The following is a 49,339-nucleotide window of genomic DNA, read 5'->3' as shown; positions in this document are numbered from 1 at the left end:
GCGGCCACACCCCATTCAAGCTGAACTCCAGCGTGGGCGGCAGCTTGGGCAACCTGGTCCGATCGAACCGCTTGATCGACTTCGACCCCTGCTGGGTCGAGGTGGGCTGACCACGACGACGAGGGAGTCGCGATGACCGGGGCGCAGGCGCTTGCTGACTGGAACTGGCTGGGACCACTGCTCGATTTCGGGGGGTGCTTGACCTTCGCCAAGGGGGCGAGCCGTGAACGCGTGCTGCGCGCTTTCGACCTCGACCCGGCGACGGCCGTCGACTGGACCCTGCGGCAGGCGCTGCGCGAGCACGGTCTCCCCGGCCTGCACGTCCCGCCGTTCTGGGTTCGCGTCGCCGAGCTGGGTGGGTGGACGATGGCCGCTGAGGTCTCGCAGGCCAAGGGCTACCTCGACCAGATCGAGCTCGACCTGGCCCGCGAGCACGATGTCGTGACGATGTTCTTCTTCGAGACCACACCACCCGTGCTGAAGTTGACCGGCCCCGGTGGTGCTCTTGTCACGACCACCCTCGGGGAGGGCCACGACACACGGGAAGGGACCGACCCGCACCACCTCGACCCCGCGCTCGACGCCGCGGGCGTGCTCGACTTCGCCGCACCGCTGCCGTACGGCAAGGCGTTCAGCCGGGCTGCGGCGGCGGTGGCGGCGCAGCTCGGGATCGCGTTGGACGCCGAGGCGTTCACCGGCCCGCTGCCCACTGCCAGCCGCAACCACCCCTACACGTTCGCCCCTGGACCGCACGACCGTGCAGGAAAGCCATGACCACCAACCGGAGGCAGTTCACCGCCGCGCTCGGCGCGGGCGTCGCAGGTGCCTATCTGCTCACCCCATGGGCGGGGCCATCCTGAAGGGCGGGCGCGCGGCGCTGGTCGCACGCCGAGGGTGGCAGCAGCCACATCGACGCCTACGGTTGCGGATGCAGGCCCGAGTGGTGAGCGAACGCGCCCCGGAACCGATGGCGGCCCTCGACCGCGGCTTGGACGTGGTCGAGGTAACCCCGGTGCCAAGACCACAGCACACCCGGACTGGCAACTCCGCGCCCAGCTCGATCCGGAGCAGGTCCGCCGGACCCTGTGGGTTGGGGACGATATCGGGAAAATTTGCCGAACGAGCGGTGTAGCTCTGGGTTGAAAGGGAATTACTCGCGTCCGACGGCGAGGTCGAAGGCCGGGAATGGGACGAACTCGGCCCAGGCGTTTTTCCACAACCTGATGACCGCCGGATAGCGGGCGCCCCAGACTTCGGTGCGCGGCCCGGTGAGCACGTGCAGCCAGCGGTCCTCCCGACGCGGGGTTCTCAGCGTGTTCCACGCCGGACGTCATCTCGGCCATCTGTGTGCTGTGGGCGCGACCAGATCACAGGTCGTGGAGCTGTTGTCGTAGTCGGGTCGCTTCGGGGTCTCGGCCTTGTTCTTGGTAGAGCTTGACCGCTTCTTGCCACGCGGTGCGGGCTTGTCGGTGTTGGCCGAGGGTGAGTTGGGAGCTGCCGAGTCGGCTGAGGGTGTTGGCGGTTTCGTAGGTGTTGCCGAGGGTTCGGTAGAGGGTGAGGGCGTGTTGGTAGTGCTCGACGGCTTGGCGGAAGTTGCCGGTTTGGTGGTCGATGTAGCCGAGGTTGTCGTGGATTTCCGCCTCGGTGTTCGCGTCGTGGTGCCTTCGTATGAGGTTGAGGGCCTCTTGGCCGTGGGCTCGGGCGGTGGTGTGGTTGCCCAGGCGGGCGGTGTGCCAGGCGACCGCGTTGCGCGCTGCTGCTTCCCACACCGGTTTGCCGAGGGCCTGGAACGCCTCCAGGGCGCGGTGGGCGTGGTGCAGGGCCCGGTGGTTGTCGCCCTGCTGTTGCCAGGCCCAGGAGAGGCCGTAGTGGGTGTGCGGCAGGTGGGTCGGGTCGGGGTGGTGTCGGGCGAGGGCGAGGGCTTGGTTCAGGTGGTTGAGGCCTGCCTCGTGGTGGCCGAGTTCGGCGTGGGCGTCACCGAGGTAGCGGTGGGTGATGATGCGGGCGGTGAGGTCGGGGGCCGCGCGGGCTGCGGCTTGCCAGACGGCGAGTCGGTCGTGGCGGTGTCCGCGCCTGGTGTGGTGGGTGTCCAGCGCCCAGGCCAGGTGCCAGGCGCCGTGGTGCCGGTGGTGGGCGTCGGCGGTGCGCTGGGCGGCGAGCAGGCACGCGTGTTCGCCGTCGAACCAGGCCGATGCCGCCGCGGCGTCGGGCAGTGGGTGGGCGTGGGCGCCGGGAACGGGTGGGTCGAGTCCGGGTGGGTCTCGGTGGGGGTAGAGGAGGCGGTCGGCGGCGTGGGCGGTGTGGGTGTAGTGGTCCAGCACGCGTTGCAGCGCTGCCTGACGGGTGTGCTCCGGTAGGTCGTGGGCGGTGCGGGTGGCGTAGGCGCGCACGAGGTCGTGCATCCGCCAGCGGCCGTCGGAGTCGCGGTCCAGCAGGGATGCGTCCTGCAGGTCGGTGAGCGTTCGCCGGGCTTGTGCCAACGGCGTGCCCAGGAGGCTCGCGGCGGCGGCCAGGCCGGTGTCAGGTCCTGGTGCTGCCCCCAGGAGCCCGAACGCCTGGCGTTGTCGGGGCTGGAGGGCGTGCAGGGACCAGGACAGCACCGCGGGGAGGCTGGCCCCGGAATCCCCGGTGTCGAAGGCGTCCAGGTCGGCGGCTGTGTCGCGCAACTCCGAGGCCAGGGCGCGCAGGGAGTGCTCGGGGGAGGTTCGACTGCGGGCGGCCACGATGGCCAACGCCAGGGGGAACCCGGCGCAGAGGTCGAGCAGGGTGTCGACCGCCGCGGGGTCGGCGGCGGCGCGGGCGGCCCCCAGCGCGCCGATGAGCAGTGCGCGTGCCTCCGGCGGGGCGAGGACGTCGAGGTGGATCGGGTTGGCGCCGTGCGCCGTGACCAGACCGGGCAGGCGGCGTCGACTGGTCACCAGCAGGGTGCAACCGGTGTCGCCGGGGAGGAGTGGGAGCACCTGGTCGGTGGCGGCCGCGTTGTCGAGGATGATCAGCATTCGGCGGCCCGCGACCAGGCTTCGGTAGAGGGCGACCTGGGCGTGCAGATCGGCGGGGACGCGGGCCGTGTCGACGCCCAGGGCGTCGAGGAACCCCCGGACCGCCACGGCGGGCGGCATCGGCCGACCCGCGGGGGAGAATCCCTGCAGGTCGACGAACAACTGCCCGTCCGGGAACCGGTCGCGGTGGGTGTGCGCCCACTGCAAGGCCAGCCAGGTCTTGCCGATGCCACCTGACCCGCCCAGCGCCGAGACGACGACGATCCCCGCCGCAGCCCGGTCCGCCACCACGCTCAACTCGGCGAGTTCCCCGGCACGGCCGACGAACCCGGATGGTGCCGCGGGCAACTGCTGCGGCACCGGCCGCAGCCCGTCGGCGGGGGGATTGATCGTGACGGCGCCGATCGAAGCGGCCTGGACCACCGAGTCCGCCTGGCCTGACACCGCGTTCCGCACCTCGCGAGCCACCAGGGGCGGTCCCACCTCGGGCGCGGCCCCACCGACCTCGCCGAACCGATCGTGCCCCGTCATCGCATGCCCCCCGGCCGCCGGCGCCTGGATGACCACGATACGAGAGAAACCCAGCACGTGGCTCGGATACCAAAAGAATGCAAACGTGGCCAGATTGGTCGCGAAGCCCGTCATGGAAACCTCAACCCGATCGGGGGCAGCGGGGCTGAGCGCAGAACGGCGCGCTGCCCCGGGAACAGATTGGAGGCGGTTGAGGAGCCGACCGGACTTTCCTGATCGGTTGACACTTCCCGCGTTCCGGCCTCCGTGGCACGAGCGGGTGTTCGCCCACCACCGGACTGGTGGCAAGCTGTCTCCACTCACTTTTGAGGGGAGTTGACGGAGTGGCACGTCTTCACGTCGGCTGCGCGATGTGGACCCACAAGGCGTGGGCCGGGCGGTTCCTGCCGCAGTCGCTGCCCGCCAAGGAGCGGTTGCGGGCCTATGCGGGGTGGTGCAACGCCGTTGAGGGCAACACCACCTTCTACGCGACCCCCGCTCGGAAGACCGTCGAGACCTGGGCGCAGCAGACCAGTGCGGGCTTCCGGTTCGTGGTCAAGTTGCCCAAGGTCGTCACGCACGAGCGCCGACTGGTCGGGGTCGAGGCTGAGATGCGGGCGTTCCTGGAGGCGATCGAACCCCTCGGGGAGCGGGCGGTCCTGTGGACCCAGTTGCCCGGCTCGTTCGGGCCCTCGGACGTCGATGTCCTCGGTCGGTTTCTGCGCAGGCTTCCCGCCGATCTCAGGCGGGCCGTGGAGGTGCGTCATGCCGGGTTCTTCGGCGACGCGGGTTCGACGTCGTTGTTGGAGGGGGTGCTCGCGGGCGCGGGTGCCGAGTGGGTGCCGTTCGACACCACGGTTTTCTTCCAGAGTCCGCCGACCAGTGAGGCCGAGCGGGAGGCTTGGGCCAGGAAGCCGCGGTTGCCTCGGCGGACGCGGGCGCTGACCGATCAGCCGGTCGTCCGGTACCTGGGGCGGGACTCGGTCGAGGAGACGGTCGCGGGGTGGCGGCCGTGGGCCGGGGTGGTCGCCGAGTGGCTGCGCGAGGGTCGGTCGCCGACGGTTTTCCTGCACACCCCCGACAACGACGACGCGCCCGCGCTCGCCCGGCGGTTCCACGACGACGTGCGGGCGCTCGTGCCCGGGCTCGACGCGCTGCCCGAGCCCGAGCCCGTTGAGCCCGCGACCCTGTTCTGAGTGGTGGCGCGGCAGAGCGGACCACAGGGGCAGGCGCGGACCAGCACAGGTGCGGGGGCCTCGGCGCTCGCCGTGCGCGGGGACCGCACCCGGAGGACGTGCTCTGGGCACGAGGTCTCCGGTATTCCGGTTGCGACCCGAATACCGGAGACCTCGTGCCATTCCGGGAACCACCACACCTGGAACGCGGCCTGGCGGCTACTTCTTGCGGACGAGCGTGATTCCGTCGGCCATTGTGAGCAGTGAGACGTCCACCCGCGGGTCTTCGCGCAGTGACGCGTTGAGCGCGCGGATCGCTGTGGTGTCCGGGTCCTGGTTGGACGGGTCCACCACGCGGCCGAAGAAGAGCGTGTTGTCTATGACGATCAACGCGTTCGGTCGGGCCAGTGCGAGTGCTGCCTCGTAGTACGCGCCGTAGTTGGTCTTGTCCGCGTCGATGAAGATGAAGTCGAAACTGGCGGGGCCCCGTTCTTCGGTGAGGGTGGTGAGGGTTCGGGTGGCGTCGCCGATGCGGACTTCGATGCGGTCGGCGACTCCTGCCCGTTCCCAGTAGTCGGTGCCGATCGCGGGCCAGCGGCCGTCCACGTCCAGGGTGACGAGCACCCCGCCCGGGGGGAGGGCGCGGGCCATGCACAGCGTGCTGTAGCCGGTGAAGGTGCCGATCTCCAGCACCGACCCGGCGCCGGACAGGCCCACCAGGAGCGCCAGCAACTGCCCCTCCTCGGCCATCACCTGCAGGGCCGAGCCGCCCGGCAGCCCCGCGGTCACCTCCCTGAGCTCGGCCAGGAGCGGGTCCTCCCGCAGGGACACGGCTCGGACGTACTCGCGGATCTCCTCCGTCGCGACTATCTGGGCTGCCATGCGCGGCTCACTTCCTGGCGACGCAGGCGAACGACAGCGGGATCGGGTCACCCGGGATTCGCCAGTTGTGGTCGCCGTCGGGCTCCATCAGCGGGAGCCGCTGGCGCGCGTCGTACGGGACCTCGCGGAGGCGTTCGATGGTCAGGCCCGCGCCGATGAGGGCGTTCACCACCTCCTCCACGGTCCACCGCCAGCCGTAGATGGAGTGCTTCTCCACCTCCACCTCGTCGGCGATCCTGTCCGCGTAGCTCTTGTCCATCTCGTGGTGGACCTGGCGGGACTGGAACAGGGAGCGGACGACCCGCAGTTGCCCGTCGGCGACGTCGAAGAGGTTGAGGATCGGGTGGATCTCCACGATCGTGACGGTGCCGCCGGGCTTGAGGAACCGCGCCACCACCTCGGCCCAGCGGGGGATGTCCGGCAGGAACGAGAGGGTGCCGTAGCCGGTGAACACCATGTCGAACTCGCCGTCGAGCACCGTGGGCAGGTCGTAGAGGTTGGCCTGGACGAACTTGGCGTCGACGTCGAGGTCCTCGGCGAGGCCGCGGGCGATGTCGATCGCCTCGTCGGAGATGTCGGTCCCGGTCACCCGCGCGCCCATGCGGGCCAGCGACATCGAGTTGACACCGATGTGGCACTGCAGCTCCAGCAGGGACCGGCCGCGGACGTCGCCCAGTTCCTCCTGCTCCAGCTTGCGCAGCATGTTGTGGCCCTGCTTGAACCTCTCCACGTCGTAGTACGAGGAATTCAGGTGCGCCCGCGCCCGCAGGTTGAAGCCCTCCTGGTTGGCCGTGATCTTGTCGAGGTCGCTCATGGCGGTCATCGGTGTTCTCCTCTGGCGTGGATCGGTGGTGGTGGCTGGCCGCCGATGACCAGCGGGGCCAGGTCGCGGCGGCTGGTCACCCCGAGCTTCTGGTAGGCGCGGCTCAGGTAGTTGTCGACGGTGCGGGCGGACAGCCGCAGCCGGTGGCCGATGGTGGGGCTGGTGAGCCCGCCCGCGGCCAGCAGCGCGACGTCGCGCTCGCGGCCGGTGAGCTCGACCAGCGGGGCGGTGAGCCGCAGCAGCGGCGTCGTCGCGTTCGGGCACGCGGCTGCCCCGGGGGGAGCCGCGGCGCGGCGCAGCGCGTCCGAGGCGGTGGCGGTCTCCGTGGCGAGCAGGTCCATCCCGAGTTCGGTGAACCTCGCCGTGGCGGCGTCCAGGGCCCCGGGGGCGGAGCGGGCCAGCGCGGCCGCGGCGTCGGCCATGGCGGGCACGACCGGGCCCTGCACCACGCCCGCCAGCGCGGCGAGGCGGTGCTGCGCGGCGTTGGGGTTGCCGAGGCGGGCCACGTCGTAGCGGGCCACGGCCTCGACGGCGTACTGGCCCGAGGCCATGGCGCGGTCGGCCGCGGCGCCCGCCTGCCTGGCCGCGAGGGTGGTGTCCCCGCCCGCGGCCGTGCTCCACGCCTGGCTCAGGGTGAACCACGGGGTGAACAGGCGGCTCGCGGGTGCCCAGTCGGCGGTGAGCCGCAGGGTCTGCCGCGCCCCGTCCCGGTCGCCGAACACGGCGCGGGCCGCGGCGAGGTCGGCCAGGCACTGCGCCAGCACGAGGCGCATGCCGTAGCCCTCGAGCAGGCGCGAAGCGGTCTTCAGGTCGACGATCGCGGTAGCCAGGTCGCCGCGCGCCTTGGCGACCTGGCCGCGCAGCGTCAGCCAACCCGCGGCCGCTGCGACGTTCCCGGCGGCCACCGCGTCGCGGTGCCCGTCCTCGGCCATCCGGCGCGCCTGCTGCACCCGGCCCGCCACCAGCAGCGCGAAGCAGTGGACGTAGTCGAGCTCGGCGAACCCGAGCCGGGCCGGTCGTGCCCGGTCGATGGCCGCCATGGCCCGGTCGAACCGACCGACGAGGCTGGCGGCGACGACCACGGTGGTCACCGCGGGCGGGATCGCCTCGTCGGGCACCCGCCGGTCGCACAGGACCTTCTCGCCCGCGGCCAGCGCCGCGCGGGGACAGCCGTCCAGCAGCAGGAAACCCGCGCGGTGCCCCTCGGCCACCGGACCGCCGACGTCGCCCAGCACCCGGCACGCGGCCTCGACGTCGCCCGCTCCCCAGTAGTGGATGGCCGCCGCGGTCACCGCCCAACGGGTGCGGCGCGCCACCGGGGCGTTGTCCGGTGGTTGACGGGGCAGCACCGCGCCCGCGTCCTGGTACAGGCCCCGCCGCACCAACACCTCGGCCGCGACCACGTCGGTCGAGCCGCTCCCCCGGGGGTGGGGCGTCGACGTCGCCGGTGCGCCTGCCAGGCCCAGGTCCGACGGGGTGGGCAGGCGCTGTTCCCCGGGGAACAGCCGACCCCTCCGCGGCGCCGTGTCGACGCCACCGCCCCCCGAGTCCCCCGGGGGTGCTGAACCGGTGGCCACGGCTGAACGGGACGACGGGGCGCCGCCGAACTCCAAACCCCCGATCACAATTCCCGTCCGGTCGATAAGTGCGCGATCGACGTCTGCCGGGTACGCGGGCCTGCCGTCGCGACGGAACCGGATCGGCGTTGTGACAATTCGTCCGCGAGGAACGTGGCGGTGTTGTTGCCGATGGGCACGCCATCAACCCGGTCCACCCGCTTGACGTCGGTCATTGAACCGCACGACATAGAACCCCCTCCGTGCCGCAAGATGAGAAGCCTTCGTTCTGGGCTTGCCGTCCCCTCGGACCGCGCAAGGCGGATTCGCGCCTCGCGGCCCCAGTCGTCACACCCCGGTCACCGAAGGGGGACCGAGGAACCACCCGGGGAATCGCCGCGCCGCCTTCCGATCGCCGAGCACCCACCTGTGGCGGCGAGGGAATTTTCCGGCCAAGCGCCGATCCTGATCATAGTCGGCAATCGCGATACCTGGATATCCGCCATGCGGCCCCCCAACCGACGCCGTATGCCGTACCGCGTTGTGTTCGCCCGCGAAAACGGCGCCTTCGCGCGTCGCGTTGTGCCGGGCGCGCGCACTTCTGGGAACGAGTGGTTTCCCGATATGGGCGGCATTCTTTTCCCTGCGCCACCCGGCCACCCCGAAATCCGGCTACACCGCATCCGGAACACGGCCCAGCCGGACGGCGGTGAGGCGCAGCGTGTCGGGGGCGGGCCTCGGTGCGGGCGTGATGTGCAGTCGTTGCGTTTCCCCGTCGCCCGCCCGCCGCAGTTCACCGAGGCAGGCGCAGTACTCCTCGGTGAACCCGGTGAACCGGTACGCGACCTCCATGATCCGGTTGCGCGCGGTCGGCCGGAAGTCGGCGACCAGGTGGGCGCCCGCCGCCGCCGCCTCGCTGATCAACCAGTTCAGCACGGTGGCGCCCGCGCCGAAGGACACGACCCGGCAGGAGGTGGCCAGCAGCTTCAGGTGCCACACCGCCGGACCGGTTTCCAGGAGCGCGACGCCGACCGCGCCGTGCGGGCCGAAGCGGTCGCCCATCGTCACCGCGAGGACCTCGTGCCGGGCGTCGTCCAGGAGTGCGCGCAGGTCCGCGTCGGAGTAGTGCACACCGGTCGCGTTCATCTGGCTGGTGCGCAGGGTCAACTCCTCCATCCTGGACAGGTCGTCGGTGGTGGCGCGGTTGATCTCCATCACCAGGTCCAGCGAGCGCAGGAACTCCTCCGACGGCCCGTCGAACGACTCCTGCTCAGCCCGGCGCCGTGCGTTCGCCTGGTAGGACTGGCGGCGGCGGCGCGAGTCGACCGTCACCGTGGGCGGGTTGTACTCGGGCAGCGACAGCAGCTCGGGGATCGCCTCGGCCGGGTGGCAACGCACCTGCGGCAGGTGGAAGGCCACCTCGGCGCGTTCCGCGGGCTGGTCGTCGACGAAGGCGATGGTGGTGAGCGCGAACTCCAGCTCGTCGGCGATCGCCCGCACCGACGCCGACTTCGGGCCCCACCCGATCCTGGCCGCCACGAAGTACTCGGCGACGCCCAGCTCCTCCAGGCGCTGCCAGGCCGGTTCGTGGTCGTTCTTGCTGGCGACGGCCTGCAGGACGCCGCGGGCGTCGAGGGCGGTGATGGTGTCGAGGACGTGCTCGTTGAGGACCACGTCGCCGTCCTCGAGCAGGACGCCCTTCCACAGCGTGTTGTCCAGGTCCCAGACGACGCACTTGACGGTGGTCACCGGATCGGTCACAACTCCCCCTCGGGGCTCACGGTTGCCGGTCTGTGGTGTTCGCGGTCGCCAGGGCGTGCCTGGCCAGCTCGAGCTGGCAGATCTCGCTGCTGCCCTCGATGATCTCCATCAGCTTCGCGTCCCGGTAGGCGCGGGCGACCACGTGCCCGTCCGAGGCGCCCGCCGACGCCATGACCTGCACGGCGGACGCGGCCCCGCGCACGGCCTGGGTCGCGCTCACGTGCTTGGCCAGCACGGTGGCGATCACGACCTCCGGCGAACCCGACTCCCAGCACTCGCCCGCGTGCCCGCACACCGCGGTGGCGACCCGCTCCGCGGCGTAGATCTCGGCGACCATGCGGGCCACGAGCTGGTGTTCGGCGATCGGTTTGCCGAACTGCCTGCGCGACCTCGCGTGCCGGGTCACCGCGTCGAGGCAGCCGCGCAGGATTCCGACGCAGCCCCACGCCACCGACATCCGGCCGTAGGCCAGTGCCGTCGTGATCAGGAACGGCAACGACTGCCCGGAGCCGCCGAGGACGTTCGCGGCGGGCAGGCGCACGCCGTCGAGCCGGACGCGCGCGTGCCCGGCGGCGCGGCAGCCCAGCGGGTGCGGGACCTTCTCGACCGTGACGCCCTCGGTGTCCGTCGGCACCACCACCGCCGCCGCGTTGTCGCCCACCTTCCCGACGACGACGATCAGGTCGGCGTAGGCGGCGGCGGTGATCCACGTCTTGCTGCCGTCGACGACCACCGCGTCGTCGACGAACCGCACCTCGGTGCCCATCGCGTCGAGGTCGCTGCCCGCCTCCGGCTCGCTGAAGGCGACGGCCGCGAGCCGCCCCCCGGTGAGCTGCGGCAGGAACGCGGCCCGCTGCTCGCGGGTGCCCATGCGGTGGATGGTCCACGCCGCCATGCCCTGCGAGGTCATCACGCTGCGCAGCGAACTGCACAGGCTGCCGACGCGGGCGGTGAGCGCCCCGCTCTCCAGGCTGCCCATGCCGAGTCCGCCGTACTGCTTCTGCACCTCCGCGCAGAGGACCCCGGCGGCGCCCAGTCCACTGAGGACGGTTCGTGGGATCTCGCCCGCGAGGTCCCACGAACCGGCGTTGTCCCGGACGGACCGCCAGGTGTCCGCGTCCTCGTGGGTGGGCCCGTCAGACATCGCCGTCGGCGGCGGACTCCGCCTGGAGCCTGCCGACGAGCGTGGCCATGCTCTTGACCGTCGAGAAGTTGAAGAGCTGCAGGTCCGGTCCGGCGACCGTCACGGCGAAGGCCTGTTCCAGGAACACGACGAGCTGCATGGCGAACATGGAGTTGGCGAGCCCGGTGGCGAACAGGTCCTGGTCCGCGTCCGGGGTGGTCCTGGTCTGCTCGGCCACGAACCGGGTGATCTCGTCGATGACGACGTCCGTGTTGAGGGGCGCCCTGTCGGTCTGCTGTTCCGGGATCATCTCTGTGCCTCACTGTAGACGTAGAAGCCCCGACCGCTCTTTCGGCCGAGTTCGCCCCGCCGGACCTTGTCCAGCAGCAGCTCGCTGGGTCGGCACCGCTCGTCGCCCGTGCGGGCGTGCAGCGCCCGCAGGGCGTCGACGAGGTTGTCGATGCCGATCAGGTCCGCGGTGCGCAGCGGACCCGTGGGGTGGCCGAGGCAGCCCTGCATCAGGGTGTCCACGTCCTCGACGGTGGCGGTGCCCGCGCTGACCACCTGCGCGGCGTCGTTGATCATCGGGTGCAGGAGCCTGCTGGTGACGAACCCGGGCGCGTCCCGGACCACCACCGCCCGCCTGCCGATCCGGGCCAGCAGCCCGAGGACCGACTCGACGGTCCCGTCCGCGGTGCGCGGCCCGCGGATCACCTCGACCATGGAGATCAGGTACGCGGGGTTCATGAAGTGCGTGCCGATGAGCTCACCCGGGCGGTCCACCCAGTCGGCCATCTCGTCGATGGGGATGCCGGAGGTGTTGGAGATGACCGGGGTCCCCGGCCGGACCAGCGACGAGATGCCCGCGAGCACCTCCCGCTTGCGGTCGGGGTGTTCGGTGACCGCCTCGATGACCGCCGTCGCCCCCGACGCGTCGTCCAGCGACAGCGCCGTGCGCAGTTCCGCCGGGGGGCACCCGGCGGGCAGCGCACCCGTCAACCGCGCGTGCCGCAGCCCGGTGGTGATCGCCGCGCGGGCGCGGTCCAGCACGCCCTCGTCCACGTCGACCAGGACGACGGGCAACCCGTGCCCGACGACGAGCGTCGAGATCCCGGTGCCCATGACACCGGCGCCTACGATGGAAATGAGTGGCTTGTCCATGACGTCTCCTCCAGACCCAGTGGCTCGTAGCTCCCGGCGTCGGGTCCGATCCAGTACCGGCGCCGCTGGAACGGGTAGCCCGGCAGGGACACCCGCCGCGGTCGCGACGTCCCGTGCAGGGCGGCCCAGTCGATGTCCACGGTGGACTGCCACAGCCTGCCGACGGCGTCGAGCAGGTGGGCCCGGTCGGACCGGTCCCCGCCCCCGGGCGGCAGCGAGGGCACGGCCACCAACTGTGCGGGCCCCTGCCGGGTGACGACCTCGGTCAGCGCGCTGCCCGGCCCCACCTCCAGCAGAATCCGGCCGGGTTGGCGGGCCAGCTCCCGCAGGCCGTCGTCGAAGCGGGTCGGCTCGTGCAGGTGGCGGACCCAGTGGGCGGGCTCCACGGCCTCCTCCGGGCCGATCCAGGTGCCGGTCACACCGGAGATGTAGGGCACCTGCGGCGGCTTGGGCTCGTAGCCCGCCACCCGGTCGGCGAACCCCGCCGCACCCGCGCCGACCTCCGCCCTGGCGACCGCGGCGTCGAGTGCGTCGGCCAGGTCGACCACGCCCGCCAGGCAGGCCGCCACGTACTCGCCGTCGCCCCGGCCGATCATCGCGGCGGGTTCGACGCCCCACGACTGCCACAGCCGCGCGAGGGCCCACTGCAGGCTGAACACCGCCGCGGCCACACCGCGCGGGTCGTCCGCGCCGCGATCACCCCCGGTGGGCGGGAACAGCAGCGGGCGGACGTCGTACCCGAGCCGCGGCAGCAGCAGTTCGGCGCAGCGGTCCACCTGCTCGGCGAAGACCGGTTCGTCGCGGTGGACGTCCGCGGCGGCGCCCGGGCGGTGCGAGGCGCTGCCGGGGAACATGAAGACCACCTGCCGGGCGTTCACCCCGCCGCCCGCGTCCGCGGTCCGCGCCAGTTCCCGGAGCGCGGCGACCGCCTCGGCGCGGTCGCCGCACACCAGGTGCCCGCGGCGCGCGAACCCGGACCGGCCCACCTGCAGGGTGTGGGCGACGTCGGCGACGTCCACGTCGTCGTGCCGGTCCAGGTGGCCCGCGAGGTTGTCGGCCGCGTCCGCCAGTGCCTTGCCGGTGCGCGCGGACAGCACGATCAACTGCGGTCCGCGTGCGCGGGGCGCGGCGGGGCGCGGGGCGGGCGCCTCCTCGAGCACCACGTGCGCGTTGGTGCCGCCGACCCCGAAGGCGCTGACGCCCGCCCGGCGCGGCGCCGCGCCCCTGGTCCAGGGGCGGGCGGTGGTCGGCACGTAGAACGGGGTGCGCTCCAGCACCAGCGCCGGGTTGGGCGTGGAGAAGTTGATGCTCGGCGGGATCTCGCCGTGCTCCAGGGCCAGCACCGCCCTGGCGAAGCCCGCCACCCCGGCGGCGGCGTCCAGGTGCCCGATGTTGGCCTTGGCCGAACCGAGCGCGCAGAAGCCGCGTTCACGGGTGTTGAAGGCCTTGGTGAGCCCGGCCACCTCGATCGGGTCGCCGAGCGGGGTGCCGGTGCCGTGCGCCTCGACGTAGCCGATGGTCTCCGACGGCACGCCCGCGACCGCGTGCGCGGTGGCGATCACCTCGGCCTGCGCCTGCATGTTCGGCGCGCTGAAGCCGAACTTCGTCGAACCGTCGTTGTTGACCGCCGTGCCCAGGATCACCGCGCGGATGTTGTCGGAGTCGGCGATCGCGTCGCTCAACCTGCGCAGCGCCACGACCGCGACGCCGTACCCGGGGATGGTCCCGCCCGCGGCGGCGTCGAACGGCCTGCAGTGCCCGTCGCGGGCGAAGATGCTGCCCGCGACCACCGGGTAGCCGCCGATCAACGGGATGGGCAGGGCCACCGCGCCCGCCAGGGCCATGTCGCACTCGTGGCCGAGCAGCGCCTGGCACGCGAGATGGATGGCGACGAGCGAGGTGGAGCACGCGGTCTGCACGGTCATCGCGGGACCGCGCAGGTTGCACAGGTACGCCGCCCGGGTGGCGAGGAAGTCCTTGTCGTTGTACGGGCGCGCGGAGAAGGCCGCCATCGACCGCCGGAACCGCTCGTTCGCCAGGAGGTTCAGCGGCAGGTACTTGTTGGCGAAGCACCCCCCGTAGACGCCGACGGCGCCGTCGAACCGCGACGGGTCGTGCCCGGTGTCCTCCAGCGCGTGCCACACGCACTCGACGAAGGTCCGCTGCTGCGGGTCGCTGATCTCCGCCTGCTGCGCGGTGTAGCCGAAGAACTCCGCGTCGAACCGGTCGCCGTCGCGGACGACCGCGGCCGCGGGCACGTAGTCGGGGTGGGCCACCATCTCCGCGGGCCACCCGGCGTCGACCAGCTCCCGCGCGCTGAACCTGGTCACCGACTCGACGCCGTCGCGCTGGTTGCGCCAGAACTCGTCGATGTCGGCGGCGCCGGGCAACCGCCCGGCGAGGCCGACCACCGCGATCGGTTCCGTGCCGCCGTCCATGCCGTCCGCCATCACTCCCCCGTCCTCGTGCTGCGCCGCGCGGCACCGCGCCCGGCGGCGCGGCGGGCCGCTCCCCGCGCGGCACCCGCGCCTGCCGCCTCGTCGGACCTCTCGTCCGGCTCGCGGTCCATGGCTTCGGCCAGTGCCCGCACGGACGGGTACCGGAACATGTCCACCAGCGAGAGCCCGCCGTCGCGGTGTTCGAGCAGCCGGGCCCTGGCCACCACCACGAGCAGCGAGTTCCCGCCGAGGTCGAAGAAGCTGTCGTCCACGCCCACCTCGTCCACGCCGAGGACGTCCTGCCACACGTCGGCGACCAGGCGCTCGGTCGCGGTCGTCGGCGGCGCGTACGCCGACGCGCTCTGCGGCCGCGCGCCCGGTGCCTCGGGCAGCGCCCTGCGGTCGACCTTCCCGTTGGGGGTCAGCGGCACCGCGTCGATGGGGTGGAACGCGCCGGGCACCATGTAGGCGGGCAACCGCGTGGTGAGGAAGGCGCGCAGCTCGGGACCGGTCGGGGTGCGACCGGCGGCCGGGACGAAGTGGCAGGCGATCCGCTGCTCGGCGCCCGCGCCCCGGATGACCGCGACCGCCGAGCGGACGTCCGGGTGCTCGGCGAGCGCGGTCTCGACCTCGCCGAGTTCGATCCGGTGGCCGTGCAGCTTCACCTGGTCGTCGAGCCTGCCGAGGAACTCCAGGCCGCCGTCGGGTGCCCAGCGGGCCAGGTCGCCCGTCCGGTAGACCCGCGCGCCCGGCGTCGGGTCGAACGGGTCGGGCTGGAAGCGCTCGGCCGTCGTCCCGGCGCGGTCGAGGTAGCCGCGGGCCACGCCGCCGCCGCCGAGCAGCAGCTCGCCGGGCACGCCCACCGGGCACAGCCGCATCCCGCGGTCGACCACGTAGGCCCGCGCGTTCGCCAGCGGTCGCCCGATGGACACCGGGCCCCCCGGCTCGACCCTGGCCGTCGTCGCCCACACCGTCGCCTCGGTCGGCCCGTACATGTTGTGCACGGTGCCGCCCACGGCGTCGTCGAGCACGCGGGCCAGGTCGGCGGGCAGCGCCTCGCCGCCCACCAGCAGCCTGCGCAGCCGGGGCAGTTCGGCCCGCGCGTCCCGATCGGTGAGCAGGAGGCGGGCCAGCGACGGGGTGCACTGCAGGTGCGTCACGCCGTGGTCGCGCAGTTGCCCGGCGATCGGCTGCTCGTCGGCCTCCGCCAGCGCGGCGGCCCGGCGCTCGTCGGTGATCTCCCGGACGGTGGTGAGGTGGGTCAGCGCGTCGAGCGCGGCCTGCTCGTCGACCCCGAAGTCGACCAGGCAGGCGACCTCGTCGACGCCGACGGCCTTCATCCGATCCACCATGTCGGCGCAGACCTGCGGTGTGCCGAGCAGGCTGGCGGTGGCGAAGAACCGGTCGAACGCCCGGTCGACCAGCTCGCGCAGTTCCCGGGGGGCCAGCGACTTGAAGTCCTGGGCGCTGGCGGTGGTGGCGCCGAACGAGGCGATCAGGTCGAAGGAGGACTCCAGGTACCGGCTCAGCGGCTCCCGGACCAGTTCCCGCACCTCGTCGACGTCGGTGCCGACGAACGTGTGGACCATGACCGCCACGTGGCCGTCGCCGGGTCCGTGCCCGTGTTCGCGCCAGGTCCGCCGGTACAGCTCGATCTTCTCGGCCAGTTCCTCCAGGTCGTGCCCGAGCAGGTGGGTGAGCACACCGGTGCCCGCCTCACCCGCCATCCGGAAGGTCTCCGGGTGCTTGGCGCTGGTCAGCCACACCGGCAGCGCCTGCTGGACGGGCCGGGGGAACACGCCGACCTCGACCTCTGCGTCGACCCCGTTGCGGCGCGACACCGTCTCGCCCCGCCAGAGCTGGCGGACCTCGGCGAGGCCGTCCATCATCAACTGCTTGCGCTTGTCGAACCGGTCCGGGGCGAGGGCGAAGTCGTTGGCGTTCCAGCCGGACGCCAGCGAGATGCCGACCCGGCCCGCCGACAGGTTGTCCACGACGGACCACTCCTCGGCGACCCGCAGCGGGTCGTGCAACGGCATCACCACGCTGCCCCCGCGCACCTGGACCCGTTCGGTGATGGCGGCGACGGCGGCGGCCACCACCGACGGGTTCGGGTACAGCCCGCCGAACCGGTGGAAGTGCCGCTCTGGGGTCCACACGGCCGTGAAACCGTTGCGGTCGGCGAACTTCGCGCCCTCGAGCAGCAGCCGGTACCGGTCGCCCGAGTTCGCCTCCGAGTCGTTGCCGAAGTAGAACAGGCTGAAGTCGATCGGACGGGTGCGGGCCGCGTCGGTCGCGGCCGACCCGGCGGCGGGCGCGGCCGACGCCCGGGGGGGCTCGCCGCGCAGCACGACCCGGTGGCCGTGCGCCAACGCCCACAGCAGCTCGACCACGGAGATGTCGAAGGACACACTGGTCACCGCGAGCCAGGTGCCGGGCTCGTCGGCACCGAAGGCCTCGGTCATCCCGGCGAACAGGTTGACCGCGTTCCGGTGGGTGACCATGACACCCTTCGGCCGCCCGGTGGACCCGGACGTGTAGATCACGTACGCCAGGTTCTCGGCCGTGACCGCCACCGGCTCGACGTCCGGCACCCCGGTCGGGTCGGGCACCACGACCCGGTCGGCGCCCAGCCGCCCGGCGGCGGCGGCCCACCGCTCGTCCGCCACGACCAGCCGCACCCCGGCGTCGCCCACCATGAACGCCAGCCGGTCGCGCGGGTAGCCGGGGTCCAGCGGCAGGTACGCCGCACCCGCCTTGAGGATGCCCAGCAGGGCGACCACCAGGAGGGAACCGCGGCCGAGGTGGACGCCGACCGGCTCGTCCGCCGCCACGCCGAGGTGGCGCAACTGGCGGGCGAGCAGTTCGGCGCGCTCGTCGAGTTCGCGGTAGGTCAGGGTGGCGTCGGCGGCCACCACGGCGACCGCGTCGGGCGTCGCGGCCGCCCGCCGCTCCAGCACCCGGTGCACCAGGACCTCGGCCACCTCGGCCCGGGGGCCGACCTGCCAGGCGGACAGGGTGGCCAGCTCGTCCTCGGGCAGCGCGGCCAACCGGTCGACGGGCCGGTCCGGGTCCTGCGCGGCGGCGGTCACCACCCGCGCGTACCGCGCGGCGATGCGCTCGGCGGTCGCGGCCTCGAACAGGTCCGTGCTGTACTCCACCCTGCCCGTGACACCGGCCGGGGTGCGCGCGAGGCTCAGCGTGAGGTCGAACCGCGCCGTGCCGGTGTCGCCCAGCACCTGGCGCACCCCGCAGCCGTCCAGGGACAGCCCCGCGCCCTCCTCCTCGTACCGGTAGCTGAACAGCACCTGGAACAACGGGTTCTGGGCGAGGTCGCGGTCGGGGTGCAGTTCCTCGACGAGCTTTTCGAACGGCAGGTCCTGGTGCGCCAGCGCGCCCCGGACCTCGGTCCACAGCCGCTGGACGAGCTGCCGGAACGTGGGGCCCGCCGCGAGGTCGCAGCGCAGCACCAGGGTGTTGGTGAAGAACCCGATCAGCCCGGCCAGCTCGGGCCGTTCCCGGCCGGACACCGGGGTGCCGACCACGACCTCGTCCTCGCCGACGTGCGCCCGCAGCAGCACCGCGAAGGCGGCGAGCAGGACGCTGAAGAGGGTCACCCCCTCCGCCCTGCTCAGCTCCTCCAACCGCTGGACCGCGTCCGCGGGCAGCTCGAAGGTGTGCGCGGCGCCCCGGTAGCTCTGCACCGGCGGGCGGGGGTGGTCGGTGGGCAGGTGCCGGGTGGGCATACCCGCCAGCCTGTTCTTCCAGTACGCCAGCAGCCGGTCCAGCTCGGGCCCGGCCAGCGCGCTGTCCTGCCACTCGGCGAAGTCGGCGTACTGCATGGGCAGGTCCGGCTCCCCCGGCGGCAGGCCGGTCAGGGCGGCCCGGTACTGGACCGCGAGCTCCTCGCCGAGCACCCCCACGGAGAAGGCGTCGCAGGCGAGGTGGTGCACGGTGATCAGCAGGCGGTGCCGCTGCTCGGCCAGGCGCAGCAGGCGGGCCCGGATGGTCCGCCCCGCCACCAGGTCGAACGGGGCACCCGCCTCCTCGTCGGCCAGGCGCGCCACCTCGTCGGCCGACCGGCCGGGGGCGGTCAGGTCGACGACGGGGACGGTCACCGGCTCCGGCGGCAGCACCACCTGGTGCGGCGTGCCGCCGGTCGACCGGAAGGCGGTGCGCAGGACCTCCTGCCGCCGCACCACCTCGGTCAACGCCCGTTCCAGCGCCCCGACGTGCACCGGGCCGGTGATGTCGTAGCCGAGCGGGACGTTGTAGACCGCGCTGCCCGGCTGCAACTGGTCGAGGAACCACAGCCGCCGCTGCGCGTACGACAGCGGGACCGCGCTGTCCTGTTCGGACCTGCGCCGCAGCAGCTCGGCGAGCAGCGCCCGCCGCTCCTCGGCCTCCATTTCGACAGCTCTGCTCACTGCTGCACCTCGGTTCCTTCCGCGTCGCGCAGGAGCGACTCGACTCTCTCGTCGCTGAGCTGGTCGAGCTCGGACAGCAGCCGCGCGGCCGCGCGGCGGCTGCTCGGCCTGATCGGACCCGTCGCGGGTCCCGCCGTCGCGACCGCCACCGCGTCCGCCAGGTTGGCCACGGTGGGCCGCTGGAGGAACAGGGCGATCGGCACCGCGACCCCGAAGGCGTCGTTCACCTGGGCGACCAGTCGGGCCGCCAGCAGCGAGTGACCGCCGACGCGGAAGAAGTCGTCGTCGCGCCCCACCCGCCTGCCGCGCAGCAGCGCGGAGGCGAGCTGCGCGACGCGTTCCTCCGTCGCCGTCCGGGGAAGCTGCTCGGCCTCGGGGACGTCCGGGGCGGGCGGCGCCAGCGCGGCCAGCGCGCCGTGGTCCACCTTGCCGTGTTCGGTGAGCGGCAGAGTGGGGAGCACCACGACCTCGTCCGGCACCATGTACGCGGGCAGGCGTTCGCGCAGGAACCCGGGCAGGTCCTCGGCGGCGGCGGTGCCGCTCTGGGCGTAGGCGATGAGCCGCGTCTCGGCCCCCGCCTCGGGCGCGCGGGCGATGACCACGGCGTCGCGCACCTGCGGGTGCTCCCGCAGCGTCGCCGCCACCTCCTCGGGCTCGATCCGGAACCCGCGGATCTTCACCTGCTCGTCCGCCCGGCCGAGGAACTCCAACTGCCCGTCGGGCAGCCAGCGGACCAGGTCACCGGTGCGGTACAGGCGGGCACCCGGGTGGGCGGCGGACGGGTCGGCGGGGAACCTCGCCGCGGTCAGCTCGGGGTCGTCCACGTAGCCGCGGGCCACCGCCGTGCCGCCGAGGTGCAGCTCGCCCCGGACACCGGTGGGGACCCGCCTGCCCTCGGCGTCCAGCACGTGCGCGTCGACGCCCGCGATCGGCCTGCCGATCGGCGGTCGGGGCCCGGCCGGACCCGGCGGGACGGGGCCCGCCGTGGCCACCACGGTGTTCTCCGTCGGCCCGTAGTGGTTGAACAGCCGGAACGGCAGTCCCTCCGGCGGCGCCGCGGGCAACGCGTCGCCGCCGGTCAGCAGGGCGCGCAGGGCGGTGTCGGCGGGCCACGGCTCGGTCAGCACGGCCGCGGCGACGGGGGTGGGCAGGAACGTCGTGGTGATCCGCTCGTCGCCGATCCAGCGCACCAGTTCCGCGGGCGCCGCCCGGAGCTTCGGCGGGACGACGCACAGCGTGGCACCGGCCGCCAGGGTGGGCCAGATCTCCCACGTCGACGCGTCGAACCCGGGGCTGGCGAACAGCGCGGTCCGGTCCGCCGGACCCAGCCCGTACTCGCCCACGTGCCAGCCGACCAGGTTCGCCAGCCCCCGGTGGGACAGGGCGACGCCCTTGGGCCTGCCGGTCGACCCCGACGTGTAGATGAGGTACGCCAGCCGGTCCGGGGCCACCGGGTCACCGGCGTCGACCGGGCCGTCGGCGACGGGGGCGCCCAGGTCGAACACCCGGAAGCTGCTGTCGGGCGCGGGCAACTGCAACTGCGTCTGGAGCGTGGCGAGGACCTTGCGCACACCCGCGTCCCGCAGCATGAACGTGATCCGCTCGGCCGGGTAGCTCGGGTCGACGGGCAGGTAGCACCCACCGGCCAGGAGCACGGCCAGCTCGCCGACCACCAGCTCCACCGAGCGGTCGGCGCACACCGCCACCGGTTCCTCGGCGGCGATGCCCGCCTCCCGCAGCTCGTCGGCCAGCCCGCCCGCGCGCCGCCACAGGTCGCCGTAGGTGAGCTGCCCCTCCGACCAGCTCACCGCGACGGCGTCCGGCCGCGTCCGCGCCTGCCGGGCGATCAGCTCCACCACCGGTTCGGTGCCCGCCACCGCGGGTCCGCGGGACCAGGTGTCGAGCTGGTCGGCCTCCGCGTCCGGGAGCAGGCGCAGCGCCCCCACCCGCGTGTCCGGCCTGGCCACCGCGTCGGCGAGCAGGGTCAGGTAGTGCGTGACCATCCGCGTCATGGTGTCCTCGTCGAACAGGTCCGACGAGTGCTCCCAGATCATGGCCAGGTCGTCGTCCTCGGGGCTGGCCGCCCGGCCGAGGCGCTGCTCGGCGCGCGGGATCACGATCACGTTGAGGTCGGACTTGGCCGAGCGGTTCGAGCGCTCGGTGACCCGACCGGTGAGCCCGCCGAAGTCGATGTCGGGCACCGCGGAGTCGTGGAAGCTGAACATGACCTGGAACAGCGGGGTGCGCGAGGGGTCGCGGGTGGGCTCGATCGCGTCGATCACCGCGTCGACCGGGGTGTCCGACCAGGCCAGGGTCTCGGCCACGCTCTGCCGCACCTGTTCGAGCAGGTCGCTGAACCGCTGGTCGGGCGCCACCTCCGTGCGCAGCACCAACGTGTTGACGAGCATGCCGAGCAGCGGTTCCAGCTCGGGCACGTTCCGGTTCGCCGCACCGGTCCCCACGAGCATGTCCCGCTGCCCGGTGTAGCGGTGCAGCAGCGCCGCGAAGCCCGCGTACATGGTGGCGAACAGGGACACGCGGTGCTGCCTGCTGAAGGCGCGCAACGCCCGCGACAGCTCGGTCGGGAACAGGATGCGCGGCGCCCGGCCGCGGAAGGAGATCACCGGCGGCCGCGGCCGGTCGGCGGGCAGCTCCAGCGTGTCCGGCGCGCCCGCCAGCCGGGCGGTCCAGTGCTCGACGTGCGCCCGCAGCACCTCGCCGCGCATCCAGTCCCGCTGCCAGAACGCGTAGTCCGCGTACTGGACGGGCAACTCCGGCAGCGGCGAGGGCAGCCCGGCGACGAAGGCCGGGTAGAGGACGCGCAACTCGGACAGGAACACCGACAGCGACCAGCCGTCGTGGACGAAGTGGTGCTCCACGTGCAGGAAGGTGTTCTGGTCGTCCTCGTGCCGCAGCAGCACCCAGCGGGCCAGCGGTGGGTTGCCCAGGTCGAACGGCTCGCGCAGGTGCGCGGCGACGACCTCGTCGGCGTCCGCGGCCGGGACGTCGAGCACCTTCAGCGACGCCTTGGCCTCCGCCACCGGCCGCTGGTACCCCACCCCGTCGACCGCGACGTAGGCGGTCCGCAGGATCTCGTGCCTGCGGACGATCTCGTCCAGCGCCGAGCGCAGGGCGCCGACGTCCACCTTGCCCCGCAACGACACCGTGGCCTGGAAGTTGTAGGCCAGGTTGCCCGGCGAGAGCTGCTCGAAGAAGAAGACCCGTTCCTGCGGCAGCGACAGCGGGATGGGCCGGTCCCTGGGGACCCGGCGCAGCGGCGGCGGGATCGGCGCGATCAGCGGGGAGACGGGTTCGCCGCCCCCGGCCGCGGCGACGCGCTCGTCGACGATGGCCGCGAGGCTCGCCACGGTGCGCGCGTTGAACAGTTCCGCCACGCTCACCGCGGCGTTCAGCTCGGTCGCGAGCGGGACCGCCAGGCGCCCGACGAGCAACGAGTTCCCGCCCAGGGCGAAGAAGTCGTCGTGCACGCCGACCTCCGCGGTGCCGAGCAACTCGGCCACGATCCCGGCCACCGCGACCTCGGTCGGGGTGCGCGGCGACACGGCCGCGTCGTCCAGGCCCGCCGCGGCCCGGTCGGGCGCGGGCAGCGCGTGCCGGTCGACCTTGCCGTTGGGGGTCAGCGGCAGCGCGGGCAGCGCGACGGTCGCGGCGGGCACCATGTACGCGGGCAGCCGGGCCGCGACGAACTCGACCAGCTCGGCGGGCGCGACGGCGGAGACCACGTAGGCGACCAGGCGCGCGTCCGGGCGACCGGAGTGCTCGACCACCACGAAGGCGTCGTGGACCGCCGGGTGCCCCTTGAGGACCGTGGCGATCTCGCCGGGTTCGATCCGGAACCCGCGGATCTTGGCCTGGTCGTCGTACCGGCCGATGTACTCGAAGACCCCGTCGGGCCCCCGGCGGACCTTGTCCCCGGTCCGGTACATCCGCTGCCCGGGGGCGGTGACGTCCGGCACGAACGCCGCCGCCGTGGCCGCCGGGTCGCCCAGGTACCCGCGCGCCACGCAGTCGCCCGCCAGGCACATCTCGCCCGCCTCGCCGTCGGGCACCGGGTCGAGCCCGTCGAGGACGTGGCAGCGCACGCCGTCGACCGGCACGCCGATCGGCGGCGGCACGGGCCCGCCCGGCAGCACCTCGCAGGCCGTCACCTTCACCGTGGCCTCGGTGGGCCCGTAGAGGTTGACCACGGTGAACGGCAACCCGTCCGGCACACCGCGCTGCATCGCCGAGCCGCCGGTGTGCAGGAACCGGAGCGCGGTGTGCGCGGGCCAGGTCTCGTCGAGGACGGCCTCGGCCAGCGGTGTGGGCAGGAAGGTCACGGTGATCTGCTCGTCGGCGAGCCAGGTGGCCAGCTCCGGCGGGGAGGTGCGCACCTCGGCGGGCGGTATCACCAGCGCGGCACCGGCGGTCAGGGTGAACCAGATGTCCTGGATGGACACGTCGAACCCGGGGCTGGCCAGCAGGGTGGACCTGTCCGTGCGGCGCGTGCCGTAGGTCCTGTGGTGCCAGCGCATCAGGTTCGCGAGACCCCCGTGGGTCACCGCGACACCCTTCGGCCTGCCGGTGGAACCCGACGTGTAGATCACGTACGCCAGCGCGGCGGCGTCCGGTGTGGGCGGTGCGGGGAAGGCCGCCCCACCCGGTTCCCCGGTCAGGTCGACCACCAGGACGTCGTCGCCGAGCGGTGCGCCGCCGGACACCAGCGCCTCGGTGCTGAGCACCGCGGCGGCGCCGGAGAGCTCCAGCAGTTGGCGGATGCGCGCGGCCGGGTGGGCGGGGTCCAGCGGCAGGAAAGCCGCGCCCGCCAACAGGGTGGCCAGTTCGGCGACCACCAGCTCGGCGGACCGGTTGGCGTAGACGGCCACGACGCTCTCCGGGCCCACCCCCCGGTCGGTGAGCCTGGTCGCGAGGGCGGAGGCGTGCGCGGCGAGATCGCGGTAGGTCAGCAGCAGATCGCCGTCCTGCACCGCGAGGGCGTCCGGCGCCTCGGTCACCTGGGTGTGGAAGTCATCGAGCACCATCTCGCAGTCATCCTTCGCCGTGAGAGGTGGTCGCCCGCTGCAGGGCCCGACGCAGGCTCAGCGGGCGCATGTCCGTCCACACCTCGCCGATGTGGGCCAGGCATTCCGCTTCGGAACCGCTGACGCCGTCGCCGCGCCAGCCGGGGGGCAGGTCGCGGTCGGCGGGCCAGATCGAGTACTGCTCCTCGTCGTTGAGCACGACCACATAGGACTGGGTGTCGCCGTCCATGGGTTCCTCCGGTTCGGCGGGATACGGGTTTCAACCTGCTGCTGGTCGTGCCCCTGCGGCCTGCGCGTCGGGCGGTGCGGCCGTGGGCACGGGGATGACGGGTGCGGCGGGTGCCACGGGAGGGTCGTGGGGGCGAAGTGCGTCGGGAGCCCCACCGAGCCTTTTCGAGTGCGGCTCAGAAATGGCGGGCCACCTCGGCGCCGTCAGGGAAACCGACCGACCCGCACCCCCGGGACCGTGGCTGTCGGAGAACTGCCATCCCCCTTGATTTCCACTCCACCAGCATGGGCCGCATCGGTTCCCAGCAGTAGAGTACGGCAATTACTCTAGCGCTCCAGGGCATTTCACAATCCGACGTCGGCCTCGAGTTCCCAGACGGCGTTTCCGCCGCGCGGCGCACCCGCAGACATGGGATTGTTGGTCCATTGGCGAGAGCCGAGAGCTGACGGTATTCCTTTTGACCGAATTGCACGGTTCCGGTCGCCGCCGGTCAAGCCGATGCACGTGAAGGGCATGATGGGATCACCCCGCGCTGTCCGCCGCCAGGGGTGGAGAAGGCCTGCTTCCTGATCACCGCTTGACGCGGCACCCACCTCGCGACGCCCAGGACGGGAATAATCGAATTCCAACAAGCGTGTCCCGCGGCTCGTCAAAAGCCGACAGAAACCTCCGGGTGGCCAGCGGCCAAGACACCGTTCGAAACCAGCTCGCACCGGAATCCGGCGATTGCGGGTTCGCCAGATTTTCACCGAACCCGCACCGGAAGAAAAAATTCGACACGAACAAGGGGTGATTCCACCCATGTGACATGGACTGAAGTGGAATCACCCCTTGTTCGTGCCAGGAGGTCAGACGGTCGGCGTCACCTCGGCCAACTTCTCCGGCTCGGCGACCGGGGCCGCCACACTGCGCCTGAAGTTCGTCGTGACCAGCACGAGCAGGATGATGCCCGCCACCGTGGCCCACATGGCCGAGCGCAGGCCGTCGGCGGTGGCGACGCGCAGCGCCTCACCGGTCAGCCCCGCGTTGCCCGCGTTGGCGACCGCCACCAGGACGGCGAGGCCGACCGCGGCACCGACCTGCTGACCGGTCGAGGCGATGCCCGAGGCGATGCCCTGGTTCTGCTCGTCGACACCGGTGGTCACCGCCGCGTACATCGCGGTGAACACGGCGCCCTGACCGAGGCTGAGGATGAGCACACCCGGCACCAGCGTCAGGTACGAGGCGTCCGGCGAGATGGACAGCGCGAAGGCCACGGTACCGACGGCCCCCATGAGGAGCGCGACGATCAGCGTGGTGCGCACCCCGAAGCGGGTGGCCAACCGCCCGCCGGACAGGTTGCCGATGAGCACCCCCACGCACGGCAGGAGGAAGGCGATGCCGCTCTGCATCGCGGAGTAGCCGTGCACGGTCTGGAAGTAGACGGTGAAGAAGTAGGGCAGCGCACCGAACGTCGCCATGAACACCAGGGTGACGACGGTGCCGGTGCTCAGGTTGCGGTTGCGGAACAGGCGCAGCGGCATCAGCGGGTCGCGGCCACGGGCCTCGATGGTGAGGAACACGGCCAGCACGGCCACCGCGATGGCCGCGGTGATCAGGATCGTCGGCGACGTCCAGCCCGACACCGGGCCCTGGACGAGGGTGAACACCAGCAGCGTCAGGCCGATGGTCGCGGTCAGCGCACCGGGCAGGTCGAACCTGCGCCCGGAGGCGTCCCGCTCGGTGTCCTTCGGGATGATGGCGAAGGTGAGCAGCATGGCGCCACCGGCGAGCGGGACGTTGGCGAAGAAGATCGACGCCCAGCCGAACGCGCCCGTCAGCACGCCACCGAGCAGCGAACCGAGGACCATGCCGCTGCCACCGGCACCGCCCCAGATCGCCAGTGCGCGGTTGCGCTCGGGACCCTCGGCGAAGGTCGTGGTGACCAGTGAAAGCGTTGCCGGAGCGAGGAAGGCGCCACCGATCCCCTGCACCGCGCGGGCGACGATCAGCGTGACCGGTTCGGTCGCGAGCGCCCCGGCGAGCGAGGAGACCGCGTACAGGAACAGGCCGAAGGCGAACATCCGGCGGCGTCCGAACAGGTCCGCCGCACGGCCGCCGAGCAGCAGGAAGCCGCCGAAGGCGACGGCGTAGGCGCTGACGACCCACTGAAGGGTCTGCGCGGAGAAGCCGACCCCGGCACCGATCTCGGGCAGTGCCACGAAGACGATGCTGTAGTCGATGGCGTAGATGCACTGGGCGAAGGCCAGCAGTGCCAGGATCAAGCCTAGGCGTCGGCGGGATGGCGTCTCGGCGCCGGCGACTGCAGGAGGCATTTTCTGTGCCTGCCCTTTCTGGAGTGGGGTTTGTCGGGTGCCGATCGGCAACGCAGGGCGTGGGACAGCGGCGCGGCGTCGACTCTGGCGCTGCGCCTCGGGAAACACGTGCGGCAGCTCGTCCGGGATCACCCGGAACTGCTCGCTGGTGGGGAGTTCGGCTTCGGTCAGGGGAATTCGGCGGGCAGGTGCACCAACTCGTCGTGCGTCTTCTTCGCGGCGCGTGCCCCGCGGTGGTCACCGCTGGACGCCGGGGAACCGCCCGGGGCGGGCTTGAGGTGGTCGCGGAACCACTCCACGACAGCGGCGTCGAGCCCGTCCCACTCGTCCCGGTCGTCGGGGAGGTGGCCTCGGGAGAGGCGGATGAACCGCACGGTCTTGCCCAACCCGGTCAGCGTGTCGTGCAGTTGCTCGGTTCCGCTGATGACGACCGTGGTGTCGTTCTCCGCGTGCGCCAGCAGCAGCGGCGCCCGGATGTCCGCCGCGTGGGTCAGCGGGCTCACCGCCTTCAGCTCCGCCAGGTCCTCGGGGTCGTCGACGTCCCCGATCCACTCCACGACCCGCCTGCTCCACGTCGGCGGCAGGGCCCGGACGTCCATTTCGAGGTCGGCGGGCCCGCAGATCGCGACACCGGCCCGCCAGAGGTCCGGCAACCTGCTCAGGCAACTGAGCGCCGCGAACCCGCCGTAGGACACCCCGTGGACACCGAGCCGGTCGCCGTCCACCCAGTCCAGGCCCCGCAGGAACCCGGCGGCGGCGGCGAAGTCGGCCAGGTCACCGCGTCCCCAGTCGCGGTAGATCAGCCGCTGGTAGGCCAGCCCCCGTCCGGTCGACCCGCGCACGTTCGGCGCCAGCACGGCGATCCCGGCGCGCACCAGCCGCTGGATCAGCGGGTCGTGGACCGGCAGCGCGGCCCACTCGGGACCACCGTGGATCTGCAACACCGCGGGAACGGGGCCCGCCGCCGAACGCGGGCGGTACAGCAGCCCGGATATCTCCAGCCCGTCGGCTCCGGTGAACCAGACCGTCTCCGGAACGACCAGGTCGTCCGGCAGCCCGGCGCTGAAGTCGGTGAGCTGGCGCGACTCGCCGGATTCCAGGTCCACCAGGGAGAACTCGGTCGCCCGGTCACTGGCACCCACCTGCACGAGCAGGCGGTCCCCGGCGAAGCGCGGCACGTAGCCGTCGTAGCCGAACGGCTGGGAGGCGAACCCGGGCAGTTCGACCGAGGTCTCCGGCGTGCACAGGACCGTGCGCTGGTCCCGCGGCAGGGCCCAGACGACCCGCGGACCCACGACCACGTTCTCCACGTCGGCGTCCGGCGTGGCGATCCACCGCAACGGCTCACCGGGAACGAGCAGGGCGACACCGAGGAAGTCCCGGCCCTCGGTGGTGCACAGGTAGATCCCGTCCTCGGTCCACCCGCCCGGCTGGTACTTCGCCAGGCCCTCGTGCGGGGTGAGGTGCCGGGTCCGACCGGTCTCTAGGTCGCAGGCGAACAGGTCGTGGTCGGTGTTCTGGTGGAACTTCAGGACGAGCAGGTGCCTGGAGTCCGGCGAGAAGCACATGGGCACGTACCGGTCGTCGCCCTCCAGGACCGTCCTGGACGCGCCGGTCGCCAGGTCCCGCACGTGGACGTCGAGGCAGGTGGCGTCCCGCGCACTGGTCGCGTAGGCGAGCAGCTTGCCGTCCGGGCTGTACGGCTGGCTCGCGCTGGAGTACGGCACGCCGACCTCGCGCCTGATGCCGGGTTCCACCGCGATCCACTCCACCTCGCCGGTGACCGGGTCGAGTTCGGCCAGCCGGTAGTCCTGGCCTCCGGTCACGTCCGCCACGACGAGCAGGCGCGTCTCGTCGGGCCGCCACGCCAGCCGGGTGACCGCGCCGTCGATCGGGAACATCCGCCGCTCCCCCGCCCAGGTCTGGAACCACGGCTGCGGTCGGCCGGACTCGTCGCCGACGTACGCGAAGCCCTCCTTCGCGGGCCAAGCCCCCCAGACGGTCATGAGTGCACCGCCAGCGCGAGCTGGATCGCCGCCGCGGCGACGATCCCGCGGTGGAACCAGTCGAGGTCGAGGTTCTCGTCGGGTGCGTGGTTGGCCTCGTCCACGTTGGCCAGCGGCACGCCGTAGCAGGGGCAGGAGAGCCCGTCGCTGAGCACGGCGATCGGCAGGCTCCCGCCGAGCGAGGGAACCAGCAGCGGCCGTTGCCCGAACGCGTCCTCGACCGCCCGCAGGATCGTTGCCGTGTACCGGGTTTCAGGTAGTGTGGTGGCCGGTGTCATCGCCGCGTCGGGCACGAACTCGATGTCGGGGGCGTGCTTCGCGACGTGCCGCCGGATGGCGTCGGCGACCTGGTCCGGTGTCTGGCCGCCGACCAACCGGGCCTCGCACCGGGCGATGGCGACGTCCGGGATCACCGCCCGGTGGTCACCGGAATCCGCGCAGCTCAACGAGTTCACGGTCAGCGTGGGCGTGGCAAGGCGTTCGTGGAACCCCAACCCGGCCGGTGGTTCCATGCCCACCGCCCCGATCGCCTCGAGCGTCCCGGCCACGTCCACCGGCAGGTCCGCCAGCGCGGCGCGCTGGCCACCGGTCAACGGCGCGACGTCGTCGGCGAACCCGAGCACGGTCACGGCCCCGTCCGCCGACCGCATGGTGGCCAGCAACTGCACCAGCGCCCACGCCGGGTTCGGCGCGACCCCGCCCCAGTTCCCCGAGTGCAGCGGCCGGTTCGAGCCGCGCGCGCGGAGTTCGAACATCAGGATTCCCCGCACGCCGAGCACCACGCACGCCCGGCCCGAGTCGTGCACCGGTCCGTCGCTCCAGATCACCAGGTCGGGCTGACCGACCTGGCTCACGGCCGCGGCCAGGTTGGGGCTGCCGATCTCCTCCTCGCCGTCGAGCAGCACCGTGACGCGGCAGGGGAACCCGCCGGTCAGGTCCCGCAGGGCACGCAGCCCCAGCAGTTGCGCGAGGTGCTGGCCCTTGTTGTCGCCCGTGCCGCGCCCGTACATCCGGCCGTTGCGGATCGACGGCACGAACGGCGGCGTCGTCCACAGTTCGAGCGGCCCGGCGGGCTGCACGTCGTAGTGGCCGTAGATCAGCACGTGCGGCCCCGGCCCGTCCGCGGTCCCCACCAGCGCGGGCCAGCCACCGGTCTCCACCTCGCGCGCCCGCAACCCCGACGCGCGCAGCAGCCGGAGACCGTGGGCCGCGGCCTCGGCCATGCCCTCACCGGTCCGGCTCACGCTCGGCCGGGAGATCCAGTCCGCCAGCTCACCGACCAGGTCCCGCCCACCCACCCAGTCCCGGAGCTGCTCGATCACAGGTCCCCCCCTCCGAGTGATTGCAAAAAATGACACCGATAGCAGTGAACCAAACCGGCGTCGGCTTGGCAAGGTAGAGTGCTGCCCGTGGAAGCGACGGTCGAAGAACTCAAAGCGCTCGGACACCCGGTCCGCTGGCGCATCCTGCGGCTCTGCCTGGACCGGGCGATGACCAACAAGGAGTTGTCGGTCGAACTCGACCTCGCCCCCGCGACCACCCTGCGGCACGTCCGCGCGCTGGTGAAGGCGAACTTCCTGGTGGCAGAACCGGTTTCCACCGGTGAGCACGGCGCGCTGCAACGGCCCTACCGCGGGACCGCGCGCACCTGGGGCATGACGATCCTGCCCGACGACACCGGCCTGGCCCAGCAGGTCGACCTGGCCGTGCTCGGCGCCCACCGCGCCGAGTTGATCGCCGCGGGCAAGGACTCCGGTCGCGGCGCCAAGCGGGGCACGCTGCGGTTGCGGCCCGAATCCGCGGAGTCGCTGCACCGCCGCATCCGGGAACTGATCGCCGAGTACACCGACGAACCCGACGGCGAGCCGCTGAGCTACCTGTGGTCACTCGCCGCCCGCCCCCAACCCGACCCCACCCCCCGGGAGAACGGCACCGCCCCCGATTGACCGATGGGTTCGCCCACTGGTTGACTTGCCGCACCCCCACCGAACGAAGGCCGATGCCGGTCGTACCGGCATCACACGTCCGCGCGCTCGACGCGTTCGAGGACGGCGTGGTGAACGGGTTCGGGTGTCCCCGCGAACATCGGATCTCGCCGGAGAGCCGTGGCACCGGCCGCTCGTCAGAAGTTGTCCGACCGATCACCCGCAGGGAAAGGGAACGGAATGAAGATCGTCATCGCAGGCGGCCACGGCAAGATCGCCCTCAGGTTGACCCGCCGCCTCGCCGCACGCGGCGACACCGTCGTCGGCATCGTGCGCAACCCGCGCCACGTCGACGACATCAGACGGGCGGGCGGCGACGCCGTCGTGCTCGACCTCGAGCACGCCACCGTCGAGGAGGTGGCCGCCACCCTCGCGGGCGCCGACGCCGCCGTGTTCTCGGCGGGCTCCGGCAACAGCGCCACCGCCGAACGCCGGGACAGGATGGATCGGGCCGCCGTCGTCCTGGTGATGGACGCGGCCGAAAAGGCCGGTGTGCGGCGCTTCCTGCACGTCAGCTCGATCAACGTGGGCTGCGCCGACGACCGGGGAATCGGCGAGGGGTACTCCGTCTACTTGCGAGCCAAGCGCGCCGCCGAACAGCACATCTTCACCCGCGACACCCTCGACTGGACGGTCCTGCGCCCCGGCGTGCTCACCGACGGCCGAGGCGACGGGACCGTCGAACTCACCCCCGGGAAGGAGGTCGGTCCCAAGACCGCCAGGTTCGACCAGGTCGCCAGGGAGGACGTCGCCGCCGTGCTCGTGGCACTCCTCGACCGCCCCGACACCGCGCGCCGCATCTACGTGGTGGTCGGCGGCAAGACGCCGATCGAGCAGGCTGTGGACGCCTGACGACCACCTCGCGGCGCAGGCCGTCGTCGTGACGGGTCACGTCGGACTGCCCGGCTGTTGTCGGTTCCTCGGCGTGGTGCCTGGGCCCGGGAACACCGGCCCCGTCATGTCCCCGGCGAGCGGTCGCTTTGATCCGTGCGGTCAGCGGCATGAGCGGCTGTTCCGCTCATGCGCCGGTTCTACGGGCCACGTGGACGGGTGGGCTCACCTCTCCGCGGGCCCGATGGCGAGATCGGACAGCAGCAGAGCAAGCACGCGCTCCTCGTGCACCGGAGAACGTGACCGGTCGTAGGCGACCCGCAGTCCGGCAACGGCGGTCACGAGATCGTGCGGAGCTGCGTGCCGGCCGCTCATGCCGCACTCGGTCGCGCAGGTCCTCTGGTCGAAGCGCCACGACAACGCGCCTGGGGCGACGGAGAGCACTTGGTCGGCGATGGTGAAACCGGCCGGGTCGAAGTCCGCCCGCGCGTGGATCGCGCAGCCCGCGGCGGCGAGTCCGGAGAGGAGGTCGAGGGCCGCGCCGGAGGCGGTCCCGTCGGTGCACACCAGCGGCGGGCAGGTCGGGCCGAGCGCGTCGGCGGCGGCTTCGGTGACGGTGGGGTTCTCGCACACGAAGACGTCGGCCCGGGAAGCAGTCCAGGCGCCCACCAGCGAACGCAGAGTCAACCAGACGGGCTCGCCCGGGGCGGCGGCGCACAGCTTGACGGCCGGGGCCTCGCCGGTCAGGGGGAGGTTCAGGGCCAGCACGCGGGAGGACACGCCATCGCACACCACCCCGGCACCCGCCCACGCCACGCGCCAGGCCGCCCGGCTCGATGTGGCCGGGGGAGGTCGTGGACGACCGCCAGCAGCCGGGCCACACCGCGCCCCAGCGGCTTGTCCGGGTCGAGAGCATGGGCGTCGTGCAGGGTGTCCGCGGCGAGTTGGGCGAGTCTTGTCCCGCTGCCAGTGGCCTGCAGCCGGGTCACGACGGCTGCCACCTGTTCGACCAGGATCGTGAGCTCACCCGACCCCGCCCGGGGCAGGGCGGGGTCGGCGAGCCAGTGCTCCGCCTTCGGCGCTGCCACACCTGCTTCGACCAGGAGTGCGGCTGCGCGCTCCCGTTCCGCCGCCGCCCGGGCCTGTGCGCGATCGTGGTGGGCCCTGTCCGGTTCGATGTGTTCGCCGCGCAGCGCCTCGACGAGCCCGAGCACGGTCAGGTGGTGTTCGGACAGCCGCACCGCGAGGTCTTGGAGCCGGACGGGCTTGCCGGACAGCTCTCACCGGGTGCCGAGCAGCAACGCGACCTCCCGGCGCTGCGGCGCGGTCAGCACGACGTTTGTGAGCGTTCCCGCCTCGGTGCGGTGAGCGCGCCTGGCCCGGGTGCGGACGGCATCGAGCACCACCGCGGGCCCCGGCAGAAGAGCCCAATCCCGGATGCCCGGTGGGATGGCGGTCGTCACTCGGAGTCCACCTCGGCGAACAGGCCGTCGGCCGCCGGCAGCGTCTCGTCCGCGTGCGCGTTCGAGATCGGCAGCGCGACCGCGGTCCACTCGCCGCCGCACCACAGGTACGGGACGGCGTTGACCCCGGGAAGTCCTCTGTGCCGGGCCAGGTCGTACACGGCCACCGCCGGGACGGTCGGGTACTTGCACCACTCGTCGTGGGCGGTCAGCATCACGTCGAGGTCGAAGGCGACCGTCAGTCCCATGAACGACGCCTTGATCTCCTCATCCACGCCGGTCATCGCCTCGTCCAACCAGACGCACCGCGGGGCCCGCCCACCGGCGGCGTTGTAGGCGACGACCGCGGCGGCGAACAGCGGCTGGGACAGCAGCACGACCTTCTCGCCCCCGGACTTGGCACCGTGCTTGGCGGCGTCGAACGACACCCAGCGGCTGGTCGAGCCCGGCCGGTACCGCAGGGAGAACTTGAGCCAGCCGCGGTAGTCGAGGGCGGTGGTCAGGTGCTCCCGCCAGTCGGCGGAGCCGCCCATCGCCGCGTCCGCCCTGGCCGCATCGATCTTGCGGGCCAGGAAGGAGCGCACCGTCTCCTGGCGTGCGGGTGAGAGCAACCGGTAGCCCTGGGTCAGCGCGTCGACCACGGCACCCGCGTCGGGGTCGGTGGGATCGGGCTCCCACGTCAGCCGCACGGCGTTGCCGTGCCGGGTCGGGTGGGAGGCTAGCTGGTCGTTGATGTCGGTGAAGGTCCGGGCGGTGTAGTCCAACCGGTCTTTGAGGTGCTCGATGAACGCCGAGCCGAGCAGGGTGGTCAACACCCGTTGCTGCTCGGAATCGAACGCGTTCTCCTGCGCACGGACTTGGTCGGCGAGCAGGTCCGCGGCGGCCGGGGGCGCCTGCCAGCCTGCGGTGTTGTCGGCGAGGACGACCACGCGCTGGATCGCGCCGTCGTGTTCCGGCTCCTGCACGCCTGCGTCGCGGTCGGGCAACAGCCCTTGCCACAGCGCTTCGAGCTTGCGGTAGCAGCTCCGCCAAGCCCGGTCCTCGTCGCCGGGGTCGGGCAGTTCCCGACGCGCGGCCCGGGTCGACCCGCGCGCGGACTCCACGTTGCGGCGCCCCGGCTCCCGCAGCCCGAGGGGCTGGGCGAGTCCCGCGTCGTACACCTCCCACCACACCTCGAGCGCGGCGTCCCGCTTGCCTTCCGCACTCCGGCGGCGGTCCTCGTGCCGCATGAGGGTTTCCTCGGCGCGGCTGACCGCGACCTGCGCGTCGGTGACCCCCTCCGTCAGGCGTTCGATCTCGTTGTCCACGTGCTCCACCAGAAGGTCGAGTTCGGCGCGACGGTCCAACTGCGCGCGGACATCGGTGGTGAGTGCCTCTTCTGCGGTGCGCAGCCTGATCCGCGCCTGCCGTTCACTCCCGCGAAGTCCGTTCAGCTCGCCTTCGATGCCCGCGAGCCTGCCTCGGGCGGACACGAGGTCGGCACGCGCCCGTGTCAGAGCCGCGGCGTGCAGGCTGAGCACTTCCGCGCACCGTGCCAGGTCGTCAACGGCCTCGCGGTAGTTCCGCAGAGCCGTGTCGTGGGCAGCCAGGCCCGCAGCCGAACGATCTCCCGCTGCCTGGCGGCCTCGCGAGCTGTGGCGCCGAGGAAGGACGCCGGTCGGGCGACCTCGGCACGACCCGACAGGGCAGCGCACTGCCAGGTGCCATCCGCTGCCAGCCAGGTTCCGCCCGAGGCAGCGCCGGGGCGGGCGTCGTGCCACCCGATCGAGGTGATCACCGCGTGGATGGCGGTCTCGGTGACCCCACCCGCAGCGGTGGGTTCCAGCACCGCGGTCAGGTTCGCGTCGACGCGGGCTCCTCCGGTGCGCACGACTGTGTCCGCTTGCTCGCCACCCGAGGCGGTGGTCAACTCGCCGTCGATGCTGAGCCAGGCGTCGAGCACACCAGCGGCGGCCAGCGTCGCCTCCAGCAGGTCCACCTCATCGGCGGACAACCCGTCGACGGGCCGCACGCAGCGCCAGAACGGCGCACCTCGCGTACTTTCCGGCTCCGGCCGGTCGCGGCGGCGCCACGACTCAGGTGGGTCCGGTGGGCGCTCCGCGTGGTCGAGCACGCCCGCCAGCTCGACCGTCGCCCGCTCGTGCCGGGTCACCAGCGTGGCGCGCCTCTGGACCAGGCCGGCACGCCGGGTCCCCAGCACGTCGCGGACTCCCTGGACGTGCCTGGCGACCGCCGCGGCGGGCGAGGTGCCGCGCTGTCCCGCCGGGGAACCCGATGGGTCCGCCGCGGTCAGCTCCGCTCCCGCCGGACCGAGAGGTCGGCGCGCAGCGCGGGTACGCCACGAGCGGGCAGGTGCCGATCAGCCGACCGGTGCAGTCCGGCGGGGCGCCCGGCTGATCGGACGCGCTCGACTGCCCGGACCGCCGCTGATTCGGCTTCGTCAGTGGCGGTGGCGGCCCCATCTTCGGCCTCGGCGGCAGCGGCCACCTCCGTGACCGACCCCTCGCGGCGTTCTTCGACCCGCCGGAGTTGCCCGGCCAGCGCCTGCAGTTGCTCACGCAGCCCCTCGACGCGGCTGGTCGCGCTCACAGCGTCCTGGAAAGCCCGGCTGTCCAGCAGCTCGCGCAGTTCCGTACCGAGATCACCGCGCCGCGTTCGCGCCAGGCCGACGCGGTCGCCCAGTTCCTCGGCTTCGCCGCGGGCGGTGGTCAATGCGGTCTCCGCGGCCCTGCGGTCCTTGGTGGTGCGATCCAGCTCGGTGGTGGCCGCTGCCAGCGCGTCGGCGCGGTGGCGCACGACGGTGCGCGCCCAAGGGGTCCACCCGGTGCGGACGAACTCCGCCAGCAGCACGGCCGCGCCGCGCGTCTGCTCCACGGCGGTGCGCAGCTTCTCCAGGTTGTCCCACCCTTCGGCGAGCTGGGTGATCTCCGCGCTCGCGAGCGGCGGCAGGGCCGCGCGCAGGGTCTCGGCCAGGCTGGCGGGGTTGAGCCGCTCCCCCAGCTTGGGCTTGCGTAGCTGCTTGAGCAGCTCGGTGAGGTTGTCGTAGGCGTCGGAGCCCAGCCCGAACAGCTCGGCGGCCACCCTGGAGCGGTAGCGCGCGGCGCCGTCGGGCACCGTGACACCGGGGACCTTCTTGAGCTCTTTCTGCTCCAGCGGCCGGTCCGCAATGGACAGGGTGAAATCGCGCCCCGGTCGTAGGTGGGTGATCAGGTGCCAGGTGGTCACCGCGGACGTGCCGCTGCCGCGACGGGCGCTGACGCCGAGACCGCAGACGAAGAACCGGGCCGTGCCGTCGTCGTCGAGCCTGCCGAACTCGGCCCAGGCGTAGCCCAGACCCGTGTCCGATGGCGGGCGCGGGTCGTCGTCCTCGCCCGTGGGCAGCAGGTTGAAGCGCATCGTGCGGTGCTGGGAGCCGAACGGGTCGAGCACGGACGCGCCGATCTCCCCGCGCAGCAGCACCAGGGTCGTCAGCTCGAGCACCTTGGTCTTGCCCGCCCCGTTGCCGCCGCGCAGCACCAGGCGGCCGCCCGCGAACCAGAACTCCGCCCGGTCGTACTCCCACAGGTTGGTGATGCCGACGCGCATCGGCTGCCAGCGGCGCAGACTCGGCTCCGGGAGGCCACCGGTCATCGCCGCCGCCAGCCAGCGCTCGCGGTCAGGTTCCGATCGGGTCACCCTTCTCCCCCTCGTCCAGCCTCGCGTTGACAGCCACCACCCGCGGGTCGCGGTAGCGCGCCGCCGCGGCGGTCAACCGCCATTCGCCCGGTTTCCCGTTCGGGCGCAACAGGTCCAGCGCGCCCAGCAGATCGCGCGCCTCGGACTCCACGGCGTCGCCCACCCGCAGGTCATTGGTCATGGCCCTGGTGTGCCGCTCTCGAACCTCGTCCGCCGCCGAACCGAGGTCGTCGGCGGTGACGACCGCACCAGCGCCGTGCGTGCGCACCAGGTGGTCGAGCACCATCAACGCCGCGAAGTCGGCAGCGCGCAGCCTCGGGAACGGCAGGTCCGTGTCCGCCTCGTCGGCGGCGATGAGTGCCATTCCCTCCAGGCGTTGCTCGACCTGCCACCCGGTCATCTCCACGCACCAGGTGAGCACGCGGTGGCGCCGGCCGGTCAGGTACAGCCGCTCGGCGGCGGTGAGGTCCTCGGACAGGACCACGGGCAGCTCGAACAGCTTGCGCATCAGGCCGATCCGCGCCGCCGCCTCGTGCGGCGATCCGGCATCGTGCCCCCCGGCGAGGGCAGCGCGCAACGAGGCGGGGTCCACCAGGCGCAGCAGCAGTTCGCGGCGCACCTCGTAGGCACCGCCGACGGCATCGCGGCGGCTCACCCATCCCTCCCGCTGTTCCTCGTCGTCACGGCCGGTCGGCCGCAGCGCCCCGATGGACACGAGCAGGTGCACGGCCTTGACGAACAGCCTGCGCTGTGGCAGTCGATCGGGATCGTAGGGGCGCGAGCTCCACGTCTTCGCGCGTGGAGAGCACCCGCACCCGGTCGGAGAGGTCCTGGGTGGTGGTGATGTCCTCGGCGTCCTCGGCCACCGCCGCGGCGATGAGGGCCAGCACGAGCACCCGGCGCGTCGGCGGTCGGAACCGCCGCGGCGCGACAACGGCGCCGTCGACGGGCAACCGGAACAACCGGGCCGCGGCGTCGGTCACCACCAGCCGGTAGCCGAGCCGCTGGTCGAACCACTCGCCCAGCCGCGCCCGGTGGGTCCGCACCAGCGGCCACACGTCGGGATGGGTGTGGCGGTCCAGCACCGGGGAGCGGAGCAGGGCGGTGAACGCCCGTTGCCGCTCAGCGGCCTCGCGGTTCACGCGGGGTCCATGCTGAAGTGCCAGTTCACGGTCGCCATGCTGCCGCTGCCCGCGCGCAGGCTGGTGGTGTCGTCGGCCCGCGGTGGCCGACGCAACGTGATGCGCCACCGACCGTCCCCGGTCACCGCGCTCTCCGACCGCGTTCGGCGCACCACACCGACGAACTCCAGCAGCAGGTCGAGTTCCGCGTCGGTGATCTCACCCCAGTCGGCCAGGTGCGTTCCGGAGCGCAGGCGCAACGCCGCCTCGGCCCCGCCGCGAGCGGCTTGGGCGGTGAGCCTGGCCCGTCGGGCGGCGTCCTTGCCCGTCGAGTAGTCCGGGATCTTGGTCCGCCTGCCGACCGCGGCGCGCGCGCCCTGTTCGCGGAAACGGGCGGTCACCGGCGCGGGCGGCGCGCTGGTCCAGCTCAGGTCGCCGTCGTCGGCGGAGTCCGAGGCCAGCAGCAGGTGGCGAGCGGAAAACGCGCCGACCGCGGTGTCCCAGATCCGCCACGCGGCCTCGTCATCGGGAGCGCGCTCGACCGCGACGGCCAAGGCCAGGAGCTCCGCGCGGCGGGTGACCGCGCCACCGGTGTCGATCAACAGGTTCATGTTGCGCGCCCACGGGGCGACCAGGTCGCGCAACTGCCGCCGCAGCTTGCGCGCCTGGCAGTCGGGGCCGACGAACCAGAACGCGAGGGCCTGCCAGGTGTGCTCCCATCGACGCGCCTGCGCGGCCACGACCTCGTCGTCGGTGTCGGTGTCCACCGCGGCGCGGACGCAGGCCCGCCACACGTCCGGGGTCAGCAGCGGGTCGAGCTCGAGCACCAGCTCCGCGATCCGCGGTGTGTGGACGTCGACCTGCTCACCCCACATGCCGGTGTAGGAGCGCAGCGTCTGCCACAGCAGGTCCTGCTTGGCCGGGTCCGGCCCGCCCGACAGGGCGTGCGCCAGGGTGCGCTGCCACCCCCGAACCGCCGTGGCCATTGCCTGGTGCATGGCTCCGACCTGCTGGAACTCCGTCGCGGCGGTGGTGTGGACGGCTTGGCGGAGCGACTCGGCGAACGCGACCAGCCGTTCGTGGATGGCCCGCGGGGCCAAGGTCAGGTCGCCCGCGGCATCTTCGGCGTCGTCCACCAACGCCCAGAAGACGTGCAGACCGGCGGCTCTCGGGGTGAGCTGGTACCTGTCGCGTCGGCGCAGGACAGCCCGGTCAGGCTCGTGTCCTGTTCGGCCAGCAGGACGTCGACGATCACCCGGTACTGGGCCGCGAATCGTGAGGTCAGGTAGGCCGGGACGAGCTCCTGACCGGCTGCAGGGCGGACCACGGGTCAGCGGGTGCCTCCGCCTCCGGCATCTCGTCGTGATCGGTCACTGACTCAGGGTACGAAGGTACGGGCACGAGCCTGTGCCATCGCCTTCATTGATCTGCCTGTTGACACAAAACCCGATGTCCTCAACGATGTACACAGTCAACACTAATTGTTGACCGGGTTGTAACCGCTGCCTTGGAGGTGTCATGTCCGCAGGTGCTCTGGTGACGGCGGCGGAGATCGCGCGCCTGGCGAACGTGGGCCGGGCGGCTGTCGGCAATTGGCGCAAGCGGCACCCGGATTTCCCGGAGCCCGTGCTCAACGCGGGCGGCTCCCCCGTGTTCCCCCTGACCGAGGTGCGGCGGTGGCTGCGCGAACAGGGGAAGCTGACCGACGACACGACCACGGATGCCCTGTGGGTCGCGCTGGACGCGGGCCACGGCAGACCTGACACGCTGGAACTGGTCGCCGACGTGGCGACCCACCTGCGCGTCCCTGGCTCGGTCGACCTGCCCGCCGATGTCCGAGCCCTGCTCGGCGAGGACGCCGGGCAGCGGGCGGACGAGGTCATCGAGTCCCTCGTCGAACGGGCCTTCCAGCGCCAACAGCGCCAGCACCTGGCCACCCCGGCCGGTCTGGCCCGACTGATGGTGCGGCTCGCCGCCCCGGTCGCGGGCACGGTACTCGACCCGGCGTGCGGACCGGGGAACATCCTGCGGGCGGCGGGGCACGCCGGTGCCGAGCACCTGGCCGGGCAGGAGATCGACCCCGTGATGGCACGGCTGGCACGGGCCCGACTGGCACCCCACGGCACCCCGGACATCGCGGTGGGCGACGCCCTGCGCGCTGACGCCTTCACGGGTCCACCCGCCGACGCCGTCGTCTGCGACCCGCCCTTCGGCTACCGGGACTGGGGGCAGGACGAGCTGAGGACGGACCCCCGGTGGGAGTACGGCTCCCCGGCGAAGGGCGAACCCGAGCTGGCATGGGTGCAGCACTGCCTCGCCCACGCCAAGCCGGGGGGCGCCGTGGTGCTGGCACTGCCCGCCGGAGTCGCTTCCCGCCGATCGGGCCGGGCGATCCGGCAGGCCCTGCTGCGCCGGGGCGCGGTGCGCGCGGTGATCGCGCTGCCCGCCGGGGTGCTGATGTCCACCGGCGTCCCGATCCACCTGTGGGTGCTGCGCAAACCGGGTGCCGGTGGCGCCGGGCCGGTGCTCCTGGTGAACACGGGGCACCACCAGCCCGCGCGACGTGGCCAGGTGGACTGGACCGCACTGGACGAGGAGGTGCTCGGCGCCTGGCACGAGTTCGGGGCGACCGGGGCGGTCGACACCGTCGCGGGCAGGCGGCGGACCCTCGAACCGATCGACCTGCTCGACGAGGATGTCGACCTCACCCCCGCCCGGCACCTGCCGCCGCCGCGACCCGCTCTCGACCCGGAGGCGCTCGAACGCACCAGGCTCCACCTGTCGCGCCTGCTCGGCGAGCTGGACGGCCTCCTGCCGGAGTTCACCACCCCCCCTCCCGGTGCGCGGGCGACCACGACGATCGACGACCTCGCGCGCGCAGGCGCGCTCACGCTGCGCAGACAGGTCGGGCCGTTGCCCACCAGCGAGGCGGGCCCGGGCCCGCTGGTGTTGACAGGGCGTGACGTGTCGACCGGGAGTGTCCCCGACACGCACTTCGTCGGCACCGAGGACGACGACCCGATCCACCTGCGGCCCGGCGACCTGGTGGTGCCGCTGCTGGCCGCAGGCGACGGGCGCCCGGTGACCAAGGTGATGGACGGTGACGATGTGGTCCTCGGCCCCAACCTGCAACTCATCCGGGTGAACCCGGACCAGGTGGACGTCCACTTCCTGGCAGGTCAGATCCGCGCGAGCAGCGGTCAAGCAGCGAGCAGCACGACCGCGTCGGGCGTGCACCGGGTCGACGTGCGCCGCGTCGAGGTCCCGGTGCTGGACCTGGGCCGTCAACGGCGCCTGGGGGTCGCGTTCGAGCGGCTCGAAGCGCTGGATTCGACGCTGGGCCGCGCCGCAGCACTGGGGGTGGACCTGGTGTCCCAACTGACCGAGGGACTCGCCTGCGGGACCGTGGCCCCACCCGAGTAGAAACGTCTTTTGCTACCCCCACGACATTGTCAGCGTCGAGACAGACCCCTGAGGGAGATTTTGTGAGCAGTACGCACACGAGGCTGGCGGCGTTCATCTGGTCGGTGGCCGACCTGTTGCGCGGCGACTACAAGCAGTCCGAGTACGGGAAGGTGATCTTGCCGTTCACGGTCCTGCGACGCCTCGACTGCGTGTTGGCGCCGACCAAGGACGCGGTGCTGGAGCGCAAGGCCAAGCTGGCCCAGCAGGGCGTGCAGAACCTCGACATGCTCAAGCGCGCCACCGGTGGACTCAGCTTCTACAACACCTCGAAGCTGGACTTCCGGGCATCGGTGCGCGACCAGGACAACGTCGCCACCAACCTGAAGTCCTACGTCGGCGCCTTCTCGGAGAACGCCCGGGAGATCTTCGAGGCCTACGACTTCACCGCCCAGTTGGGCCGCCTCGACGGAGCCGGGCTGACCTACCAGGTGGCGTCCAAGTTCGCCGAGATCGACCTCAGCCCGGACGTGGTGGACAACCACCAGATGGGTTACGCGTTCGAGGAGCTGATCCGCAAGTTCTCGGAAATCTCGAACGAGACCGCGGGCGAGCACTTCACGCCCCGCGAGGTCATCAACCTGATGGTGGAACTCCTGCTCGCCCCCGATGGCGAGGACCTGACGACGCCGGGTGTTGTGCGGACCGTGCTGGACCCGGCGTGCGGAACGGGCGGAATGCTCACCGCCGCCGAGGAGTTCGTCCTCAAGCGCAACCCGGACGCGACGGTCGTGCCCCACGGCCAGGAACTCAACGCCGAGTCCTACGCCATCTGCAAGTCCGACATGATGATCAAAGGCGAGAACTCGTCGAACATCAAGCACGGCAACTCGTTCAGCCACGACAAGCACTACGGCAAGTCCTTCGACTACCTGCTCGCCAACCCACCGTTCGGCGTGGAGTGGAAGAAGGTCAAGGACGACGTCGAGACCGAGTCGAAGCTCGGCTTCGCAGGCCGCTTCGGCGCAGGCCTGCCACGCATCAACGACGGCTCGCTGCTGTTCCTCCAGCACATGATCCACCACATGAAGAAGCCGGAGCAGGGCGGCTCCCGCCTCGCGATCGTCTTCAACGGCTCCCCCCTGTTCACCGGAGCCGCCGAGTCGGGCGAGTCGAAGATCCGCCAGTGGATCTTGGAGAACGACTGGCTCGAAGCCATCGTGGCACTGCCGGACCAACTCTTCTACAACACCGGCATCTCCACCTACTTCTGGATTCTGACCAACCGCAAGGACGAAGCACACCGGGGCAAGGTGATCCTGCTGGACGCCCGGGAGCACTGGTCGAAGATGCGCAAGTCCCTGGGCGACAAGCGCAAGTACATCCCGAACGAGGAGATCGGCAAGCTCTCCACGCTCTACGGCGAAGCACTGACAGCAGCCGAGGACCCCGAGCACCCGATGCACGAGAAGGTGAAGGTCTTCGCACCACGGGACTTCGGGTACCGGCGGATCACCGTGGAACGGCCGTTGAAGCTCCGATTCGAGGTGACGGAGGAAGCTCTCGCTGAACTCGAGATCGCCAAGACCCTGGCGAAGTACGAGGGGCGGGAGAAGCTGATCGAGTCCTTGCGCGGGCTGGTTGCCGAGCCTGCCGCGTTCCGCAAGGTGGACTTCGCGAAGGTCTTGCGGGAGACGCTGGCCCCACTGGGCAAGCTGCCTGCCGGCGTGGACAAGGCGGTCTGGGGCGCGGTCTCACTGAGCGACCCGGAAGGCGAGTTGCAGGTCGACCGCAAGGGCGATCCGCTGCCGGACCCTGACCTGCGGGACAACGAGAACGTACCGCTCGATGAGGACATCGACAAGTACATGGCCCGCGAGGTCCTGCCGCACGTGCCGGACGCATGGGTGGACCACACAAAGACCAAGGTGGGGTACGAGATCCCGTTCACGCGCCACTTCTATAAATACGTACCACCGAGGCCGCTTGAGGAGATTGACGCTGAACTGAAGGACCTCGAAGCTCGGATTCAGCGTCTGCTAAGCGAGGTAACGGAGTGACTAATCCATTTTTCAATTTGCCAAAAAACTGGAGAATATCTCGTCTTGACCGCATTGCCTCGGTCCACGCACGCATCGGCTGGAAAGCCCTGACCGCTGCCGAATACCAGCATCATGGATACGCTTTCCTGGCAACTCCCAATATCAAAGAACGAGAGATCGATTTTCGGAATGTAAATTTTATCACTGCATATCGTTACAATGAATCTCCGGAACTTAGATTGAAAGTCGACGACGTTCTTCTAGTCAAAGATGGAAATACCTTAGGCATAACCAATATTGTTCGCCATCTTCCTCGACCCGCCACCGTCAACGGCTCCATTGCGGTACTTCGCCCCTTCGGGGTAAATTCAGCCTTCCTAATGTATGTTCTTGCTAGCAGTTCGACCCAGGGAAAAATATCCGCAGTGAAGGACGGAATGGGCGTACCTCACCTATTTCAAGCGGACATCAAAAAATTCCCCATTCCGCTGCCGCCTGTCGAAGAGCAGCGACGCATCGCCGACTTTCTAGATCTTGAAACCAGCCAAATAGATCATATGATTAGCTTAAGAAAGCTTCAGTCTGAAATCATTAAAGAAAAAAGGCAAAATTCGATTGAGGAAATCTTTTCCAAACTTAAACCAAACAACGGGGTTCGCCTAAAACGTTTGCTGCGAAGCCGTCCACGATACGGTGTTCTTGTTCCAGAATTCGTGAACAATGGAGTTCCATTTATACGCGTTAACGACCTGACGGATCTGGAGAGTCGAATTGATCATCTTCCATGCATACCAGAGGCGCTTTCTGCGCAGTACAAGGCAACAAAAATCAGAGAGGGCGACCTACTAGTCAGCGTCGTCGGCACTATCGGACGAACGTCGCTTGCGCCTCGATCTGCCATAGGAGCGAACGTCGCTCGCGCAGTCGCGGTCTTAAGGGCCACCCCCGGAATATCAATCGAATTAATTCGCACGTGGATATCCAGTAGAAACTTTGTCGAACAGGCATTAAAAGCGACCGCATCAGATAGCGCGCAGAGAACGCTAGGAATGGAAGATCTTTCAAATTTTGTCGTTCCATGGCCGGATGATAGCAAGTCGCAACAGGAAATGACGATTCGCGCGAAGCGCATCGAAGATGATTGTCGCTTGCTAGACGCGCTTGCAGCAAGGCAGATAGATTTACTCGCCGAGCGGCGCCAAGCATTGATCACCGCTGCGGTCAACGGCCAACTCGACGTAACGACGGCACGGTCGGGGGTGCGCTGATTCATGCACAGAGGGGGGATCGAGTGACTACGGGGGAACAGGCGCTGTATAGCCCGCCAGCGGGCATTGACGCGGCTGCCATCAACACTGCCAAAGGCAAGGTCGGCGCCACAGCCAAAACCCTGCTGGACAAGGTCCGGCAGTTCGCCGAGCGGGCCACAGCGTTGCTGTCCGCGCCGGACGCACTGCGGGAGAGTGCGCGGCACCAGATCGACATCCTGGCCGATCAGCAGGCCCACGCCGTCCTGGCCACCCGCCCGATCGCCGACCTGCGCGGTCTCGCGGGCAAGGGTGCCCGGCTGGGTGCTCTTGCCGACGCGGGCTTCCGCACGATCGCGCATGTGGTCAGGGCGACTCCCGACAACTTGCAGACCGTGCCGGGCGTCGGCCCGCAGTCGGCTCAGCAGGTCTCGGCAGCAGCGAACCGGCTCGCGCGTGAGGTCCGGCAGGAGGCGCGGGTTCGCTTCGACCTCGACCAGCGGCACCCCGGTCAGACCCAACTCCTCGCCACGCTCGCCGCTGCCCGGCACGCCGACAGCATCCGGGGTGCCCTGCAAGAGCCCCTGGAGCAGTTCACCGGGCAGGCCGAGCGCTTGGTGCGGGAGGCGGAGCCGACCGCCAGCCGTGCGGGGATGCTCTTTCGGTTCGGCAAGCGGAAGCAGACCGCACTCGCCGCGTTGGCCCAGCTCGACGCCCTCTTGGCCGCTCCCCGAACAACCGCCCTTCTGCACACGGTGGAGCAGCAGGAGCGGGCCGCTGACCCCGCCTCCTACTCGCCCGAGCAGCTGTGGCAGGAGTACTCCCAGGACGCGGCCGGGTTCAACGCGCTGCTCTCCACGCTCGGGGGTCAGGGCGACGGTGACGACAGCGAGGCCGCGCAGGGGTTCCTGCCGGAGGAGCTGCGCCAGGAGATCACCGCCGTCCCGCTGGACACGAGCCTGCTCAAGGCCACCCTGCGCGGTTACCAGGTGTTCGGCGCGCAGTACGCGATCCACCAGAAGCACTCGATCCTCGGTGACGAGATGGGGCTGGGCAAGACCGTGCAGGCCCTGGCCACGATGACGCACATGGCGGCGATGGGGCAGGCCCGCTTCCTCGTGGTCTGTCCGGCCAGCGTGCAGATCAACTGGCTGAACGAGATCAGCAAGCACACCACTCTCAAGGGGCACAGCCTGCACGGGGCGGACCGTGCGATCGCCACGCACCACTGGTTGCGCACCGGTGGTGTCGCGGTCACGACGTTCACCACGCTCGGGCGCCTGAACGGCATCACCGAGGCCGGGATCGCGATGCTCGTGGTGGACGAGGCGCACTACGTCAAGAACCCCGAGGCGCAGCGGGCCAAGCACGTTGCCGCGATCGTGGCCGTGGCCCAGCGGGCGATGTTCCTGACCGGTACACCCATGGAGAACCGGGTCGAGGAATTCCGCAACCTCGTCCACTACCTGCAACCACGGGTCGCGCAGGGTCTGGACGCCGCTGACGCGCTGACCGGGGCGAAGCGGTTCCGCCGGGCGGTCGCGCCGGTCTACCTGCGGCGCAACCAGGAGGACGTGCTCACCGAGCTGCCGGACAAGATCGAGGTCGAGGACTGGGTGCACTTCTCCCAGGCCGACACCGCCGCCTACACGATGACGGTGCGCTCGAAGAACCTCATGCAGATGCGGCAGGCCGCGTTCCGGTCCGACGATTCCGCCAAGCTCGAACGGCTCGCCGAAATCGTGGACGAAGCACGTGAGGACGGGCTCAAGGTCGTCGTGTTCTCCAACTTCCTGGACGTGCTCCAGGTCGTCCGCGGCAAGCTCGGCACGTCCGTGGTGGGCGTGCTGAACGGGTCTGTGCCGCCCGTGGCCCGCCAGCAGCTCGTCGACACCTTTTCCCGGCGCGAAGGCCATGCTGTGCTGCTCAGCCAGATCGAGGCGGGTGGGGTCGGGCTGAACGTGCAGGCGGCCTCGGTGGTGATCATCGCCGAGCCGCAGTGGAAGCCCAGCACCGAGGAGCAGGCCATCGCCCGCGCCTACCGGATGGGTCAGATCCGGAAGGTGCAGGTGCACCGGCTGCTCGCCAAGGGCAGCGTCGACGAGCGGCTGCGGGAGGTCCAGGAGCGCAAGAGCCTCCTGTTCGCCGAGTTCGCCCGCAAGAGCGACGCCAAGGAGGCCGACCGCCGGTCGATCGACACCGGCGAACACCGGCCGGGCTTCCTCGACGACGAGGCCATCCCGCTCCAGCAGCGCATCATCCGCGCCGAACAGCACCGCCTCGGCATCGAGTCCTGAACAGGAATCTGGGGGAACCACATGGTCGTGGCACGCGAAACATCCCTTCAAGAGCTGTTGGAGGGGGCGAAGCAGTACCAGATCCCGCTGTACCAGCGGCCCTACTCCTGGGGGACGGGCCAGCTCAAGCAGCTGTGGGAGGACATCTCCCAACTGGCTGAGGACCGCGCCGACGACCGGGAGCTGACGCACTTCATCGGATCGGTGGTGCTGACACCCAGCCCGGCCAACGGGCCGACCGGCGTGTCCGAGTACCTGGTGATCGATGGGCAGCAGCGGCTCACCACGCTCACCATCCTCCTGTGCGCGATCCGCGACCACCGAGCGGCACGGGAGAACCCGGAGCACAGGCAGAGGATCAATGAGCAGTACCTGGTCAACCGGTGGAAGCCGGGGAACCAGCGGTTGAAGCTGGTGCCGACGCAGGCTGACCGCGCCGCCTACCTGGCCTGCGTCGACTCCACCCCGCAGGCTGGTGGAACGGACCGCATCGGCGCCGCTTACCGGTTCTTCTCCGCACGGCTGGCGGGCGCCGACGACCCTGACGACCCCCACGACATCGAGCGGATCGAGGACACCGTGTTCTCGGGCTTGGCCCTGGTCTCCGTCACCGCGCAGCAGGGGGACAACCCGCACCGGATCTTCGAGTCGCTCAACAACACCGGCCTGCGGTTGACCCAGGCCGACCTGCTGCGCAACTACCTCTTCATGCGGTTGCCCACCCGTGGCGCGGCCGTCTACGAGTCGCTGTGGCTCCCGCTCCAGAAGGGCCTGGAGCGCGACCAGTTGGAGCTGCTGTTCTGGCTCGACCTCGTGCAGCGCGATCCGCGCATCAAGCAGGCCGACACCTACACCGGGCAGCAGCGGCGGTTGGACAAACTACGCTCAGAAGAGGACATCGAGCGGGAGGTCGCCAGGTTCGGCGGCCTCGGCGAGCTCTTGCGGACGATCCTCGACCCGTCCCGTGAACCGGATGCAGCGGTACGACACCGCTTGACCCGCCTCGGCGCGTGGGGGACGACGACCGTCTACCCCGTGCTGCTGCACCTGCTGGATCGGCGGGCCTCGGGCACAGCCGACTCCGCGCAGATCTCGACGGCGATGCTGCACCTGGAGAGCTACTTCGTCCGCCGCCTGCTCATCGGCCGCGCCACAGCGGGGATCAACAGGACGTTGCTGTCCATGGTGACCGAGATGGACGCCGATGCTCCGGTCGACCAGGCTGTTCGCGGCTACCTGACGACAGGTCGAAAGCACTACGCGAGTGACCGGGAGATCAAGGCGGCCGTGCGGTCGGTGCCCTACTACCTCAACGGGCGCCCGCACCAGCGAGCGCTGGTGTTGCGGTGGCTCGAGGAGACCTACGGCAGCAAGGAGCCGGTGGACCTGTCCTCCCTGACGATCGAACACGTGCTGCCGCAGACACCGACCCCGCAGTGGCGGCGGGTGCTGGCGGAGGACCTCGAGGGCGGGGAGGAGCTGGGCCAGGTGCACGAGGGCCTGGTCCACACCCTGGGGAACCTGACCCTCACCGGCTACAACTCCACCCTCGGCAACAGCACGTTCGAGGTGAAGCGCCCGAAGCTGGCCAGCAGCGGCGTGCGCATGAACCAGGAGATCGCCGCACAACACCGGTGGGGACGGCCGCAGATCCAGGAACGCGCCGACGCCCTGGCGGAGCGGGTGATCGCCGAGTGGCCCGGCCCCGCGGCAGCCGGTGCTGACTTGTCGGGAACGGCGTGGGAGGTGATGAACCAGGCGCTCGCTGAGCTGCCCGCGGGGGCGTGGACGACCTACGGCGACCTCGCCGTGCTGATCGGCAGCCACCCCGTGGCCATCGGGCAGCGGCTCGCGACCACGCCCGCTCCCAACGCGCACCGGGTCCTGCAATCCGATGGCAGGGTCTCGCCGAACTTCGCCTGGCTCGACGCGTCGCGCACGGACGACCCACGGGACACGCTGGAGGCCGAGGGGGTGGTGTTCGACCGCCACGGGCGCGCGGACAAGGAGCGACGGGTGACCGCGGAGGAGCTCGCGGTGCTCATCGGTGCCGATGTCCCGGACCTGGGGCCGGTGCCCGAGCCCGGCGAGGACGCGATGCCGCCCGACCGGTTCCTCGGTCAGCTCGTGGAGCGGCAGGGGGACGACATCGCCGAGGCTGTGATCGAGGTGATCGAGCTCTGGATCGAGCGGGGTGGGCACGTCGAGTTCGGCCTCAAGAACGAGACGTCGTGCTTCCTGATGTCCCGGGACAAGTCGCACCCCGACGGCAACATCTGGCCCGTGGTCTTCTACCCGAGCGGCAAGTGCGAAGTGGTGTTCCAGCACCTGGGCAGGCGGCAACCGTTCGACGACCCGGCTCGGCGCGAGAAACTCCGCCAACGGCTCAACACCATCCAGGGTGTCGACCTGCCCGCGGCGAAGATCGATCTGCGACCTGGGTTCGACCTGGGCGTTCTCCTGGATGTGTCCGCGCGTGCGGGCTTCGTCGAGGTGCTCGGCTGGTTCCACGAGATCGCGGCAGCCAACGGCACGACGGAGGCAGACGCCACGTGACCGTGGAACCGGGCCGAACACACCGGGTCGGCGCTGAGAGCGCAAGTCGGGTCATGCCCTCCACCGGAAGGAGTGTATCGATGGCAGTGCACACGGAACGGGCGTTCGAGGACGCCATCGAGGCGGCCATGGTCGCCGCCGGGTGGCAACGGGGGCAGCGCGACGGCTACAACCGGGAACTCGGTCTGGACACCGACCAGTTGTTCAGCTTCATCGGGGCGACGCAGGACGACGTCTGGGGCAGGCTCAGAGCGCACTACGGCAACGACACCG

The 49,339-nt window shown here is 71.3% G+C and carries 36 protein-coding genes (1 of these 36 running past the window's edge); 10 read left to right on the top strand and 26 right to left on the bottom strand.

Features of this window, described 5'->3' with window-relative positions; genetic code table 11:
• Positions 1–132: 132 nt before the first annotated feature.
• Positions 133–774 carry a DUF6461 domain-containing protein gene (locus UO65_RS02655; RefSeq protein WP_152551945.1) on the top strand — a complete coding sequence of 214 codons (642 nt, stop codon included), beginning with the start codon at positions 133–135 and terminating at the stop codon, positions 772–774.
• Between the two features lie 593 nt (positions 775–1,367).
• Here the strand turns inward: UO65_RS02655 and UO65_RS02650 are convergent.
• Positions 1,368–3,530 carry an ATP-binding protein gene (locus UO65_RS02650; RefSeq protein WP_084175244.1) on the bottom strand — a complete coding sequence of 721 codons (2,163 nt, stop codon included), beginning with the start codon at positions 3,528–3,530 and terminating at the stop codon, positions 1,368–1,370.
• Between the two features lie 350 nt (positions 3,531–3,880).
• Between UO65_RS02650 and UO65_RS02645 the strand changes: the two genes are divergently transcribed.
• A complete protein-coding gene (locus tag UO65_RS02645; RefSeq protein WP_035278340.1) occupies positions 3,881–4,705 on the top strand; it encodes a DUF72 domain-containing protein in 825 nt (274 codons plus the stop codon).
• Positions 4,706–4,903: 198 nt separating this feature from the next.
• Here UO65_RS02645 and UO65_RS02640 read toward each other — a convergent pair whose 3' ends face one another.
• From UO65_RS02640 to UO65_RS02575, 15 genes are all read right to left on the bottom strand, one after another.
• A complete protein-coding gene (locus UO65_RS02640; protein WP_035278338.1) occupies positions 4,904–5,566 on the bottom strand; it encodes an O-methyltransferase in 663 nt (220 codons plus the stop codon).
• A 7-nt stretch (positions 5,567–5,573) separates the two neighbouring features.
• Positions 5,574–6,389: a class I SAM-dependent methyltransferase gene (locus tag UO65_RS02635; protein ID WP_200873286.1), complete on the bottom strand. Its 816-nt coding sequence runs from the start codon at positions 6,387–6,389 to the stop codon at positions 5,574–5,576.
• On the bottom strand, positions 6,386–7,966 hold the full coding sequence (locus tag UO65_RS02630) for a helix-turn-helix transcriptional regulator (RefSeq protein WP_152551944.1): 1,581 nt from the start codon (positions 7,964–7,966) through the stop codon (positions 6,386–6,388). The genes UO65_RS02635 and UO65_RS02630 overlap by 4 nt, the downstream gene beginning before the upstream one ends.
• A gap of 44 nt (positions 7,967–8,010) precedes the next feature.
• The gene (locus UO65_RS36500; protein ID WP_161784412.1) at positions 8,011–8,181 is read right to left on the bottom strand and encodes a hypothetical protein; all 171 of its coding nucleotides are present in this window, start codon (positions 8,179–8,181) and stop codon (positions 8,011–8,013) included.
• A 436-nt stretch (positions 8,182–8,617) separates the two neighbouring features.
• Entirely contained in the window at positions 8,618–9,706 is a 1,089-nt protein-coding gene (locus UO65_RS02625) for an HAD-IIIC family phosphatase (RefSeq protein WP_035278334.1), read from the bottom strand.
• Between the two features lie 16 nt (positions 9,707–9,722).
• A complete protein-coding gene (locus UO65_RS02620; protein ID WP_035278332.1) occupies positions 9,723–10,850 on the bottom strand; it encodes an acyl-CoA dehydrogenase family protein in 1,128 nt (375 codons plus the stop codon).
• Positions 10,843–11,139, bottom strand: coding sequence for an acyl carrier protein (locus tag UO65_RS02615; protein WP_035278330.1), 297 nt, complete (start codon positions 11,137–11,139; stop codon positions 10,843–10,845). The genes UO65_RS02620 and UO65_RS02615 overlap by 8 nt, the downstream gene beginning before the upstream one ends.
• Complete coding sequence (locus UO65_RS02610; protein ID WP_035278328.1) at positions 11,136–11,990, bottom strand: 3-hydroxyacyl-CoA dehydrogenase family protein; 855 nt, start codon at positions 11,988–11,990, stop codon at positions 11,136–11,138. Before UO65_RS02610 ends, UO65_RS02615 begins: the two co-directional genes overlap by 4 nt.
• On the bottom strand, positions 11,963–14,440 hold the full coding sequence (locus tag UO65_RS02605; protein ID WP_152551943.1) for a type I polyketide synthase: 2,478 nt from the start codon (positions 14,438–14,440) through the stop codon (positions 11,963–11,965). The genes UO65_RS02610 and UO65_RS02605 overlap by 28 nt, the downstream gene beginning before the upstream one ends.
• Positions 14,440–18,855, bottom strand: coding sequence for a MupA/Atu3671 family FMN-dependent luciferase-like monooxygenase (locus UO65_RS02600; protein ID WP_152551942.1), 4,416 nt, complete (start codon positions 18,853–18,855; stop codon positions 14,440–14,442). The genes UO65_RS02605 and UO65_RS02600 overlap by 1 nt, the downstream gene beginning before the upstream one ends.
• Positions 18,852–23,897, bottom strand: coding sequence for a non-ribosomal peptide synthetase (locus UO65_RS02595; RefSeq protein WP_052020540.1), 5,046 nt, complete (start codon positions 23,895–23,897; stop codon positions 18,852–18,854). Before UO65_RS02595 ends, UO65_RS02600 begins: the two co-directional genes overlap by 4 nt.
• 7 nt (positions 23,898–23,904) lie before the next feature.
• Positions 23,905–24,126, bottom strand: coding sequence for an MbtH family protein (locus tag UO65_RS02590; protein WP_035278326.1), 222 nt, complete (start codon positions 24,124–24,126; stop codon positions 23,905–23,907).
• Between the two features lie 848 nt (positions 24,127–24,974).
• A complete protein-coding gene (locus tag UO65_RS02585; RefSeq protein ID WP_233427411.1) occupies positions 24,975–26,390 on the bottom strand; it encodes an MFS transporter in 1,416 nt (471 codons plus the stop codon).
• A 218-nt stretch (positions 26,391–26,608) separates the two neighbouring features.
• Positions 26,609–28,447 carry a S9 family peptidase gene (locus UO65_RS02580; protein WP_035278323.1) on the bottom strand — a complete coding sequence of 613 codons (1,839 nt, stop codon included), beginning with the start codon at positions 28,445–28,447 and terminating at the stop codon, positions 26,609–26,611.
• Positions 28,444–29,769, bottom strand: coding sequence for a M20/M25/M40 family metallo-hydrolase (locus UO65_RS02575; protein ID WP_110080500.1), 1,326 nt, complete (start codon positions 29,767–29,769; stop codon positions 28,444–28,446). Before UO65_RS02575 ends, UO65_RS02580 begins: the two co-directional genes overlap by 4 nt.
• Before the next feature lie 87 nt (positions 29,770–29,856).
• On the opposite strand from UO65_RS02575, the gene UO65_RS02570 reads away from it, so the two are divergent.
• On the top strand, positions 29,857–30,393 hold the full coding sequence (locus tag UO65_RS02570) for an ArsR/SmtB family transcription factor (RefSeq protein WP_233427410.1): 537 nt from the start codon (positions 29,857–29,859) through the stop codon (positions 30,391–30,393).
• 219 nt (positions 30,394–30,612) lie between these two features.
• Positions 30,613–31,284 carry an NAD(P)H-binding protein gene (locus UO65_RS02565; protein ID WP_035278322.1) on the top strand — a complete coding sequence of 224 codons (672 nt, stop codon included), beginning with the start codon at positions 30,613–30,615 and terminating at the stop codon, positions 31,282–31,284.
• Between the two features lie 204 nt (positions 31,285–31,488).
• Here UO65_RS02565 and UO65_RS35400 read toward each other — a convergent pair whose 3' ends face one another.
• From UO65_RS35400 to UO65_RS37820, 10 genes are all read right to left on the bottom strand, one after another.
• Positions 31,489–32,043 (bottom strand): DUF2399 domain-containing protein, encoded by a 555-nt coding sequence (locus UO65_RS35400; RefSeq protein ID WP_161784411.1) that lies wholly within the window; start codon positions 32,041–32,043, stop codon positions 31,489–31,491.
• Positions 32,019–32,540: a TIGR02679 domain-containing protein gene (locus UO65_RS35395; RefSeq protein ID WP_152551940.1), complete on the bottom strand. Its 522-nt coding sequence runs from the start codon at positions 32,538–32,540 to the stop codon at positions 32,019–32,021. Before UO65_RS35395 ends, UO65_RS35400 begins: the two co-directional genes overlap by 25 nt.
• 3 nt (positions 32,541–32,543) lie before the next feature.
• Complete coding sequence (locus UO65_RS32940) at positions 32,544–32,726, bottom strand: hypothetical protein (RefSeq protein WP_052020535.1); 183 nt, start codon at positions 32,724–32,726, stop codon at positions 32,544–32,546.
• Positions 32,723–34,246 (bottom strand): SbcC/MukB-like Walker B domain-containing protein, encoded by a 1,524-nt coding sequence (locus UO65_RS35390; protein WP_035278320.1) that lies wholly within the window; start codon positions 34,244–34,246, stop codon positions 32,723–32,725. The genes UO65_RS32940 and UO65_RS35390 overlap by 4 nt, the downstream gene beginning before the upstream one ends.
• Positions 34,219–34,878 carry a hypothetical protein gene (locus tag UO65_RS35385; protein ID WP_152551939.1) on the bottom strand — a complete coding sequence of 220 codons (660 nt, stop codon included), beginning with the start codon at positions 34,876–34,878 and terminating at the stop codon, positions 34,219–34,221. Before UO65_RS35385 ends, UO65_RS35390 begins: the two co-directional genes overlap by 28 nt.
• Before the next feature lie 137 nt (positions 34,879–35,015).
• Positions 35,016–36,401 carry a hypothetical protein gene (locus UO65_RS35380; RefSeq protein ID WP_035278318.1) on the bottom strand — a complete coding sequence of 462 codons (1,386 nt, stop codon included), beginning with the start codon at positions 36,399–36,401 and terminating at the stop codon, positions 35,016–35,018.
• Positions 36,382–37,116, bottom strand: coding sequence for a DUF2398 family protein (locus UO65_RS37825; RefSeq protein ID WP_324608950.1), 735 nt, complete (start codon positions 37,114–37,116; stop codon positions 36,382–36,384). Before UO65_RS37825 ends, UO65_RS35380 begins: the two co-directional genes overlap by 20 nt.
• Positions 37,082–37,543: a DUF2398 family protein gene (locus UO65_RS38515; protein ID WP_200873285.1), complete on the bottom strand. Its 462-nt coding sequence runs from the start codon at positions 37,541–37,543 to the stop codon at positions 37,082–37,084. The genes UO65_RS37825 and UO65_RS38515 overlap by 35 nt, the downstream gene beginning before the upstream one ends.
• The gene (locus tag UO65_RS02535; protein ID WP_233427409.1) at positions 37,540–38,661 is read right to left on the bottom strand and encodes a DUF2397 domain-containing protein; all 1,122 of its coding nucleotides are present in this window, start codon (positions 38,659–38,661) and stop codon (positions 37,540–37,542) included. Before UO65_RS02535 ends, UO65_RS38515 begins: the two co-directional genes overlap by 4 nt.
• Positions 38,625–38,849: a DUF2397 domain-containing protein gene (locus UO65_RS37820; RefSeq protein WP_233427408.1), complete on the bottom strand. Its 225-nt coding sequence runs from the start codon at positions 38,847–38,849 to the stop codon at positions 38,625–38,627. The genes UO65_RS02535 and UO65_RS37820 overlap by 37 nt, the downstream gene beginning before the upstream one ends.
• 191 nt (positions 38,850–39,040) lie before the next feature.
• Between UO65_RS37820 and UO65_RS02530 the strand changes: the two genes are divergently transcribed.
• The 6 genes from UO65_RS02530 to UO65_RS02510 all read left to right on the top strand — a co-directional run.
• Positions 39,041–40,945 carry an N-6 DNA methylase gene (locus UO65_RS02530; RefSeq protein WP_052020533.1) on the top strand — a complete coding sequence of 635 codons (1,905 nt, stop codon included), beginning with the start codon at positions 39,041–39,043 and terminating at the stop codon, positions 40,943–40,945.
• A gap of 62 nt (positions 40,946–41,007) precedes the next feature.
• Positions 41,008–42,984: a type I restriction-modification system subunit M gene (locus UO65_RS02525; RefSeq protein WP_035278315.1), complete on the top strand. Its 1,977-nt coding sequence runs from the start codon at positions 41,008–41,010 to the stop codon at positions 42,982–42,984.
• Entirely contained in the window at positions 42,981–44,234 is a 1,254-nt protein-coding gene (locus UO65_RS34215; RefSeq protein ID WP_200873284.1) for a restriction endonuclease subunit S, read from the top strand. The genes UO65_RS02525 and UO65_RS34215 overlap by 4 nt, the downstream gene beginning before the upstream one ends.
• 23 nt (positions 44,235–44,257) lie before the next feature.
• The gene (locus UO65_RS02520) at positions 44,258–46,510 is read left to right on the top strand and encodes a DEAD/DEAH box helicase (protein ID WP_084175243.1); all 2,253 of its coding nucleotides are present in this window, start codon (positions 44,258–44,260) and stop codon (positions 46,508–46,510) included.
• Positions 46,511–46,531: 21 nt separating this feature from the next.
• Positions 46,532–49,066 (top strand): GmrSD restriction endonuclease domain-containing protein, encoded by a 2,535-nt coding sequence (locus UO65_RS02515; protein WP_035278314.1) that lies wholly within the window; start codon positions 46,532–46,534, stop codon positions 49,064–49,066.
• Between the two features lie 80 nt (positions 49,067–49,146).
• Positions 49,147–49,339, top strand: partial view of a type I restriction endonuclease subunit R gene (locus tag UO65_RS02510; RefSeq protein WP_035278313.1) — the 5' portion only. Its footprint extends 2,858 nt past the window's final position; 193 of the gene's 3,051 nt are visible here — the first part of the coding sequence; it begins with the start codon at positions 49,147–49,149; its stop codon lies off the right edge, out of view.

Origin of the sequence: Actinokineospora spheciospongiae (assembly GCF_000564855.1) — a bacterium.
GTDB classification, from domain to species: Bacteria; Actinomycetota; Actinomycetes; order Mycobacteriales; family Pseudonocardiaceae; genus Actinokineospora; species Actinokineospora spheciospongiae.
The sequence above is the reverse complement of the archived record's forward strand: the minus strand, read 5'-3'. Positions and strand labels throughout refer to the sequence as shown.

Coding starts and splice junctions, on each gene's coding strand:
- UO65_RS02565 (WP_035278322.1), top strand. CDS start 30,613: ATGAAGATCGTCATCGCAGGCGGCCACGGCAAGATCGCCCTCAGGTTG.
- UO65_RS02650 (WP_084175244.1), bottom strand. CDS start 3,530: ATGACGGGGCACGATCGGTTCGGCGAGGTCGGTGGGGCCGCGCCCGAG.
- UO65_RS02580 (WP_035278323.1), bottom strand. CDS start 28,447: ATGACCGTCTGGGGGGCTTGGCCCGCGAAGGAGGGCTTCGCGTACGTC.
- UO65_RS02610 (WP_035278328.1), bottom strand. CDS start 11,990: ATGGACAAGCCACTCATTTCCATCGTAGGCGCCGGTGTCATGGGCACC.
- UO65_RS02635 (WP_200873286.1), bottom strand. CDS start 6,389: ATGACCGCCATGAGCGACCTCGACAAGATCACGGCCAACCAGGAGGGC.
- UO65_RS02515 (WP_035278314.1), top strand. CDS start 46,532: ATGGTCGTGGCACGCGAAACATCCCTTCAAGAGCTGTTGGAGGGGGCG.
- UO65_RS02530 (WP_052020533.1), top strand. CDS start 39,041: ATGTCCGCAGGTGCTCTGGTGACGGCGGCGGAGATCGCGCGCCTGGCG.
- UO65_RS02605 (WP_152551943.1), bottom strand. CDS start 14,440: ATGGCGGACGGCATGGACGGCGGCACGGAACCGATCGCGGTGGTCGGC.
- UO65_RS02655 (WP_152551945.1), top strand. CDS start 133: ATGACCGGGGCGCAGGCGCTTGCTGACTGGAACTGGCTGGGACCACTG.
- UO65_RS02615 (WP_035278330.1), bottom strand. CDS start 11,139: ATGATCCCGGAACAGCAGACCGACAGGGCGCCCCTCAACACGGACGTC.
- UO65_RS02590 (WP_035278326.1), bottom strand. CDS start 24,126: ATGGACGGCGACACCCAGTCCTATGTGGTCGTGCTCAACGACGAGGAG.
- UO65_RS02645 (WP_035278340.1), top strand. CDS start 3,881: ATGTGGACCCACAAGGCGTGGGCCGGGCGGTTCCTGCCGCAGTCGCTG.
- UO65_RS02620 (WP_035278332.1), bottom strand. CDS start 10,850: ATGTCTGACGGGCCCACCCACGAGGACGCGGACACCTGGCGGTCCGTC.
- UO65_RS36500 (WP_161784412.1), bottom strand. CDS start 8,181: ATGACCGACGTCAAGCGGGTGGACCGGGTTGATGGCGTGCCCATCGGC.
- UO65_RS02640 (WP_035278338.1), bottom strand. CDS start 5,566: ATGGCAGCCCAGATAGTCGCGACGGAGGAGATCCGCGAGTACGTCCGA.
- UO65_RS02595 (WP_052020540.1), bottom strand. CDS start 23,897: ATGGTGCTCGATGACTTCCACACCCAGGTGACCGAGGCGCCGGACGCC.